The following is a 57,671-nucleotide window of genomic DNA, read 5'->3' as shown; positions in this document are numbered from 1 at the left end:
GCGGCCGCCGCTTCACTTTTCCTGCCTTTCATTTCCTGCATTTTTTCCGCCGCGGCTGTCAAATCTTCTTCGCCCGCTTTAGACGATTTCAGAATAAGCGCCGAGACGATAAACGATACGGCCGCGGCAACGATGACGCCCGCCAGCACGCCGAGATAGCTTCCTTTCGGCGTCAGCGCCAAAATGGCGATGATGCTTCCCGGAGATGATGCGGCGACAAGACCCGCGTTAAAGATCGAGAATGTAAGCAGTCCGCTCGCTCCCCCGGCGATCGCCGCGAGGATCAGCATCGGTTTCATTAAAATGTAAGGGAAATAGATTTCATGAATCCCCCCGAAGAAATGAATGATCGCCGCTCCGGGAGCTGTTGATCTTGAAGAGCCTTTCCCAAAGAACATATAGGCCAGTAAAATACCGAGTCCCGGTCCGGGGTTCGCTTCCACTAAGAACAGAATGGATTTACCCGCTTTGGCGGCCTGCTCGATTCCGATCGGACTTAAAATGCCGTGGTTGATCGCGTTATTCAGGAACAGGACTTTCGCCGGTTCTACGAAAACGCTTGCAATCGGCAGCAAATTCGCGTGGACAATGACTTCCACACCCGCCGCCAGCAATTTGTTAAGAGACAGGACGACCGGGCCGATCGCATAAAACGCGATAATCGTCAGCACCGCGCCGATAATTCCCGCCGTGAAGTTGTTGATCAGCATTTCAAAACCCTGTCTGACTTTATCTTTAAACACACGATCTAATTGTTTAATGAGATAACCGCCCAAAGGCCCCATAATCATTGCCCCTAAGAACATCGGAATGTCCGCTCCGACAATGACTCCGATGGCGGCCGTCGCTCCGACGACTCCCCCGCGGTGATCATAGATCATTTTTCCGCCCGTATATGCGATTAAAAGCGGCAGAAGATACGTAATCATCGGGCTTACCAATGTATTCAGCTGCGGATTGGGAAACCATCCCGCCGGAATAAACAGCGCGGTGATAATTCCCCATGCGATAAATGCGCCGATATTCGGCATGATCATACCGCTTAAATAACTGCCGAACCGCTGTATCTTCACTTTCATGCCAGCTTGCTGTTCTTGCTGCATGTTCATTCCCTCCCTGTTTGCCTGCCTTCAGATGAAAATAAATAAGACACGGGGTTTCTCTCTCCCCTGTGTCTTCATCATAAAACGCTTACAATCCCCATTCAATGAAAAGTAAAGAGGAGTTTGGCACAGAGACTGTGACAAATCCTTAACAAAAAAAAGACACCTCATCAAAGGTGTCTTACCGCTTTCTGTATATAATGTGTCCTTTTGTGACGACGAGCTTGGCAATGAGCCGCTCACTGACAATAAACACCGGATACGCACATACGAGCGCGAAAATGGCGGCCGGCACATACCGCGCTGCCGGAAACATCGGCATGACGGCGGTTCTGGCCATCTGCACAAGATAAATCAAAAGCACCGTGATCGCAATGGCCGCAGCCATAATCGGAGCTGATACTTTATATTCACGCAATTTCACATGGCAATGCCCGCACTGAAACTGGCACGGGATCATGGATGATCTGACCATGTCGCCTGTAATCGGCTTGCCGCAGTTCGGGCAGGTCGTTTCTTTCATGTTTATTCCTCCATTCAACTCTTCTATTATAACAGAGTCCGACTGCGTGTTTTACATTTGTGATTGTTCAACATTTTTTCACATATTTTATCATCAGGCTCTTGTGTGCATTTGTGAAAACATCTACTCTTAGAGGGAGGTTCATCACTCATTCGCATAAAAAGGAGGATGCAGAATTGCTTCCGATTCACAGACAGCAAACCTTGCTTGAATGGCTGAAAGAAGAGGGCGCGCTGAAAATCTCTGACATAAGCGAGAGATTCGGCGTCTCCGAGATGACCGTGTACAGAGACGTCAATCAGCTGGCGGATGCAAACCGGATTATCCGGACACCCGGCGGCATTACGCTCCCTCCCGCTTCAGAACAAAGCGCCAATCAATGCGGCTATTGCCTGCGGCCGATTCAGCATTCGTATTCTGTTCAGCTTATTACCGTTTCCCAAGCCGTTGAGCAGATGTGCTGCATTCATTGCGCGATTTTGCGGTATGAGGATAAAAAGGAAGAAGTGTCCCACGTCATTTGTAAGGATTTTCTTCTCCAGACGACACTGACGGCCGCTTCCGCATACTTTTTAGTCCATGCCGATATTGACCTTCACTGCTGCCGGCCTCAGGCGATTCCCTTCTCAACGCTTGATTACGCAGAACGGTTTCAAAAAGGATTCGGCGGGGTCATTTGCACCTTTGACGAGGCGGCGGACATCATCTTACACGACAGGCAGAAGGGATGCACCTGCAGCAAGACATAACAACAACCAACCGGAAGGCGGTGTCATCATCCATGAGACAGAACAAACGCTGGCTCATCTTTTTGCTGTTCCTTGTTTTGATTCCGAAAACAAGCTTCGCCCACGCCTACATCACAAACTCAAATCCGGGAGAGAACAGCGAATTAAAACAAGCGCCGAAGCAGATTGAAATTGAGTTTAATGAACAGATTGAAGAAGGCTTCCACTCCATTAAGGTCTATAATTCATCCGGCGAACGGGTTGACGCGGGCAAAACGGTGATTCAAAAAAATGATGCCCGCATCATGACCGCGGCATTGAAAAAAAATCTGCCGCATGATATTTACAGAGCGGAATGGAACGCGGTATCGGCCGACGGACATCCGGTATCCGGCGTCATCCCTTTCAGTATCGGAAAAGCCGGCGGTGAACTTCAGGAGCAGACATCATCGCAAGCGGCGCTTCATCCCGAAGCGGCCATCGACCGCGGTATTTTGTACACCGCTATCTCCCTGTTTATCGGCACGGCTTTTTTCCATCTGTTTTGGTACAGAAATAATAAAGATTCATCAAAAGCAAAACGAACTGTAAAGCTGCTCGTGATTTCTTTATGTTTAACGGGGCTCGCGCTCGTGTGCCAGCTCCCGATCCAGACGAAAGAAAACGCGGGCGGCGCTTGGAGCGCCGCGTTTCAGCCGGACTATGTAAAAGAAACGCTTCTGAAAACGGCAGGCGGGTACGTCTGGATGATCCAGATCAGCTTATTTATCCTGCTCGCCCTGTCCATGATCCCGATGCTGAAGAAGAAAGCATTCCGGTCATTTGCGTACTGGACGGCGCCGCTGTTATTCTTCTTCGCTTCGCTTTTGGCAAAAGCATTCGCCGGGCATGCAGCCGTTATCGACGAAAAAGCGGTCGGCATCGCGATGGACTTTCTCCATTTATCGGCCGCGTCTGTATGGATGGGCGGTATAGCCGCTCTTGTGCTGCTTCTTTCATCAGAGTGGAGAAAAACCGATAAAACCATCGCTTGGGAAACGGTCAGACGGTTTTCTCCTTGGGCATTCGCCTCTGTGGGCGTGCTGTTATTTTCAGGTGTGCTGAACGGATTTTTCATTATCCGCTCGTTTGATTCACTCTTTCACACCGCTTACGGCAAGACGCTCCTTTTGAAAATCGGACTGTTTGTCATCATGCTTGCGCTCGGCGCCGTTCACGTATGTATGACGAAGTTCAGCAGAAAAAGGAGCATCAGCGCAACGATAAAGGCCGAATGGGCACTTGGTATTGCGGTGTTATTCACAACCGCCGTCTTCACAAGCCTGCCCAGCCCGCCGCCGCCTGCGCCATTGCCTTTTAACGGCTCAGAAACGATCGGAAACGGGGAGACCCTATCCTTGCACATTACGCCGAACCAGCCGGGTAAAAATGAATTTCAAGTCATTGTCACCGATCATAACGGCAGCTTAGTAAAAGACATTCAGCAATTTACGGTCACTGTTTACCAGACGGGCTTCAGCGGCAAACAGCATGAAAGCACCTTTGATTTGAAGAAAACGAAGGAAGGCACATTCGAAGCCGCCAACCTGTCCATCACCGAAAAGGGAAACTGGAAGATCAAAGTCCACGGGCTGACAAACGATTTTAATGAAATCAACCAAATATTCTCAACGACAAACTAAGGAGTGTATCTCATGTTGAAAAAAAAGGCTTTAATATTCATATCCGCCGTGACCCTGTCACTCGTCGGTTTTACGGCGGCAGCAAGCGCCCACGTCTCAGTCAAACCCGCGGAATCCGCGGCCGGTTCTTGGGAAACATACACGATGAAAGTGCCTGTGGAAAAGAATGAGCCGACAACGAAAGTCGTGCTGAAAATGCCCGCCGGCGTTGAATTTCAGCAGTATCAGCCGATTCCGGGCTGGAAAACATCCGTATCCAAACATGATGACAAAGCGGTCTCCGTCACTTGGGAAGCAAAGGACGGCGGCATTCAGCCCGGCCAATTCCAGCAGTTCACATTCGTTGCGAAAAATCCTGAAAAGAGCGGAGATGCCGCTTGGGACGCTTACCAATATTACAAAGACGGCAGCATTGTAGAATGGACGGGTGATGAGAAAGCCGACACGCCTCACTCGATTACGAAAATCACGAAATCGGCCAGCGTGACGGATGCGCACGGAGCTGAACAGTCAAACGAAGAAAGCAAATCCGGCGTATCAGCGCTTGATATTGCAGCCATCGTTCTGTCAGCTGCGGCAATTATCCTTTCCATCGCGGCGCTTGTAAAGAAAAAACGCGCGTAAGCAAAAAGCGATCCGGCTCTAAAGAGCCTGCGATCGCTTTTTTCTTATCCGCGGCCTGCCTGGAAAGACGGATATTTGGTCATTCCCCCGTCAGCAAACAGCGTAATGCCGGTCACATAGCTTGATTCCTTTGAAGCAAGCCAGACGGCGACAGCCGCGATTTCTTCCGGCTCACCGATATATCCCATCGGAATCATGCTTTCCACATCTTTTCTCTGAACGGGATCCGCAAATTTTTCCGCGTTGATCGGCGTATTGATGGCTCCCGGTCCGATATTGTTAACACGGATGCGCTTCGGCGCGTACTCAAGCGCCAGCGTTTCCGTCATCAATTTGATACCGCCTTTACTCGCCGCGTAGTGAACAAACAGCGGCCACGGAATCATTTCATGTACGCTTGACATGTTAATGACGTTTCCTTGAATATCATTCTCTACGTAATATTTAATGGCTTCGCGGCTTCCTAAGAAAGCGCCGGTCAGATTCGTATTGATGACTTTGTTCCAGTCTTTGAGCGGCATTTCATGCGACTGAACCGGATTTTCCATGCCGGCGTTATTGATCATGACATCCAATGTGCCGAATTCCTTCACCGCAGTCTGCACGATGTTTTTGACATCTTCTTCTTTTGTGACGTCTCCTTGAACGATGACCGCTTCGCCTCCCGCTTTTTGAATCTCTTCTTTAACGGTTTGGGCGTCTTTTTCATTACTATAGTAGTTAATGACGACTTTCGCCTGCTCCTGTCCGAAACGGATCGCCATCGCTTTTCCTAATCCTGATGAAGCTCCCGTAATGGCAACGACTTTTCCTTTTAAATCCGTGTACATGTTCAAACCTCCTGCATATGTTATGAATTTGATTTCGCAACGCCTAAGAATACCGCGGCTACAATGATCAGGATAATCCCGATGGCAATGGCGACCAGCTGACGCTTCGTTTTGCTCTCACGAAGAATGAAGATTCCGCCGAGCGTGCTGATGACGATCCCCATTTGAGAGAGGGAAAAACTTGTCGCAACTCCGACGCGCGGCTGTGAGATGAACAGAAACATGTTCCCGAGCGCCCAGATGATTCCCGGCAGAATGTTCTTGATGGCGTACTTATTAAACGGTTTATGCTTGTACGTCAGGAGCAGTCCGCCGATGACCATCCCGATCGCCTGCGGCAGAAGCGCTGACCATCCGGATACACCGAACAGCCGGGCGACGACGACATAGACCAAATAGCCGAGCGTGGAGATCAGCAGGATAACAATGCCTTTTTTTAAGTTTCCCGGTTCTCCGTCCGCCCGCCCCTTTTTATCTTCTAAAGATGTGAGCACAATCCCGATGATGATAAAAATAAGGGCGAGAATACCCAGCGTAATCGCGATCGGGGTTGACCATTCTTTGAATACGATCACACCGAACAAAGAAGTCGAGACGAGCTGCATTCCCGTTGATATCGGCATCGTTTTTGAAACGCCCATCAGCTGTATGCTTTTAAGCTGATTGCTTTGGCCGAGCGACCAAAACAGCCCCGAGATGATGCCGACAATAAAAATGCGCCCGGACAGGACCGGGTGGACAAACAGATACAGCACAAACGAAACGATGAGCGCCCCGATTGTCGTTCCCAGCGTCTGGCTGTAAGGCCCGCCGCCTAATTTGACGTTAAATAACACGATGCTCCCCCAAAATAAAGCCGGGAGAAGAGCCAGTAATATATCCATGATGGCGACCTTCTTTCAATCGTATTTGCTGTTATTTTGTCTGGAATCGAACCGATTATTCCCGCAAGATCAAAAAAGCCTACCGGCGATATTCACCGGCAGACCGCTCAATAAAAACAGCCCCGCTTAGAAGCGGGGCTTTCTTTTCGGCTCATTAAAGTCCGATAGACATGTATTTGGTTTCCAGGTACGGTTCAATGCCTTCCGTACCGCCTTCACGGCCGATGCCGCTTTCTTTCATTCCTCCGAACGGCGCTTGAACCGCGGACGGACCGCCGTCATTCCAGCCGATGATGCCGTATTCAAGCTGTTCAGAAATATAGATGCCGCGGCGGTAGTTTTCTGTGAAGAAATAAGCCGCAAGCCCGAACGGCGTATCGTTCGCAAGCTTGATCGCTTCATCAATATCTGAGAACGTAACGATCGGCGCAACCGGGCCGAAAGTTTCTTCATGCATGATGTTCATGGATGTGTCTACATTTGAAAGCACGGTCGGCGTCACGAAATAGCATCCTTTTTCATCGTTTTGGTCATACGTTCCGCCCGTCAGCACTTCTGCGCCTTTTTCCACGGCGTCATTAATTTGGCCGACGATTTTATCGAAGCCTTTTTTGTTGATGACAGGGCCGACATTTACGCCTTTTTCAAGACCGTTTCCGACTTTGAGTTTCGCAGCTTCTTCACTCAGTTTTTTCGCAAACTCGTCTTTCACGGATTCGTGTACGATCAGACGGTTCGCACAGACGCAGGTTTGGCCGGCATTTCTGAATTTAGAGGCCATTGTTTGGGCTACCGCCAGATCAAGATCAGCGTCTTCATCCACGATCAGCGGCGCATGTCCGCCAAGCTCCATTGACATATGTTTTACGGTGTCGGCGCTGTTTTTCATCAGAATTTTGCCGACAGGCGTTGAGCCGGTAAAGGTAATTTTGCGGATTTTCGGGCTGCTGGTGAAGACGTTTCCGATTTCGGCTCCGTCACCGATCACCACTTGCAGCACGTCCTTCGGAATTCCCGCTTCATATGCGAGACGCGCAAGGGCGTAAGCGGAAAGCGGCGTATCCTCCGCCGGTTTGATGATGAACGTACAGCCTGCCGCCAAAGCGGGCGCGGCTTTTCTTGTAATCATCGCATTCGGGAAATTCCACGGCGTAATCGCGGCTACCGGGCCGACCGCCTGACGGGTGACGACAATCCGTTTGCCCGTTGTCGGCGCAGGTACGGTTCTGCCGTAAATCCGTTTTGCTTCTTCAGCGAACCATTCAATATAGCCGGCGCCGTATAAAACTTCTCCGACCGCTTCTTCGTACGGTTTGCCGTTTTCTTTCGTAATTAATTCCGCAAGTTCTTCTTTATTTTCAACAATCAGCTCATACCATTTTCTCAAAAGTGAGGCACGTTCTCCCGCTGATGTTTTGGACCATGATTGAAACGCTTGATGTGAACGTTCAATCGCTTTTTCAACATCTTCGGCCGTCTGCTGGGGGATGCTTTCGATCGCCTCTCCCGTTGCCGGGTTGTACACTGTTAATTGTTCTGGCATATTGAACATTCCTTTCTTTCCTATAGTAAAACCATTGAATGCTTGTTGATGTATCTCACACTTTCATGATAGCAGACACATCCGGCGGCATTCCAATAATTGAACTCACAGAGCTGCTTCGATAATGGAAAGGCCTTCTTTGAGCTGCTCATCCGTCACGACAAGCGGCGTCAGGAATCTGATAATGTTGCCGTTAATGCCGGCCGTCAGCAGCAGCAGTCCGTTCTCGTTCGCCGTTTTAGCGATCGCCGCGGCTTTTGCTTTGTCCGGTTCCCGCGTGTGCGGATCTTTGACAATTTCGATGGCCGCCATCGCGCCGAGTCTGCGCACTTCTCCGATGCAGGCATGCTCTTTTTTCCACTCGAGCGCTTGATGCTCGATGATGCGGCCGATCTCTTCGGAACGCTGATTCAGCCCTTCTTCTTCTATAATATCCAGGACGGCGAGCGCAGCCGCACAGCCGAGCGGGCTTCCCGCATATGTGCCCCCGAGTTCCCCCGGCGCGGCGGCATCAAGCATTTCCGCCCGGCCGATGACTCCGCTCAGCGGCAATCCGGCTGCAAGTGATTTGGATACGGTGATCAAATCAGGGACGGCTTCGAAATGTTCAATCGCAAAATACGTTCCCGTTCTGGCAAAACCGGTCTGAATCTCATCCGCTACAAAAACGATACCGTGTTTTTTACAAAAAGCGGCGACGTGCTGCACGAAACGTTTTGAAGGAATGATGAAGCCGCCTTCTCCCTGAACCGGCTCCATTACGACACAGGCGACGGTTTCCGGTGCAACTGCGGCGATAAAGAAATCCTCAAAAGCGCTGATGATAAAGTCGTCATACTGCTCGTCGCTCATGCCGGCCGGCTTTTGATAATAGTAAGGAAACGGCGCCTGATACACCTCTGAGGCAAACGGGCCGAAACCGAATTTATAAGGCTTCACCTTGCTCGTCATGCTCATCGTCATGTTCGTGCGGCCGTGGAACCCTCTTGTAAATGACACGACAGCCTGGCGCTTCGTATATTTTCTGGCGATTTTCACGGCGTTTTCCACCGCTTCCGCCCCCGAATTGAGAAAAATCGCTTTTTTCGCATGATCTCCCGGCGCAATGCCGCAAAGTTTTTCGGCCAGCTCAATATAAGACGGATACATCATGACGTTAAATCCCGGGTGAATCAGATCCTCCGCCTGTTTCTTCACGGCCTCCACCACTTTCGGATGGGAATGGCCGACATTCAGCGTTCCGATCGCTCCGGCAAAATCAATGAATCGTCTGCCGTCCAAATCGTACAAAAGCGCCCCTTCCCCTTTTACCGCCATGCTGCGGTTTCCGTTGCCGACCCCCTTGGAAACGAATTGATCCCGTTTTTGCTGCCACTGGGCTGTTGTCACTTCCGATGATGCTGTTCGACTCATAGATTGCATCCCCCTGCATTGTTTTCTTATCATTCTGACTTCTTTTTGGTATGATGAAAAGTACCAAAATCAATTTTTCTATGGTATCAGAAAGGAGCAGGGTCTGGATGCTGACGATTTCCATTGATCATTCGGAAACGGCGGATTATATCTATCAGCAGATCTATCAGCACATAAAAGCGGCCGTTTTGAAACGCAGCCTGATGCCTCATACAAAGGTGCCGTCTAAACGGGAGCTTGCCGAGACGCTGAAGGTCAGCGTGAATTCAGTGAATTCAGCTTATCAGCAGCTGCTTTCGGAAGGTTATTTATATGCAGTCGAAAGAAAAGGCTTTTTCGTGGAGGAAATTGATACGGTTTATCATGAAGAAACGCCTTCGCTCTCATTGCCTGAAGATTTAAAAGAGCGGGAGCCGGATAAGAGCGGCTGGATTTCGTTTTCTCATATGAGCGTGGATACGGCGCATTTTCCCCTGAAAAGCTGGTTCCGCTGTGAGCATAAAGCAGCCGCCCGTTCATTTCATACACTCGGAGACCTCGTCCATCCGCAAGGCTTATATGAAGTCCGTGAAACCATTTCGCGGCTTATTTCCCTGACAAGGGGCGTTACATGCCGCCCGGAACAAATCGTGCTCGGGGCGGGCACGCAAATGCTGATGCAGCTGCTGACGGAACTGCTGCCAAAAGACGCGCTGTACGCCATGGAGAACCCGGGATATATGAGGATGTACCGGCTGCTGCAAAACCTCGGGAAAAAGGTTGCGACGATCAGCCTTGATGAAAAAGGCATGTCCATGGCCGAAATCGAAAAACGCCGGCCCTGTGTATTGATCACCACGCCTTCCCATCAATTCCCCTCAGGCGTGATCATGCCCGCTTCCCGGCGGATTCAGCTTTTAAACTGGGCCGCCGAACAGAACGGCCGCTTCATCATTGAAGATGATTATGACAGTGAATTTAAATATGACGCCGATACGATACCGGCGCTTCAAAGCCTTGACCGGTTTCAAAATGTCATCTACATGGGGACCTTTTCAAAATCCCTTTTCCCAGGTCTGCGCATCAGCTATATGGTTCTGCCGCCCGGGCTTTTGCGGACGTTCAAAGAGAGAACGTATGACCTGCATACGTGCAGCACGCTTGCCCAGCTCGCGCTGAAAGAATTTATCGACTCAGGTGAATATCAGAAACATATTAAAAAGATGAAGCAGCATTATAAGAACATGCGGGAACGCCTCATTTCGGCTTTGGAAGAAACATTCGGAGAAAGAATCAGTGTAAAGGGCGCCAATGCGGGGCTTCATTTTGTCACTGAGTTTGACTGCGCCCGTTCAGAAAAAGAGATATTGGCACGGGCTGATGCAGAACAGCTCGATCTGTTTGCGATGAGCCGGTTCCGTCTGAAAACGGGAGGCGATTCAAATAAGCCCCAGCTCATTCTGGGGTTCGCCCGCCTGAAGGAGAGCGATATTCAAGAAGGCGTCCTCAGGCTTTACCGGGCGGTTTTCGGCGCATAAAAAAACCCCCGGAATTCGGGGACTTATTTACCAGCGGTCCGGTTCTGTCTGCAAAATCGCCTCCAGCAGGCCGGGAAACGCCGCTTGTAAATCATCTTTGCGCAGGGAATAATAACGGTGCTTCCCGTCTATGCGCACTTGGGCGATCCCCGCTTCCCGCAGCACTTTGAAGTGATGGGACAGCGTTGATTTGGCGACCCGGACATCAGCGCAGGTACCGCACGTTTTTTCTGTTGTTTCCGCCAATTGTTTGACCAGCTCTAAGCGGAGCGGATCACTCAGAGCATGAAGAACCTTTGTCAGCTGTAAGCGGTCGGTTTCAGGATGGTTTGGAATGTTCATGAGTCAAATGTAACACATAAAAGCGGCGGGTGACAATTTAGGCGGTGAGGGTTTTTCCTTTACCATTCACTGCGAAACATGTTACAGTTAGTTCGATAATATTCGAACTATAACAAATAAACCCAATCAGGAGGAATAACAATGATCGTCTTACAGGCTTACATGAAAGTAAAAGCGGATAAACGCGAGGAATTTTTAGGAGAAGCGCAATCACTTGTTCAGCATTCACGCGCGGAAGAAGGAAATGTGCAATACGACCTTTTCGAAAAAGTCGGTGAGGAAAATACATTCGTTATGCTTGAGCAATGGAAAGATGAAGAAGCGATGAAATTCCACAACGCAACTGACCATTTCCAAGGATTCGTGGCAAAAGCAAAAGAAGTGCTGAGTGCGCCGCTTGACGTCGTCCGCACAGAACTGTCAGAGTAACGAAAGGATGAATGACATGAACGAAGTCCTTCAAATATTAACAGACCACCGTTCCATCCGCAGCTACACAGATGAACCCGTATCGGATGATCAGCTGGATCTTATCATCCAAGCAACTCAGGCAGCGCCGACTTCCATTAACGGCCAGCAATTTACCGTTATTGCGGTGAAAGATAAGGAGCGGAAGAAAAAAATATCCGAATTGGCCGGCGGCCAGCCGTGGATTGACCAAGCGCCGGTTTTCCTTTTATTCTGCGCTGATTTTAACCGCGCCAAAATTGCGCTTGAAGAATATAATGATACACCGCTTGAGATCACGAACGGTTTAGAGTCCGTTCTAGTCGGAGCCGTAGATGTCGGGATTGCGCTGGGTACGGCAACGGCTGCGGCTGAATCAATGGGACTCGGCACTGTGCCGATCGGCGCCGTGCGCGGCAAGCCTGACGAACTCATTGAATTGCTGAAACTTCCGAAATACGTTTTCCCGGTTTCCGGTCTCGTCATCGGCCATCCGGCAGACCGCTCCGCGAAAAAACCGCGTCTGCCGCAAGCAGCCGTTCTGCATCATGAAACGTATCAAGAAGAAGATTTAAGAACCCATATCGAGGCCTATGACAAGCAGATGTCCGAATACATGAAAAAACGCACCGACGGACAGGAAACAAGAAACTGGTCACAAAGCATCACTTCCTACTATAAGCAGGTTTATTATCCTCACATTCGTGAAATGCTTGAAAAACAAGGATTTAAGACGGATAAATAAACGTATCAGCCTGCCGGAACACTCCGGCAGGTTTTTTCTATTTCTCAAACAAAAGCGTTGACACTATGTGAAAATTTTTGTTAATATTTTCATCATATACTCATTGGTTTTCTGTGAACCGATGGGTTTTCTATTGTGACGAAAGAAGGAATCTGGGCTTATGAATGATAAGAAAACGGATATTCTGCTGGCGGCAAGGAAGCTTTTTTCCGGGAAAAGCTTTTCGTCGGTTTCGATGCAGGCGATCGCAGAGGAGTGCAAAGTCTCCAAAGCATCTTTATATAAGCTGTTTGAATCAAAGGAAGACCTGCTCCTGGAGCTGCTCGATTTTAACCAGAAACAGATGGTAGCGGCCGCTTCATTATTGAATGAAGAAACGAGCCTCTCCCCTGAGGAACGGTTTGCCAAAAAACTGATGGCTGAGCTTGAAGGCTTCAGGCGCAATCAGCAGTTTTTTAATATGCTGATGTACGGAAGCCCCTCTTCCATTAATGAGCGGGTAAAACGGCATATTCACAGGGCCCGCTCCACCTTTATCTGCTGGCATCGCGATTCACTGATTCAGACGTACGGCGAAGACATTATTCCTTATGTATGGGAGCTGGTGATCGTCCTGCAGGGGCTCCTGAGAGAATGCATCACGCTGATTAAGCTGGAAAAAGAACCGCTCGCTCTGGAGCCGCTCACGGACTTTATCATCCGCCATCTCAATCTCATCGTCGAAAACAGGAAAACCGAAACGGCTTTGCCTCAGGAGATGATTGACCTTTATACCGCCTCCGCTTCCTCATTTGAGCCGAAAGACAAAACCGTATTGCTGGCTGAAAGCCTGAAGGAACTGAAAGAAGCTGTCTCAGCCCTTCCGGAGGAAAAATATGATGCCGCAGGACTCACTTCCGCGGCGGTTATGCTGGAGAAAGAATCAGCGGACAAACAGCCGCGGGATTTTCTTATAAAAGCGCTCATCGGTTATTTGGAGCAGGCCGGACCGCTGCACCAGCCGCTTGCAGCCGTTAAAACATTGCTCAAACTATAAAGAAAGAAGGAATCAGCTTGAATAAGAGTATTGAAACTGCACCATACAACCGCTCTGTCATTGTCGGGATTCTTTTGGCGGGAGCGTTCGTCGCCATTTTGAACCAGACACTGCTTATCACGGCGCTGCCCCACATTATGAATGACTTCAATATAGACGCCAACAAAGCGCAATGGCTGACAACATCGTTTATGCTGACAAACGGGATTTTGATTCCGATTACCGCATTTTTAATAGAGAAATTTACGAGCCGCACCCTCCTGATTTCCGCTATGAGTATTTTTACGGCGGGCACCATTGTCGGCGCATTCGCCCCGAACTTTCCGGTGCTCTTAACGGCCCGGATTATTCAGGCGGCCGGCGCCGGAATTATGCTTCCGCTCATGCAGACGGTATTTCTCACGATTTTCCCGATGGAAAAGCGCGGCCGCGCCATGGGTATGGTCGGCTTGGTTATTTCGTTCGCGCCGGCGATCGGCCCGACGCTTTCCGGATGGGCGGTTGAAGCATTCTCTTGGCGGTCTTTGTTTTACATCATCTTCCCGATCGCAGTCATCGATTTGCTTTTAGCGATTATTCTGATGAAAAACGTCACGACATTACGAGAAACACAGATTGATATTTTATCCGTGATCTTATCGACCCTCGGATTCGGCGGGCTGCTTTACGGCTTCTCAAGCGCCGGTTCCTCAGGATGGACCAGTACTGAAGTGCTGACTTCGCTGCTTGTCGGAGCGGCCGCGCTGATTTTCTTTATCGCAAGACAGATGAAGCTCAAAAAACCGATGCTGGAATTCCGTGTGTTTTCTTTCGGGATTTTCAGCCTGACCACCCTGCTCGGAACGCTTGTTTTCGCGCTGCTGATCGGAACGGAAACCATTCTCCCGCTTTACACGCAAAAGGTCCGGGGCGTATCCGCGTTTGATACCGGATTAATGCTTTTGCCGGGCGCGATTGTGATGGGGATGATGTCTCCGTTTATCGGCCGGGTGTTTGACAGAATCGGAGGAAAAGGCCTTGCGATGACCGGATTCTTCATCATCCTGCTCACGTCCCTGCCGTTTATGAATCTGACGGACTCGACGTCTCTCATTTGGATTGTCGTCGTTTATACCGCGCGGCTTTTGGGAACAGCCATGATTATGATGCCGGTGACGACAGCAGGAATCAATGCCCTGCCGCGCCACTTAATTCCGCACGGCACAGCCATGAACAATACCGTCCGCCAAGTCGGCGGTTCTATCGGTACGGCGCTGCTCGTTTCCGTGATGAGCAGCCAGGCCGCGCACGCCAATGCGTCAACTCCGGCAAACGCTGCCCTGCACGGCATGAATGCGGCATTTGTTGTAGCCGCCTGCATCGCGCTGGCCGGCTTCCTCCTATCTTTTACATTGAAGAAAAAACCGCGTCAGCCCGAGCAGCAGCAGGCCGTTACGCGGTAAACCAAAAAGATCCCGATCACGTATGTGACCGGGTTCTTTTTTTACTTCTCGATTCCGTCTTTTACTTCTTTCACCATTTGCGCCATGGATTCCAGGCCGCCTCCTGATAAATACCATGTAGCTGAATCAAGGTAGACAACATGGTTGTTTTTCACGGCTTTCACCGATTTTACATAATCATTTTCAACCACTTGTTTTGTTGAAGATTTTGTGCCGATCGCTGTTCCGCGGTCAACGACAAACATGTAATCAGGGTTTGTTTTGGCGATATATTCATAGGAAATGCTTTGTCCGTGCAGTGAGGCTTCGATGTTTTTGTCAGCCGGTTTGACGCCGAACACATCATGAATGAAGCCGTATCTTGATTTAGATCCGAACGCGCTGATTTTGCCGTCGTTCGCCATCACCACTAACCCGTTTTTATCCGTGCTGCTTGTCTTTTTCTTCAGATCGGCAATGGATTTGTCGATTTTCGCAAGCTTATCTTTCACTTCATTTTCTTTGTTAAAGATTTTGCCGATCACTTCAGTGTTTTGCTTGAATCTGTCAACGTAGTTTGTATAGTCATCATCAAGATAAATCGTCGGCGCGATTTTTGAGAACTCTTTATAAGAATCAGATTGTCTGTGGGCGATAATGATTAAATCCGGATCAATATCCGCGACTTTTTCAAAATCCGGTTCTTTTAAACCGCCGGTATTGGCGTATTTATCACTATTATATGAAGATAAGTATTTTGGAAGGTTTTGTTTCGGAAGTCCCGCCACGTGATCCTGTAAACCGAGTTCATCCATCGTGTCCAGCATTCCGAAGTTGAATACGACGACTTTTTTCGGATTCTTCGGCACTTTGACTCCTTCTTTGTTCAGATCATCTTTGATTGTGATTGTTTCTTTTGATTTGCCTGATGTTTTGTCCCCGTTTCCGCATGCAGAAACAACAAAAATCGTAACTAGCGCAATGAATAGCAATGCGAATTTTTTCATGACTTTCACCTCATCTGGTTTTTAAGAAAAGTACACACCGATCCGCTGACTGTCAATCTCTTGAATCGGGATGGTCATATCATAAATATCTTCAAGCACGGAGGTTTCAATGATCTCCTCCGCCGGCCCTTCTTTGACGATCCGGCCGTTTTTCAGTGCGACGATATGGTCTGAATATACGGATGCGAAGTTGATATCGTGAATCACTACGACGACCGTTTTTCCGAAGTCTTCCACAAGCCGCTTCAACAGCTTCATCATTTCAACGGAATGCTTCATATCTAAATTGTTCAGCGGCTCATCGAGAAAAATATAGTCCGTATCCTGAGCGATGATCATCGCGATAAACGCCCTCTGACACTGGCCTCCGCTGAGCTGATCGAGGTATTTATCCTTTAAGTCATCCAGCTTCATATAACTGAGGGCCTGATTGATATGCACCCAATCTTCATCCGTCAGTTTCCCCTGGGAATACGGAAATCTGCCGAAGCTGACCAGGTCTTTAATCGTCAGTCTTATATTGATTTGGTTCGTCTGCTTCAGGATGCTGATTTTTTTCGCCAGATCGTTGCTTTTACAGGCCCCGATCTCTTGCCCGTCGACCGTGATTTCTCCGGAATCCGTCTTAATCAGCCGGCTCATGATAGACAGCAGCGTGCTTTTTCCCGCGCCGTTCGGACCGATAAACGAGGTGAGCCTGCCCTTTTGAATGGATAGAGACGTTTTCTCAAGGACGACTTTCCCTCCGTATTGTTTGCTTACATTTTTGACCTCTACCATGATTTATTCTCCTTTAACAGCAGATAGATAAAATAAATCCCGCCGGCAAAATTAATGATGACGCTCAGCGTCGTGGAAAACGTGAACACTTTCTCCACGACGAACTGACCCCCGACGAGCGCGACGATGCTGATCAGGACGGAACCCGCGATTAAATACGTGTGCCTGTAGGTTTTTAAAAACTCTCTCGCCAGATTGACGACAAGCAGTCCTAAAAACATAATCGGCCCGACAAGAGCTGTAGAGACAGACACAAGAATGGCAACGACGATGAGCATCTGTTTCACAAGCTTATCGTAATCAATCCCAAGGTTGACGGCGTGCTCCCTGCCGAGCGACAGCACGTCAAAAAACCGCGTGAACCGCCAGACATAAATGCCTGTCAGAAGAAAGACAGCACCGGCAAATCCTAAAAGATCGGTGTTGATATTGTTAAAGCTGGCAAACATTTTGTCCTGAACAACCTGGAACTCATTCGGATCAATCAGCATCTGCATAAAGGATGACAGACTATTGAACAGCGTGCCGAACACGACGCCGACAAGCAGAAGGAAAAACACGTTCCGCCCCTCGCCTTTAAACATGAGCTGATACAAAACGAGTGACAAGAGCACCATCAGCCCGACGGAGATGACGAAATTAAGATTTTTGTTCATCATGACGATATTCATTGAACCGAACAGGAACACGATGACGGTCTGAATGAGCATATACAGGGAATCGAGGCCTAAAATGCCCGGTGTCAGTATGCGGTTATTTGTAATCGTCTGGAAGATGACCGTTGAAAACGCGATCGCTCCTCCGGTGAGCATCATGGCAAGCACTTTGAAGCATCGTCTCGGCAGGGAGTATTCCCAATTGCCCAGTCCGTAGAACAGAAAGAATCCGATACATATCATGGCGAGCGCCGCCAGCAGCGTAATTTTTTTATTATGACTCATATGCTTTTCTCCTTAACAGCATATACAGGAAGATGCCGCTGCCGATAACACCGACCATCAGGCCGATGGAAATTTCGTACGGGAAGATGATCACCCTTCCCAAAATGTCGCAAAACAGCACAAAAACAGCGCCCAAGAGAGCGGTGTGAGGCAGGCTGCTCCTCAGGTTGTCCCCTTTGTAAATCGACACCATATTGGGAATGATCAAACCGAGAAACGGCAGCATCCCGACGGTCAGGATCACCAGTGAAGCGATGAGCGACACGATAATCAGACCGATATTGACGACGCGTTTGTATTTCAGGCCGAGATTGACGGAAAAGCTCTCTCCCATTCCCGCCACCGTAAATTTATCCGCATAGACATAAGCGATGATCACCAGCGGGATACTCAGATATAAAAGCTCATACCGGCCTTTGACGACCAGTGAGAAATCTCCCTGCAGCCAAGATGACAGGTTTTGGATCAGGTCGTATTTATATGCGATAAACGTGGCGATTGAGCTGACGATATTCCCAAGCATTAAACCGACGAGAGGAATAAAAATCGCATCATTGAACTTGATTCTCTCGAGGATTTTCATGAAAAGGAAATTTCCCGCCAACGCGAAAATAAAAGCGATAGACATTTTCACAAGCGGGCTCGCTGACGTAAAAAGCATTAATGAAATCAAAATTCCGAGCCTTGCCCAGTCCATCGTTCCCGCAGTCGTCGGCGATACAAATTTATTCCGGCTGATCTGCTGCATGATTAATCCGCAGATGCTCAGGCTCATGCCGGCGATGATAATGCTCACCAAACGCGGCAGCCGGCTGTCAAACAATGTACCTGCCTGTTCTTTATTTAAATGAAAAATATCCAGCGGCGACAAATCTTCTACACCGATAAATATAGAAGTACACGCCAAAACCGCCAGTAGCAAAAGTAAGTAACGTAGCTTCATGCTGCCTCCCTGCACCCATCACAAACGGTATGACTGATTGCCAAACAACTCCCATATATCCCCACTCGTAATGATTATCATTATCAACGACAACTATAATCTTATCATCTTTCCAAGCGCAGTCAATACAGTTTTGCTTTCAAAAGGGGTCATCCGCGGGCCGTACACTAAATTGTTTTACAATCAGTCTATCAAGAATTTGCAGGATTTTCTATAACCTTCATTTGGCTGCTTATCATTTTTTGCACATGATGACACGCTTGAGGGAAAAAAATCTGACAAACAGCGGCAAAATTCCTCCAGGAAAATACAAATGTTCTCCCTGCGTAGAAAAAATCCTTGATTTACATGTTTGAAAGAGAGATAATAAAATTAAATTTGTGAGAAAATTTAAATATTAGGGGATGTAAATCATGAAAGTTGTAAAATTCGGAGGCAGCTCTCTTGCGTCAGGAGCCCAGCTTGAGAAAGTGTTTCAAATCGTGACGGCTGACCCCTCGCGGAAAGCCGTCGTCGTATCGGCGCCGGGAAAACGCTTCTCGGACGATACAAAGGTGACGGATCTGTTAATCAGCTGTGCGGAGCATTATTTGCAAAAAGGTGCAGCGCCCGAGCTTGCCGAACCGGTCATTGAACGGTACGCCGCCATCGCGCGTGAGCTGAACCTGGATTTCTCTATTATAGAAAGAATCCGCAGTGACCTATTCGCTCTTTTAAACAGCAGCAAAGCCAATCCCGATCAGTATATGGATGCGGTGAAAGCGAGCGGCGAGGACAACAACGCGAAGCTGATCGCAGCCTACTTCCGATGGCAGGGCGTGAAAGCGGAATACGTAAGTCCGAAAGAAGCGGGGCTGTTTGTGACGAATGAACCCGGAAGCGCGCAGGTGCTCCCTGAATCTTATGATCATTTGTACCGTCTGAGAAACCGTGAAGGCTTGATCATTTTTCCGGGATTTTTCGGTTACACGAAGGAGCATGAGATTGTGACGTTTTCCCGGAGCGGTTCTGATATTACCGGCTCCATTCTCGCCAGCGGCTTAAAAGCCGACCTGTACGAAAACTTTACTGATGTGGACGCCGTCTATTCCGTCAACCCGTCGATCGTGCGGCACCCGAAAGAAATTAACGAACTGACGTATCGGGAAATGCGTGAGCTCTCCTATGCCGGATTTTCCGTTTTTCATGATGAAGCGCTGATTCCCGCATTTCGGGCCGGCATCCCCGTTCAGATTAAGAATACGAATAATCCGGATGCGAAAGGAACGCGCGTCGTCAGCAGCCGTGACAATACGAACGGGCCAGTCATCGGCATCGCAAGCGACACGGGCTTTTGCAGCATTTACATAAGCAAATATTTAATGAACCGGGAAATCGGTTTCGGCCGCAAAGCCCTTCACATTTTGGAGGAAGAAGGATTGACGTATGAACACGTTCCATCCGGCATTGACGACATCACGATCATCCTTCGGCACGATCAGATGGACTCAGAACTGGAACACAGGCTCGTCACCCGTCTGAAGCAGGAACTTCAAGCAGATGAAGTCACAGTCAGGCACAATCTGGCGCTGATTATGGTCGTCGGGGAAGCGATGCGCCATAATGTCGGCACAACCGCCAGGGCATCCAAAGCACTGTCCGAAGCCGGCGTCAACATCGAGATGATCAATCAGGGGTCATCGGAAGTCAGCATGATGTTCGGGGTGAAAGAAGAACAGGAAAAACAAGCGGTGCGGGCGCTGTATGACGAGTTTTTTGCCGGAGTCTTACTCTCATAGGACACCGCCTCTTTTTTCTCTTGTCCACTAATATCCCTTACAAAGCAGCTTCTTTTACATATTGTATGGTATAGACAATATGGAGGTGAAGCTCATGTCAGGATATTCTGGAATCAGCTCTTTCGCTTTGATCGTTGTTTTATTTATCCTGTTGGTTATTGTAGGTACTGCCTATGTTGGCGGTTTCTAAGCATCACTCCGTCTATATGAGGACGCTGCGGGTTTTGACCTGCGGCGTTTTCTTTTGTTTTCCGCCGCTGTCCAAGTCCGGCCGCGCAAAAAAAAAGACTGCCGGGAACATTCCCGGGCAGTCTTTTCCTTTGTTCAGGTTATTTTCTTCTCACGTCATTCCTCTTTCAGCTACATGGAATTCAGCCTGATCTGTCTGGCCTGCACCTGTCACTGTAAAAATCGCGGCGGCTGCTAAACAAATAACAAACCATTTAGATTTCAATTTCATACAAACCCTCACTCCTTTGTATTTGTTTCCTTGCCTCTTCGACTTTCAGAAAATAGTCAGAAGAAATCTTAAAGCAATTTTGTTCATAGTAATATTTAGCTGCTTCTAGTGCTAAATCCTCTATATCGGCGTATAAATTTTTATCTTCCAGGTAACGGAAACATGCGCTGATTTTTTCCTCATCCGGTTTCGCCTGATACAGAGCCTGCAGCCATTCGAATTTTACCGTGTAAACGGGATCGTCTGTTTCTTTAGCATATTCATATCCCCGCTTGTGATATTCCGACGCTTTTTCTTTTTTTCCGAGTTTAAAGTAAATGAGTGTGATTAGAAAATATGCTTGAGGAAGAGAATTGACGATTCTTTGTGATTCAAATGTATCAACCGCCCGTTCAAAGTACGGAATCGCTTCGCCGATGCGGTCCTGATTGTAGTAGCACAGTCCGAGGTTATACAGCGCCCTCCCGACAAGCTGCGCTTTTTGTTCTTTTTCGGCCATTTGCAGAGCGTGCTGAAAATGTTTGGCCGCCTGTTCAAAGCGCCTTTCATCCATTAAATTGACGCCGAATACAAAATGGCATTGAATGATCCGGACGTTATATGTGTCCTGCTCTACGTAAATTTCATAAGCGTTTTTTATATGTATCAAAGAAAAATACGTTTGTTTCATATGATAATAAGCTTCGGCCACTTTAAAATAAAACTCCGCCCGTTCCACGTGGTCCGAAACGAAGGCCAGTTTTTTCTCAGCTTGTTTATAATACGTAATCGCTGAGATAAATTCTCTTTTATCAAATTCAAACATGCCTTTGAAAAAGTTGACGTAATAATCGAGAAGCCCTTTGAGGCCGGCCTGGCTGTTATCAATGTTATCAAGAATTTCCGACAGGGTCGGCTGGTCTTCTATCTTCAGTTTTTCCAGCGGCTCCAAGTAGTCCAGCATCAGCTGATGGCGAAATTCCATGAGGGAATAATAAAGCACTAAGTTTGAATCAGGCTCCATACGGTCAAGCTCTTGTTTGATCTCGGCCTTCAAGATCTCCGCATCCGGCACGCTGAATGTTCTGATGTATCGATACCACTCGTTAATTTTCTGCCCGACTGCTGAAGAAGGAATTAACCCGCTCTTCATTCCTTCACCCTCCCCATCCAAGACCTGTTTACCAGTTATTTTATCACGTTTCCGTGTCTTTCCATCCCGAAAAACACGCAAACTTTGTTTCGGCAGAGCGCAATTTTCCGAGTGAAGATAAAACAGCCGGCAGCCAGACGGGACTGCCGGTTTCAAGATGATTCATGTTTCGTATTCAGCGGAAGGCGGATTGTAAAGGTCGTGCCTTTTCCTTTTTCGCTGTCAATATCTATCGTGCCCTTGTGCATTTCGACGAGCTGCCTGACGATGGACAGGCCGAGTCCGTATTCGCCGTATGCCGTATTCGTCCGGGACACGTCCGCCTTATAAAACCGCTCCCATATATGCTCAATTTCCTCTTTGGAGATGCCGATTCCGGTGTCTTCGATTTCAATCACCGTTTCTTTATAGCCTTCATACCCGCGCAGCGTGATGTCTCCGTTTTGCGTAAATTGAATGCTGTTTTTCGTGATGTTGACGAGAATCTGGATCAGCCTGTCATAATCGGCGAACACTTTGACGCCGTCCTTCACCTGAATCCGCAGCTGATTTTGTTTTTCCTCCGCCTGCTGATTGAGATGCTCTTTAATAATTTCAAACACCTCGATGAGCGGCAGACTGAGCTTGTCCAGTTTGATTTGCTGGGATCTGATTTTTTCATAATCCAGGTTTTCTTTCACGAGCCTGAGCATCCGCTTCGTTTCTTCACTGATCAGAGAGAAGCATTTCTCTTTATCTTTTTCCGGGATGGTGTTGCTGTTAAGCCCCTCCACAAGTCCGTTAATGGTCGTCAAAGGCGTTCTCAGCTCATGGGAGACATCGGCGATAAATTGGCGCCTCCGTTTTTCTAGGCGGTCAATCTGCTCTCTCGATTGCTTCAGATTTTTGGCCATGATGTTGAAATCGGACGCCAGCATGCCGATTTCATCGCCGCCGCTGTTCTTGAGCGAAATATCGTAATCACCGGACGCCACTTTTCCGGTCGCATCCCGCAATGTCTGAATCCGCTTGACGTGAAATTTAGATAAAAGCCAGCTCAGCAGAATCGTGATGATAAGGGTGCTGATGATCGCGTAAATCATATAGCGGTTGACCTGGCTGATCATCTGTTCGACCCCTCTGACGGGAGACACAAGCAGCACCGCGCCTTTAAATTGATTGTTGATCAAAAGCGGTTTTGCGACAAGCGACACTTCCAAGCCTTCCGTATTAAAACGGTTCATCTCCGCTCTGATCTGAACGGTTTTCCCTTGCTTCAGCATGTGCCACTCTTTACTTTTCAGCTTCTCGCGCGGCGGCATATCGTCAGGAAAAAAGTACGGCCGCTGATGTTCATCAAAAATAATAAATCTGGTCTCGCGCGTTTTTAACATGTCCTGATACGGATACAGGCGGCGCAGATCAAGATCGCGTCCGTTCAGCTCACTTGTGATCTGCTGGGCGTAAGAAGACAGCTCATCCACTTTATTTTGATACGCAAAATCTTTCACAAAATGCGAAAACAGGGAAATGATGATGAAAAAGGCCAAAATCAAAATGCTGACATGGCTTAACAGCAGCTGATATAAGTATTTAATCCTCATCAAATTTGTATCCTACCCCCCACACCGTGTATAAAAACGGTTTTTCGTCACTGGACAGTTTTTTGCGCAGCCGTTTAATATGAACATCAACCGTACGTTCATCGCCGTAAAATTGATACCCCCACACCTGCTCAAGCAGCTGCTCTCTCGAAAAGACCTGGCGCGGATTTTGTGCGAGATAAAAGAGCAGATCGAATTCCTTCGGCGTCAGATTCTCGACAGGCTTTCCGTGCAGAAACACTTCCCGCGTCTTCTTATTGATTGAAAAACACGCCGTTTCGATCAAGTCGTCGCTTTTTACGGCCTGCCCCGTCGCCCGGTATCTTCTGATCACCGCTTTAATCCGCGCTACTAGCGTCAGCGGGCTGAACGGCTTGGTGACATAGTCGTCGGCCCCCATTTCAAACCCGATCACCTGATCAGACTCCGTGTCCTTTGCGGTCAGCATAATAATCGGCACACTGCTCGTCTCTCTTATTTTCCGGCAGATCGTCACTCCGTCCATAGATGGAAGCATAATATCCAGAATGACCAAATCCCAGTCCTCTTCCGTGAACCGCTGATAGCCTTCCACTCCGTCATGGACAAATTCGGCTTCAAATCCTTCTTTAAAAAAGAACATTTCCGTCATGGTGCATACGCTTATATTGTCTTCTATCATTAATATCTTCATTGGTTCCTCCGCTTATCTTGACGCTTTTACTTATAATAGCACCATTTTACCCGGATATTTTCGGGTTTCACAATTGTTAGTTTTTATTTCATCACCCGGAAATAGTTTGTTCATATTTTTTTCACACATTTCTCCTACTATATACATATCGGATAACCGGTTCTAAAGAAGGTCGGTTTTACAAGATCTGACACCCACACGGAGGAACAGACATGAACTTTATAAAAAGAGCCTTTTGGAGCATGAAGGCAAAAAAGGGAAAAACGTTTTTGCAGCTGGTTGTGTTTTCAGTGATTTGCATTTTTGTCCTGTCCGGTCTTACGATCCAGTCAGCGGCAAAGAAATCAAGCGAACTGGCAAGGCAGCAGCTCGGCGGGAGCGTCACACTCCAGGCTGACCGCCAAAAGCAAATGTCGCAGCAGCAAAAAGACGGTGAAAAGAGGACGTTTGAATCAGCGCCGATTTCCGTCTCGGATGCCAAGAAACTTACATCTTTACAGCACGTTAAAAATTACAACTTCCTCACGGCAGCGTCAGCAAACGCAGAAAGCTTTGACGCGATAAAAAGCTCAGGCGAATCAGCCGATAACAGTTCCGGCGGAAGCCGTTTTCAAGGCGGCGGAAGACAGATGATTTCAGCGGACATTTCGGTCGAAGGCGTGCTCTCTACGGCGCTGCTTGATGATTTCACAGGCGGGAGCTCAAAAATCACTGACGGCCGCGCCATCACAAAAACAGATGCGGACGCAAAAGTCGCAGTGATCAATGAAACGCTGGCAGATCAAAACAAGCTGAAGGTCGGCGGCTCCATTACGGTTTCCTCAGCAGCGGATGATTCTGTGAGTACAAAGCTTAAAATTGTGGGAATTTATAAAACAACATCATCAGGAGACGATCAGGCAGAGCATTTTTCATTCTTAAATCCTGACAATAAAATCTATACGCCTTACACCGCCGCGGCGGCGTTAAAAGGGTCTGATAACAAAAACAAAATCAGCTCAGCCGTTTATTATATGGATGATGCAAAATATATTGACTCATTCGTTGCGGCTGCGAAAAAAACATCTATAGATGATAAAACCTACACGCTGACGACAAATGATCAGGTGTATCAGCAAATGGTCGGCCCGATTGAAAATGTCGCGTCATTTTCTAAAAACGTGGTGTACCTTGTATCCATCGCGGGGGCGGTCATTCTCGGGTTGATCGTGATGATGTCGATCAGGGAACGCAAGTATGAAATGGGTGTCTTAATGGCGATCGGCGAAAAGCGCTGGAAGCTCATCGGACAATTCTTAACGGAAATTCTGATTGTCGCGGTTATCGCCATCGGGATCGCATCCGTCACGGGCAGCCTTGTGGCGAATCAGCTCGGAAATCAGCTTCTTTCCCAGCAGGTCAGCTCAGCCGATGATTCACAGCAGCAAACAAGCGGCTGGGGCGGAGGAGAAATGCCGCGGGGAGGCGGCATGTTCGGTCAGCATTCATCCGGTGCAGATGTCATCAGTACAATGCAGGTAAACGTTTCGCTGAATGACCTTCTGATTCTCGGCGGGATCGGCGTCGCAATTGCCGTCATCGCCACATTACTGCCGTCTGTATCAGTCATGCGGCTTCACCCTAAAACGATCCTGACCAAGCAGGAATAAGAGGAGGCAGCATAATGAGCCTATTAACCTTTCAACAGACCGGCTACTGGTACCAAGATAAATCACAGCCGCTGTTTCAGGATATAACGATCAGCTTTGAAAAAGGGAAGTTTTATACAATTGCCGGCGCCTCCGGGACGGGAAAAACCACGTTTCTGTCTCTGGCGGGCGGCCTTGACACACCTAAAGAGGGAAGCATCCTTTATAACGGAGAAGACATCTCCAAAATCGGATTAACCAAATTCAGAAATCAATATGTCTCTATCGTCTTTCAATCTTATCATCTGATCCCGTATATGACGGCGCTCCAGAACGTCACAACCGCGATGGAGATTACCGGATCTAAGGAGAACAACAAAGATGCGTCCGCGCTCAGCATGCTGGATAAAGTCGGCATCACCGAACAGCAGGCCCGTCAGCGGGTGCTGACATTAAGCGGCGGACAGCAGCAGCGCGTTTCAATTGCGCGGGCTTTCTGCTGTGACACGGATTTGATTTGCGCGGACGAGCCGACGGGAAATCTCGACGAGGATACGTCAAAGGAAATCGTCCGGCTCTTTCAGGATCTGGCGCATAAAGACGGCAAATGCGTCATCATGGTTACGCACGACGAACAAATTGCCAAAGTGTCTGATATCAACATCCGCTTATCAAGAGGAAGTTTCACGGCCAAAGAAAACGGCACGGCCGTTTCCTGATACCGCGCCCCTGCCAGCGCAGACGGGGGCGCACCCTATATCCCCCTATTCAATAGAAGTGAACGTAAAAAGAGCGAGGGCTGCATCCCCTCGCTCTTTTTATTTATATCAGCTGTAAATAACGGTCCATATTTGATTGTCCGGCTGCTTTGATCAATTCTTCCGCCTTTTTCTCTTCTCCCGGCAAAGCGAGCCGGAGCTTGTCTTGAATGTCTTTTTCAGAAAGACCGTTTCCCGGCGCTCCCCTCGGACAGTCGATACGTGCTTCATAGACATGACCGCCGGAAGCCGTGACCCGTACAATTGTAAAACGGCCCTTCGGAACGGCGTTGTCAGCCGGCTGAATTTGGTCATCGCAGCTGCGGTGAATCCGCTCAAATCCTTTTTGAAGGGATTCCGGGATCGGCTCGGATGTGAAATGTTCAACTGAAAAATCCTTACCGTGCAAAGCTAAGGTGATCACATATTCCACGCTGAATCTTCCCGCTTCGCCTGTTTTCGGACGCCGTTCTGTCAATGCGGCGTCCCCTCCCGGCGGATAAATCACGTCGATCCGTTCCGTTTGGCCGAAAGTGAGACCATGTTCGGCCTTCAGCTTGAGAATGGCGTCCGCCGCATGATGGGCCGCCGAGCAAAACGGATAAACCTTAAACCAAAGTCCCGGGCTCACAATCCGCCAAGGGTTTCCCCACCCGTTTACAAGCAGGGTTTCTGCCCGTTCAAGATCGCCGTACAGTCCGAAAAAACCTTTCTCTCCGTCGAGCGCATGAGCTGAGCCGCCGAAACCGGCCTTTGCAAGCTTTACGGCGAACACCCCGGCTTGAGCGGCCAGGCCGGCGTGGAGCGGCTTCATTTCTGTCCCGAATTGCATTCTCATGCCTCCGGAACGGGCAGCCGCAAACCCGATTGCTTTCTGCAATTGGGTTTGATTCAGATTCTCCGCAAATCCGACGGCGCATGCGGCCGCAATGGCACCTAACGTTCCTGTATTGTGCCAGCCTTTCTCGTAATGATGCCTTCCAGCTGACTCGCCGAGCCGCGCCATCACTTCGATTCCCGTCACATAAGCGCCGAGAAAACGGCTCTTGTCTATCCGGCCGGCTGATGCGGCTGCAATCAAAGCCGGAAGGATGACCGCGCTCGGATGTCCTCTTACATCAGAATGAACATCGTCAAAATCAAGCGCATGTGCGATGAATCCGTTAATGAGCGCGGATTGGGACGGCGTGGTTTTTTGATTTCTGCCGATAAGCGGCGCTATCGGCACCCCGCCTTCTTCTTCGGCCAGTTTTACCAGCTTTTCAACTCCTTTATCCCGTCTCCCCGCAAAAGCCGCCGCTGTAAAATCAAGCAGTCCTTTGCGCGCTTCTTTCATCGCTTCGGCGGATGTTTCCGGTACAGACGACATGACGGCCTGAGCAAGTCCGGCCGTCAGATTTTCCGTATTCATTCCGTCTGCTCCAATACATTGACGGCAAGCCGGGCGAAAAACTCAGCCGCTTTCGGGAGCGCTTTTTCGTCGAGTGTGAAGGCGGGATGGTGCCATTCTTCTGTTCCGTTTGTTCCCATCCAGACGAAGAAGCCGGGGATTTTTTCTTGATATAACGCGAAGTCTTCGCCGCCGGGCGACTGTTCTGCCCGAACGGTTTGAAGCCCGAGATCTTCAGCCGTTTGTTCCGCCGCCTGTATGAAACGGGCGTCGTTCATGACTGACGGCAGGTAAGGAAACCAGCGGAAGTCAGCCTCTGCCCCGAATCCGGCCGCGATTCCTTCAGCAACCCGCTTCATATGTTTCGGAACAGCCTCCCGCGCTTCTTTTTGAAACGTCCGGACGGTGCCTTCCATTTCAACATGGTCCGGAATGACATTCCAAGAACTGCCCCCCTGAACTCTTGTGATGCTGACGACGGCATTGTGAAGCGAGCTGATGTTTCTGCTGACAACCGATTGCAGGCCGCCGATGATCTGCCCTGCCGCCTGAATCGGATCAATGCTGTTGTCGGGGATCCCGGCGTGGCCGCCTTTTCCTTTCACGGTGATTTCAAAACGGTCGACACTCGCCATCAGCGGGCCTTCTTTCAGACCGACCGTGCCGACGGGGAGGTCAGGTTTGTTATGCATGCCGAATATCGCCGATACACCGTCAAGCGCGCCGGCTTCAATGACCTGTCTTGCTCCGGCGGCGATTTCTTCCGCGGGCTGAAAAATAAACCGCACCGTTCCTTTCAGCTCATGCTTTCTCTCATTTAATAAGAAAGCCGTGCCGAGAATAGATGCCGTATGGAAATCATGGCCGCATGCGTGCATCACGCCGCTGTTTCGCGAAGCAAACGGAAGGTTTGTTTTCTCTTCGATCGGCAGTGCGTCGATGTCCGCTCTGACGGCGATGACAGGGCCGCTTTTATCTCCTTTGATTTCAGCGATCACTCCGGTTTGAAGTTTCGGCACATCAAGAACCGTGATTCCTTCTTCCTCCAGCCAGCGGCGGATTTTATTCGTCGTTTCGAATTCCTCGCCTGACAGCTCAGGGTGTTCATGAAGGTCGCGGCGGATATTGATTAAACGTTTGTTTAATGATTCATACGTTTCATTTGCCATTTCTTCTTCTTCCCTTCTTAGACAAGTTCGGCAGGCTCTCCCACTTGCTTAATGAATTTTTTCGTCCGTTCGTTCTGCGGATTGTCAAACAGCTCCTCCGGCGTTCCCTGTTCGATGATGCGTCCGTCCGCCATAAAAATAACTTTGTCGGCTACTTCACGCGCAAAAGCCATCTCATGCGTGACGATGATCATGGTTGTCTGTTTTTCGGCAATTGATTTGATGACTTGGAGCACCCCGGCTACAAGCTCAGGGTCAAGGGCTGAAGTCGGTTCATCGAGTAAAATCGCGTGAGGATCAACGGCCAAGGCTCTCGCAATCCCGATCCGCTGCTGCTGCCCGCCTGACATCGTAATCGGGTAGCTGTCCGCTTTGTGTTCTAAACCGACTTGCCGCAGCAGGTCCATACCGATCTGTTCCGCTTCTTTTTTCGGTTTCTTTTGCGCGGTGATCAGCGCCTCTGTCACATTTTGCAGGGCGGTTTTGTTTTTGAACAGGTTGTAATTCTGAAACACCATCGCCGTCTGCTGGCGAAGCTTGTGTACGTCTTTGCGCGAATAGGACGCTGCATTCAGCTTTGCATCGCCGATTTCAATGATGCCGTCATCCGGGCGCTCCAGCAGATTCAGACAGCGGAGGAGCGTTGATTTTCCCGAGCCTGACGGGCCGATGATGGCCGTGACTTCGCCGCTTTTGATCTCAAGATCGATCCCGTCAAGTACGGTAAGGTCTTTAAATGCTTTTCGAATATGTCTGACTTGTATCATCCTGAGCCTCCTCCTATGTGCGATAAGGCTTGCTGATCGCCCGTTCGAGCAGATCCTGCAGCACACTGTAAATAATCGTAAGAATCCAGTACATGACCGCGACGGCTAAATACGTCTCAAAATATTTGAGGTTGCCTGATGCGTACATTTTTCCTTGGGCGAACATCTCCATCACTCCTAATGTAAAAGCGAGCGATGTTTCTTTTAACAGGCCGATAAATGTATTTCCCGTCGCGGGAAGCGCGTTTCTGACGGCTTGCGGGAAAATGATCCGTCTGTACGCCTGGGATTTTGTCATTCCGACAGACAGACAGGCTTCAAGCTGCCCCTCATCGACTGAGTTGAGCGCAGCGCGGAAGATTTCAGCCAGGTAGGCGGCATTTTTCAGGCTTAGCCCGATAATCGCCGCAGTTAACGCCGTCATCTTGCTCATTCCGGGAAAGAGCTGAGGCAGGCCGTAATAAATTAAGAAAAGCTGCACGAGCGTCGGCACGCCCCGGAAAAATGAAATATACACCTTTGACAGCTGGTGAAGCACAGGAATACGATTTTTTGTGATAAGCGCTAATATAAGGCCGCCGATCACGGCAAATACCATGGCCGCGACGGCCATTAGTAATGTGATCGGCAAGGCTTCGATTAACGCGGGAAAAGCTGAAAACATAAATCCCCAATCAATGCTGTTCATTCTCGATTTTCACCGCCGTTTCTTAATGCTTTGCTTCCTTTGTGATATCTTCGTTAAAGTACTTTTCAGACAGCTTTTTCAGCGTGCCGTCTTTCCGCAGGTCTTCAATGGCTTTGTTTACTTTTTTGCGGATTTTATCGTGAGCCGCATCTTTCGCAAACGGGAAAGCGACTTTTTCATAGACAATCGGGTCTCCTGCTAATTTCAGAGGCAGACCGGTCTTTTTGATCTGGGCGATCAGGACGCTGCGGCTGTTTACATAAGCGTCAACCCGTCCGTAAGCCACGTCTTTCAGCGTACCTTCTTGTGTTTCATATGTTTTTATGTTGATTTTTTTATCCGGGTCCTTGCTCTCAAGGTTTTTCGCGTGGTTTGAGCCCAGAACGGCCGCCACTGTTTTTCCTTTCAGATCATTGACTGATTTGATGTCTTTGTTATCGTTTTTGACGACGACTTGAGTGCCCGCATACGAATACGGTTCTGTGAAGTTATACGTTTTCTTGCGTTCGTCCGTGACAGCGACCTGGTTTGAAATGGTGTCGAGTTTGCCGGTCTGGAGCTCGCCCATCAGTCCGCTGAACTCAAGCAGCTTCCAGTCCAGTTTCATGTTGATTTTTTTCGCTACGGCTTCCATGACATCCACGTCAAAGCCTGTCAGCTTGCCGTTTTCTTTATATGCGAACGGATAGCTTTGTCCCGTGGCGCCGACATGCAGCACGTTATCGCCGCCTTCGCTTTCTTTTCCGTTTCCGCATGCTGTTAAGACCGCCAAAAGCGCGGCAGACAGCAGCAAAGCCCATGTTTTCTTCTTCATTGAAATCCCGCCTTTTCCTATTAAAATGTTAATCCTGCAATTGTTTTTTTAAATAGATGGTGATGTGGCCTTTTCCTAAATCCTTTTCGCCTGCGCGGACGTAGCCTTTCCGCTCGTACATGCCGATCAGCCACGGATGCTTGTCCGCTGTGCCCAGTGACACGAAAGGCGCTTTTAATGTATCGCGGAGCACTGTGTTCTCCAGCCACGCCAGCATGTCTGAGCCCGTCCCTTTTTTACCGGTTTCAGGATCGACGGCGAACCACCAAATATGAGGGACACCGTACGGCCCGGGATTCGGCCCCCACGGCATCCGCAGAGAAATCGTCGCCAGAATCCGTCCGTCTTCCTCCAAAACGTAACAGGCGTTTTTCTGTATGTTAGTTAATATGAGTTCTTTATCCGCCGTGGCAGCGGCAAAATTGATGCCGAGCTTGCGGATCGGTTCATACGCCCGCAGTGTCAGTGAAAGCAGCTCATCAGCGTCTGCCTCCGTTGCGAGCCGGTATTGTCTTGACATGATGACCCTCCTTTAGTCGGCATATCGGTTTGCCGGTTTTTCCAGTCCGAAATGTTCTCTGAGCGTCGTTCCTTCATACTCTTTTCTGAACACGCCCCGTTCTTGTAAAATCGGAATCACTTTGTCTACAAAAAGAGTGAGACCTTCAGGCAAAAGCGGCGGCATGATGTTGAAGCCGTCACAAGCTTGTTTTCCGACCCATTCTTCCATCTTATCGGCAAGCTGTTCAGGCGTTCCGACAAAGATATGATGGCCTCTTGAACCCGCCACATATTTGTACAGCTCGCGGATGGTCATGTTATCGCGTTTGGCCATCTCCTGAACGAGCTTGAACCGGCTTTTAACGGCATTCGACGCATCCGCATCCAATTCAGGCAGCGGGCCGTCAAGCGGGCAGGCGGAAAGGTCGACGCCGCCCAGATAGTTTTGCAGAATGTTCAGTCCGACAGACGGAATGATGAGGTCTTGGAGCTCTTCATATTTTGCCTGCGCTTCTTCTTCGGTATCGGCGATAACGGGAAAGATCCCCGGCATGATCGCAATTTTTTCAGGATCACGGCCGAAAGAAGCCGCTTGTTCTTTAATAGATTGATAGAATTCCTGCGCGGACTCCAAATGATTTTGCGCGGTGAAAATGACCTCCGCCGTTTTGGCGGCCAGCGCTTTTCCGTCTCCTGATGATCCGGCCTGAATAATGACCGGGCGCCCTTGAGGTGTGCGGGCGACATTTAACGGCCCTCTCACGGAGAAATATGTTCCTTTATGGTTCAATTCATGCATTTTGTCTTTATCGAAAAATGCTCCTGACTCTTTGTCACGGATAAAGGCGTCTTCCTCCCACGAATCCCATAATCCTTTGACGACTTCCACGAATTCTTCCGCGCGCTGATATCTGAGATGGTGCTCAAGATGCTTTTCGCCGCTGAAATTAAGCGCGGTCGATTCAATCGAAGATGTGACGACATTCCAGCCCGCGCGGCCGTTGGAAAGATGATCAAGCGATGCAAATTGTCTCGCGATATGGAACGGTTCGCTGTATGTGGTAGACGCGGTCGCCGCCAGACCGATGCGGGATGTGACCTGAGCGAGCGCCGACAGCAGCGTAAACGGCTCAAAGCGCGTCAGCACATTCGGATGTGATTTGCCGTCTATTGATAAACTGTCCGCCAAAAACAGCATGTCCAATTTCCCACGCTCAGCCGTTTTCGCCAGTTCTTTGAAATAATCCAAATTCATGCTCGCGTCCGCCGGTGCCTGAGGATGTCTCCAAGAAGCGACATGATGGCCGGTGCCCGCGAGAAACACACCGAGTTTGATTTCTTTTTTCTTTGTCATGATGGATCTCCTTCTATTCTGAAATACGGTTCAGAAAATATTAACACCACTAAACCTATATTTCCTAGTAATTTTATAAGAATAAATCAAAATGTACAATTGTCACGCAAGTTTGTCAATGCATTAAGACAAAAATCATGATTTTTAAAATAACCCGGCGCACCGGCCGGGTTATTTCTTCGAAACTGTATAGACGGTCCCTTTGACCTTTTTCTTAATAACAGCAATGATAAGCAGCAAAACGGGGAACAGCACTTGAAACGGAAGATGAATATAGATCGGCACAATGTTTAAGCCTTCATTCATGTGTTCCGAAAAATTGCTTGCGATGCTGATGGAGAGAATCAGCACCCCCAATCCGACCGGAAAGGCCAGCTGGGACGGGTTTTTTTCTTTAAACAGCGTGGACACGCCCACGACAACCGCATATGTAAAAAGGCTGACTTTGAAAAAACCGCCGATGACGAGCACGAGCATGAAAAAGACATCCAGCCGGTCTAAAAACTCTTCCACTTTAATCGTCTGTATGGTGCTCAGCAGCGGAAATTGAGAGCGGAGCATTAAGTTGACGTCCAGCACACAAATATTAATCGCCACTGACATCGCCAAAAACAGCCCGCTGATGATAATCGCCAGAAATCCGGTTTTCTTCACCTTTTTCCGATCTTTTAAATAAGGGAAAATCATGACAAACACGATTAATTCACCGAACGGGATGAACATCGTCTGTTTAAACACGGAATAAATGACCGTTCCTGCACCCTCCGCTAAAACGGGCTGGAGAAATCTGAGGTTGATCGTGCCTGAGCTGATAATGAGGATCAGCCCGACAGCTGTCAGAAAATACATAATGCCAAACAGCAGCTCGCCGGCCCTCGCTATCACTTCAATTCCCTTTCTGACCGCAAATATCGCGGCGATCATCAGCATGGCATTCACAATTAAAAGCGGCGTGTCCTGGTAGGCGAAGGTGACAAGCATTTCGCCAAAATCCCGCAATACGCGGGCCGCGATATAAGAAAAATAGAGAATATAAAGAAGCGAGACCGCCCAGCTCAGATGTCTGCCGATCAGTTCGTTCATGTAATCTCTCGGTGAAGACTCAGGAAAAAATTGATACAGGGCCTGATAAACGTAGAAAAGTCCGAGACCGGTAACGCACCCGAGAAGCACGGACAGCCACGCATCCCGCCCGGCCATCGTGCCCGGAGGGATCAATAACGAACTGCCCAATTCAAACAAAATGATCATAATAAACAGCTGACGCGTGCCGATTTTCGCATTTTCCATACGCTTCGCTCCTTTCTCCTCAAATCAATCATGCTCAAGCTTGTCTGAGAGAGGATTATTCCGCAAGCCCGTTCTTCTGATAATGACTTCCGTTTTGACATCTACGGGGAGATTGGGGAAATATTCTTCCTCCCACTTCCCTTTGAACTTTTTCCATTTGTCCGGATGCTTCCGATAGATCAGGTCTCCGAAGCCGACGAAGTCATTCTTACGGGCTTTTATATCTTCAATTGATTTGGTGATATCTTTGTCAAGCTGCACGCTGAGCGCCTTTTGCATCGTCATCAGCACTTGCGGATCAGACAGATGGAAAGGGTATCTGACAGCGTCCACCAGCCCCTCGACCTGAGCATGCACGTGAATATGCGGTTTTCCGTTCGGAAAAGTGGCCGTCACCTTTGTATTCTGGCGGGTGACCTGCAGACTGATTGCATGCTTCACATTCTTCCAATCCGCATTGATGAACGTATGCTTGATCCTATTGAGCAGCCATACAGCCCCCACACTGTCGTCATCCTCAATCCAGTAATCCAGCCTCCCATCCTTTTTGAACACCGCCAGTCCGTCCGCTGACAGCACTGCTTTCGGTTCAGTCGTCTGCGTATTTTCCATTGTAGGGCCGGCTTTTTCGTCTCCGTGCATTTCATAACCCGGTATAAACGGCGACCCGGTCGGAGAAGCGAGATCAATCAGAACGTCCTGAAGGCTGGTTTTAATGACTCTGCCGTATTGTTCCTGCGTGAAGCTGAGCGTCTTGTTCACTTTATTGGAAGGGATTTTATCAATCGGCGTCAGCACTTTAATAATGTCTTCAGCCTTGCAATTATGCGCGATAACCGCGGTTGCGGTCGTCCTGAATTCGGTGTCGCGGTCAAGATTGTCCAGAATAAAACTGAGCCCTTCCTCTTTCGCCAGTTTTTCACTGAACACCACGAGATTCGTATGCGCAAAATAGAGCCTTCTGGACACTTTCATCGAGCCTTTTCTCAAAGCTTCCGTCATATTGTCTCCGGACACCGAATAGACGGAAACCGGAGGCCGGTCTCCCGCTCCGCCGCCCTGCAGACCGCCGGCCACGTTTCCCGGATTGATAATTTGCAAGTGAAGGACGTATTTTCCCGTTTCGGTCCGGTCAATACCGATGGCGGAGATCACAGCCAAATCAGTCAGCTCCCTTTTATCCCAGCATCCGGATACAAACATAAGGGAAACCATCGTACAAAGGATAAGTATCCATTTACGTCTTTTCATTACCGTCGCCCTCTTCTACATCTTTATTAACCATTCCTCTGGATGTCTCCGGTTTCGGTCTTTGATGTTCCCCTTCGCGCCTGTTGTTTTCCTGCACGAGCAGTTCCGGCCTTTTTTCGTCCGCCCATAACGGAGCGCGGAGGATGGAATCCTTCAGCCCGCCCGGGGTCAAAGGAGCGAGCGGGGACATATACGGAAAACCGAATGAACGCAGGCCGCACAGATGGACGAACATCATGATAATGCCCAGAATCAGCCCGTAAAATCCCATGACCGCCGCTGACAGAATAAAGAGAAACCGGATCAGCCGCGCGGATATCGCCATGTCAAAAGCCGGGGTCGCAAAGCTGGCAATCGCCGTCAGCGCGACGACGATAACCATGGCCGGGGAGACGATGCCGGCCTGTACGGCGGCCTGGCCGATGACAAGCGCTCCGACTATGGAAACGGCGGAGCCGACAACTCTCGGAAGCCGGACACCCGCCTCCCTGAGAATCTCAAAGGCCACTTCCATCGTCAGCGCTTCAATCACGGCCGGGAACGGCACCGTCTCCCGCTGAGCCGCGATGACAATCAGCAGCTGCGTCGGAATCATTTCCTGGTGAAAGGTCGTCGCTGCCACATAAATCCCCGGCGCCACCAGTGAAATGAAGAAAATCAAAACCCGCAGCACCCTGATGCTTGTGGCGATATCAAATCGTGAATAATAATCCTCAACGGATTGAAAAAATTGAATAAATAAAGCCGGCGCGATGAGAACGAACGGCGTTCCGTCCACGATAATCGCAAATCGTCCTTCCAGCAGATTCCCCGCCACGACGTCCGGCCGCTCCGTATGATATACGGTGGGGAACACAGAAAACGGCGCGTCTTCAATGAGCTGTTCAATGTAGCCGGATTCCAGAATGCTGTCGATGTCAATGTGCTTCAGCCGCTTGCGGACTTCCTTAATCAGCTTTTTATCGCAAATTCCGTTAATATACATCAGCGCGACATCCGTATTCGTTTCGTGTCCGATCTCCATTTTTTCAACCCATACATCAGGCGTTTTTACATACCTGCGGATCATGGAAATATTGGTTTGCAGAGATTCAGTGAATCCCTGCCGCGGGCCGCGGAAAGAGACCTGAGTGCTCGGCTCTTGAATGGACCGGTGCTCGCCCCCTTCCGTGCTGGCGATCAGCGCCTTGTCAGCCCCGTCGACAAAAATGAGCGTGCTCCCCGCCACCAGCCCGGCATAAAGGCTTTTCCATTTTTCTTCCTCTTTCACCCCGCCGATCGCAAGCGTTTTATCGTATATCAGGCAGACCGCTTGTTCCGGCTGAACGGACGGGATGTCAATTAAATCCTCCAGAAGGGATTGACTGACAAGCTGTTCGTCTACCAAACCGGCGATATACACAATTGCGGCCGGAAGCTCTTCTTTTCCGATTTTCAGCCGGCGGATGACGACATCGGCACTGTTACCGAACCTCTCAGACAGCTTCTTCATATTTTGCTTTAAGCTGAGGGAGATCGGCTCATCCCGCTCTTTGTCCGGCTGGCTGTCCGCTTCTTTTCTGCCTTCATTGTCACGGTCGTTTTGATCGGCTTTTTTTTGTTTCCTCTGCTTAAAAAATGGCGGCATATCGCAAAAAACCTTTCCTCGTTTTTTTCATATTCTTCCTGTACGGCAAAAGATTATGCACGGCGGAAAGTCTGCATAAGTTCTGCGTAATCGAAAAGGATAAAAAGGGAGAGTGATGCGCATGAAAATATTGGGGGTTTCATTTTTTTTGCTGACTGCCTGCCTGATCATTTCAGTAACGATGGATATGCTGCAAGGTTTCAGTTTCTATGGAGCGGTCCAAAACAACCTGTCCGCTTTTAAATTGACCACCTTCTCAGAATGGCTGATGCTGTTTTTATTCGCCCTCTTTTTAATCAGAGAAATGATCGCTTTATATAAATCAGGTAAAAAAGATGCCTGACAGGCGCACGGCTGTATTGTGTCAAAAAAGAACACATCCCTCCTTCTCTCGGAGTTCATGTGTTCTTTTTATTTTTCCGGCGCAGATTGTTCTCAGATGACGATATTTCCGCTTTCCGTATCTGTCGCGTGTTTCACAATGACGCCTTTGATAATGCGGTTGCCGATGATTTTAGTACTTGCGGAGGAGCTGGTTTGGATGGCGGAAGCAGAAGCGGCGGAAAGGTTGTTGATGGTATTGCCCGAAACGAGGGAATTGGAGGCTCCGTTCAGATAGATGCCGATCGGGCTGCCCGCTGTTCGGTTGATCGTGAGCGTATTGTCTATGACTTCATGCGTGCCTGAGTTCAGATACACGGTAACGATAAGCGGTGATGATTCAAAGCGGTTGCTGATGACAGAGGTTCCCGAGGATGTTGAACTGAATACGGGATAGTTTTTATAGTTCTTAAAGAGATTGCCTTTGATGACAGCCCTGGCGTCATTTGTCACAGATACGGCATAGGACTCCGCGGCGCCCTGATACGCATTCGGAAGGAGCGTATTTCCTTCAATAACGGCATTTCCGCCTGTGACCCATATGCCCCGGCTGAACGATTTCAGCACATTTTGTTTTACAATGATACTGCCGGCCGACATGGTGATTCCGTCTGTCACCTGATTCAGAGTGTTATTCGTAAAGACGGCGTTTTCCGACAGCGTCGCCCGCATCCCCGTGCTTCGTCTCGTTTCGGAACGACCGTTTTCAATGACATTGCCGTCAACGGTCACATCTTCTGCCTGATAGACGGAAATGCCCGTATTTTCAAATTGATTGATTTTGTTGTGAGTGACGAGGACGCTTTTTCCCCTTACATCTATTCCGGTGGAAAACCCGGTAATCAGATTGTTGGAAATGACGGCATTGCTGCTGTCCTGTCCTTGTGACACACCTTGTCCGGCGACTGCGGTCCTTGAGCCGCCGTCTGACCGAAAGAAGACATTCCCCGAAATGACGGTATGTGCCCCATACCCGTAGCTGATTGTGTTATCGGAATGATTTCCTTCAATTAACACATTATATCCGTTAAAATTGGTGACTGAGCTTGCGGCGTTTCCGGAAAAGAAGTTGTTGCGGACCGTAATATGAAGAGCTTCTTCATAATCAATATCGCCTTCTCCGTACGATTCAATATCGATTCCGAATTTCGGAGCCGTTCCGTTCCCTTGCCCGGCGTCTTCAATCACGCATTCTTCCACTGTAACGGTATTGCAGCCGGTGATTGAAATGTTGTTCCGCCTTGACTGCCTGATCTCACAGCGGCGGACGGTCACCTGTTCTGAAGTTTCGTAATCACTGTTTGTTTTTAACCCGAGCGGGCTGACAATTATGCCGTCTCCCGTAAAATCCGAAATCTTCACATTTTCGATCAGCACATTGCTGCTGCCTTCAATACAGATTCCAAACCCCCATTCATGGGTCGACCGCAAAGGGACATTGGTATACGTGTGTTCATCCCGTTCCCCGATGATCCGGCCGCCGGTGATGGTGACATTTTCCCGCCTGCCTATATAGAAAGCCGAGTAGCCCCAGGAGCTGTTCGGCGCCACTTTAATCGTGCATTCCGGATCTAAAACGATGGTGAGATGGCTCGGCACGTTAATCCCGGCGTTCCGAAACGGCTGGCTTCTGTCCCCGCCAAGCGTGCCGTTGATTTTATACGTTCCGGGCGGAAAAAACACCGTATGACAGCCTTCGCTGACGGCCCTGGCCAAGCATTGGTTGATGGCGCCCGTCACATCGGTTTTTCCGTCTGCCGCCACACCGCAATCCGTAATATCCAATATACGATTCGGCAAGTGATAATCTCCTCCTTCCTCTCTTATTGTCATCTTATTCCGCCATATCCCGCTCCGCCTGTACATACTTTAAATTTTATTAAAAAAGTTTATAAAGATAGTTTAGTCAGATAATATAACAAAATAAGTCATTGGAATCAGGAAAATTCGTCTATATTAAACGTTTTAATATCTTTTCATTCTGGAATTTTTTGAATTCAGTATAAATTATATTGACACAAGTATTATATAAGAATATGATTTTTGTAATACACTTTTTTAAGAAAGGGTTGGCTCAGGTGGCATCTATTGATAAGGAATCTATAACAGAAACTGTGCCGCAACGAGGCTTTTTCGGTCATCCCCGCGGCTTGTTCACACTGTTTTTCACCGAATTTTGGGAGCGTTTCTCCTACTATGGTATGAGAGCCATATTGCTTTACTATTTATACACGGAAGTCGCTCATGGCGGTCTCGGCTTTGATAAAACGACCGCAGTTGCCATCATGTCCATATACGGGTCTCTCGTATACATGTCGAGCGTCATCGGCGGATGGCTGGCCGACCGGGTATTCGGCACGGCAAACACCGTATTTTACGGCGGAATTTTAATTATGTTCGGGCACATCGCTCTTGCCTTCCCCGGCAGCACGGCGGCGTTTTTTACCAGCATGGCTCTGATCATTATCGGAACCGGCCTGCTTAAACCAAACGTATCCAGCGTTGTCGGAGATTTATATACGAAGGAAGACGAGCGCCGCGACTCAGGTTTCAGCATCTTTTACATGGGGATCAACCTCGGCGGATTGCTTGCGCCGCTAATTGTCGGAACACTCGGACAGAAGTACAACTACCACTTAGGCTTCGGATGCGCCGCGGCCGGTATGTTCCTCGGACTGATTGTTTTCGCTCTTACGAGAAAGAAATACCTCGGCAAAGCAGGCTCCAATGTACCGAATCCGATTTCTAAATCATCAGTGATCGGCACGGGAATCGGAGTGGTCATCGCAGCAGCCGTTATTATCGTTCTGATTCAAACCGGCTGGCTGACGATCCAGCGTGTGATTGACACCGTCAGTATCCTCGGCATTGTCATTCCGGTTATTTACTTTATCGTGATGTTCACAAGCAAAAAAGCGACGAAAACGGAAAAATCACGGCTTGCGGCTTATGTTCCGCTGTTTATTGCAGCGGCAATGTTCTGGGCGATTCAGGAGCAGGGCGCGACGATTCTTGCTTTATATGCGGATCAGCGCACGAGACTTTCCTTTGCGGGCATGCATCTTGAGTCTTCATGGTTCCAGTCTCTGAACCCGTTATTCATCGTTATTTTCGCGCCGGTGTTCGCATGGATCTGGATGAAGCTCGGCAAACGCCAGCCTTCAACACCGATTAAATTCGCGATCGGCATTATCCTTGCCGGATTATCATTTTTAGTCATGGTGCTTCCGGTTATGGGCGGAAGCGGGGAGCTTGTGAGCCCGCTTTGGCTTGTGCTCAGCTTCCTTTTGGTTGTGCTTGGTGAGCTTTGCCTTTCACCGGTCGGTTTATCCGTCACAACGAAACTTGCGCCTGCAGCTTTCTCAGCGCAGACGATGAGTATGTGGTTTTTAACAAACGCCTGCGGTCAAGCCCTGAACGCAAAAGTAGTCGGTTTGTTTGATAAGATTTCTGAAGCGGCCTACTTCGGCTCAATCGGTCTTGTTTCGATCATTCTCGGTATTATTTTAATTCTTCTGTCTCCCGTCATTAAACGGGCGATGAAAGGCGTACAATAAAAGAAAAGCCTGCGGAATCGTCCGCAGGCTTTTTTTGTGCGTCTATCGTTTTAACTCCTCAAGTGTTTCTCTCCATCTTTTCAGGACAACTTCCGGTTCGTGGAGCTGAATGGCCGGTCCGGATGTCAGATCCGCGTATTTCGCCCGATCTTCCTTGACGGTGATCACGCGGCAGCTGAACCGTTCCCGCTCGTGTTTCGCCTCTTTCAGCGGCGGAAGCGCCTTACATTCCAATGTGACGTAATAGGCGGCTCCACCGTGCCAGGCGATGAAAAGAGCTTGTCCCGAATGCAGAAGGCTGCTTACGGTCGTCGTGTTTTTCCATAAAGCGAGCCGGAGATTTGTTCTGCTCACGGCCGCGATTTCACCGGCGCTGATCATGGCCGCGTGCGGACGGCCTTCTTTTGTCACGGATTGGAGCACAAATGCGTCGTGCTGCTTTTTTTCAAGCTCCGTTCCGTCTAAAAGCGTGTAAAGCGCCTCCGGCAAGTGCTCCGTCAGCATTACGCTTTTCTTTCCGGGACAGCGGGAACATGTGTGGCCGTCTCCGTTTCTTTCGGATCGATTTTAAATGCCGGGTTGAATGCCGCCGGATTCGTGATGCTTTCCGGTTCACAGGATCTCCATGTGAAAAAGCAGGTTTGGCATTGGTATATTTCCCAAGCGCCTTTGACCGGCGATTGGCTGACGGTTTCTCCTTTTTTCGATTCACAGCGCGGGCATGTTTTCATAGCAACCTCATCCTTTCTTATTGATTCATTAAGTCCATCAGTTTTTGTTCCCACTCTTTCGTTGTCAGCGGGGAATCAAGCGGCTGCGAATAATGGCCTCTTGTTTCCGGCGCGACAGGCGTCGTGGCGTCAAGAATCATTTTGTGTGTCATCCCTGCCGGATCAGACCCCGGGTCAAGCGGAAGGACGGACAGATCAGGAATGATGACTGCATCGTGTTTCGGATGCATTTTCGTTGAGAGCGCCCACATGACTTGCGGCAGGTTAAACGGATCGACATCCTCATCCACGACAATGACCATTTTGCAGTAGCCGAGTCCGTGCGGCGTCGTCAGGGCGCGCATGCCGACCGCCTTGGCAAATCCGCCGTAGCGCGTTTTCGTGGAAATAATGGCGATCAGCCCGTGCGTATACATCGCATTCACGGCGACGATTTCGTTCGGATAGGCTTCCTTCAGCTGCTGGTAAAGCGGCACGCACGTATTAATGCCGATCATATAGTCGCACTCCGTCCACGGCATGCCTAAGTATAAATGTTCAAAAATCGGATTGTTTCTATGATATACCCGTTTGATTTTGATGACCGGCATGCTGCGGCCGCCTGAATAATGGCCCGTGAACTCACCGAAAGGTCCTTCGTATTCCCGTTCTCCCGCAAGGATCTCTCCTTCCAGAACGACTTCAGCGCCCCAAGGGATGTCTAAATCAGACAATTTAGATTTAACGATTCTGTAGGGCTCCCCTTGAATCGCGCCGGCCATTTCATACTCGGATTGATCGTATAACAGCGGAGTTGATGCAGCCGTTGTAATCACCGGCTCACAGCCGAGCGCGATCGTAACGGGAAGATTCACGCCGCGTTCTTCAGCTTGGCGAAGATGAATCGCAATATCATGCTGAGGCACGGGCTGAATGCCGAGGCGGTCTTTTCCCTTTACCTGCATTCTGTAAATGCCGACATTCTGCTTGCCGAAATTGTCCGGATCTTCAAGATCGCGGGAAATGACGCACGCTTTATCCAAATAGTAGCCGCCGTCCCCCTGGTTGATTCTGAATAGCGGAAGGATGTCAAAAAGATTGATATCTTCCGTTATTTCATTTTCATGAAACGGCGCGGTTTCTTCCCGTTTGACCGGCACCGGAAATGCATCGTACCGTTTGGCAAACTCAAAGAATTGTTCTTTTACAGGCGTATCTTTCGGCATGCCGAGCATCATCGCGTGATTCGGCCACGAGCCGATGACATTCAGAGCCACCTGCGCATCGTGATGTCCGTAAATATTGTTAAACAAAAGCGCAGGGGTTTTATCCCCGAGATTGCTGGCTGCACGCGCGGCGGCGCCCAGGTCCGGCTCCGGTTTTACCTCTTCGTTGACGGTTAAGAGCTGCCCTTCTTTTTCAAGAGCTGCGAGAAATTCCCTAAAATCCTGATAGGCCATTATCAGATTCCTCCTTTTTGTTTTTCAATTCCGTACCACCGTTTCGCTTCCGGCAGACGGATGCCGAACTGATCAAGCGTCCGGAACACAATATGGTCTATCAATTCATCCATGTCAGCCGGCTTGTTATAGAATGCCGGCATCGGCGGAAGAATGACGGAACCCATTTTTGTAAGCGCTAGCATATTTTCTAAATGAATTTGGCTGAGCGGCGTTTCTCTTGTCAGCAGCACAAGTTTTTTCCGCTCCTTCAGGATGACGTCAGCCGCCCTTGTCAGCAGATTGTCAGCCATTCCGGTGCGGATGCTTGCCAGTGATTTCATGCTGCACGGAGCGATGATCATCCCGTCCGTTTCAAACGAGCCGCTTGAAATCGCCGCTGCCTGGTCTTTGTGAGAATACGTATAGGATGCGAGTTTCTCGACATCTTTTAACGTATAATCGGTTTCATGTGTAATGGTGACATTTGCCCAGGGAGAAACGACAAGATGGGTTTCGATCTCCGCGGCTTTTAAATATTCTAAAAGCCTGATCCCGAATATGGCCCCCGTTGCCCCGGTCATTCCGATGACGAGCTTCATATTGACCCCTCCTTTACGGTTGAAATGTGGTGTCAAATCCATCATACTCCTGATATATCCATATGAAAAATATTCGTTAAATCTATGTATCATACCTTAAAGGTATAATAGAAAGGAGCGCGTTCTCATGGATATCCGGCAATTGCGTTATTTCATCACCATTGCCCAAGAGCAGAAAATCACGACGGCCGCCAAAAAGCTTCATATGGCACAGCCGCCTTTGAGCCGACAGTTGAAACAGCTCGAAGAAGAATTGGGCGTCATTCTGTTTGACCGCAATAAAAAGAAACAAATGACCCTCACATATGAAGGAAATGTCTTTTTGAAAAGAGCAAAAGAGATTCTTCATAAGTTTGAGGACGCTATAATCGAGGTACAAGAGCTGAAGGAGGAGGTGGCCGGGACACTTGCCGTCGGGTCAACCATTTACTGCGCAGCGCTTATGCTTGAGAAAGTGTCACAGATGAAAGAGCGGTTTCCGCATCTCACCTTTAACATTTGGGAAGATGAACCCGTCTCACTGCTCGAGCTTCTGGAAACCCGGCAGATTGACGCCGCCGTCACCACCACCTTGATTAAAAACGACGGCATTGAATCGAAGGAGCTTGAAGACATTCCGTGTGTATTGGTGCTGTCAGAGCATTCAAAACGACTGTGCGGAGAAACGATTAAACTGAGTGACATCGCCTCTTTGCCTCTGATCCTTTTGCGCACCGTCAATGGAAGAGGTGTGTATGACCAAGTCCTCCATGTTTGTGAACAGTACAGTCTCGACCTTCAGGTTGTCTGTGAATGCCATGACTCCGCGACGCTCTTGAGCCTCGTATCATCAGGATTCGGCGCCACGATTCTGCCTTTGACGATGATTCCCGTCCATATGCGCTCGCATGTCAAAACGGTTATCATCGAAGACAACCCGTTTGTCATGACACCGGCCGTCATCTGGAGAAAAGACAGCTACCTGCCGAAGCCTGTCAGACAGTTTTTGGAATTATTTTGATCCGGAACACGATGAATTCCCGCTTATGAAAACCAATTACTTGACTCATACTAAAAAAAAGTTATCCTTTACAATTGGGAGCTATTTTTTCTCAATAAAACTACTCAGAAAAGTGGGGAATAAAGAAGATGAAAAAAGCATTATTCGCTTTGTTCATGATGGTCAGCATCGCAATGCTTGCAGCCTGCGGAAACTCACAGGACAGCGGATCTAAGTCAAAAGACGGCGATCTTTGGGCTTCTGTCAAGAAAAAAGGCGTACTGACCGTCGGTACAGAAGGAACGTACGAACCGTTTACCTTCCATGATAAAAAGACTGACAAACTGACCGGATATGATGTTGAAGTGATTCAAGAAGTCGCGAAACGCCTCGGTCTGAAAGCTGACTTTAAAGAAACACAATGGGACAGCATGTTTGCCGGTTTAAACGCGAAACGGTTTGACGTCGTCGCCAACCAAGTCGGCAAAACAGGCCGTGAGAACCAATATGATTTTTCTGATAAATACACAACGTCAAATGCAGTCGTCGTGACGAAAAAAGACAGCACGATTGCGAAAGAGGCTGATGTCAAAGGAAAAACAGCGGCTCAGTCATTAACAAGCAATTACAATAAATTAGCGAAAGAAGCCGGCGCGAAAATTGAAGGCGTCGAAGGCATGGCGCAATCCCTTCAGCTCATTCAGCAGGGCCGCGCTGATCTGACTTATAACGATAAGCTTGCCGTACTGAACTACTTAAAAACGTCCGGCAATAAAAACGTGAAAATCGCGTTTGAAGCAGGCCAGCCGCAGCAGACATATTTCGCATTCCGAAAAGGAAGCGGCGAACTTGTGACTCACGTCAACAAAGCGTTAAAAGAAATGAAAGAGGACGGGACTCTTTCTAAAATAGCTAAAAAATGGTTCGGCGAAGATGTTTCTAAGTAACATGCCGGAACCCGTGATTGCAACAGCCATTCCGTGGGATTTGGTGCAGCAGTCATTCTGGCCGATTCTTTCCGGGGGAATCTATTATTCGATTCCCCTTACCATTCTTTCCTTTATTTTCGGAATGATCATCGCGCTGATTACGGCGCTCGCCAGAATGTCAAATATGAAACCATTGAGATGGGTGTTCAGCGTATACGTATCAGCGGTGCGCGGCACTCCTCTTCTCGTTCAATTGTTCATCATTTTTTATCTGTTCCCGACATTTAATATTACGCTGGACCCTTTCCCAAGCGCAGTCATCGCGTTTTCATTAAACGTGGGCGCCTATGCTTCTGAAATCATCCGGGCATCTATTTCATCCGTGCCGAAAGGGCAATGGGAAGCCGGTTATACGATCGGCATGACCTATCGCAAGACATTGTTCCGCGTGATCCTGCCGCAGGCATTTCGCGTGTCCATTCCGCCATTATCAAATACATTTATCAGCCTGATCAAGGATACATCTCTCGCGTCACAGATTCTCGTCGCGGAGCTGTTCAGAAAAGCGCAGGAAATCGGCGCGCAAAACCTTGATCAAATCTTGGTCATCTATATTGAAGCCGCCTTTATTTATTGGATCATCTGCTTCTTGCTGTCAATCGTACAGCACGTGATCGAACGGCGTCTCGACCGTTACGTGGCCAAATAAGGAGGTTTCGATATGCTTTCCGTCAAAGGATTAAATAAATCATTCGGACAGAATGAAATTTTAAAAAAGATAGATATGGAGATAGAAAAAGGGAAAGTCATCGCCATTCTGGGGCCGTCCGGTTCAGGAAAAACGACGCTTCTGCGCTGTCTGAACGCGCTTGAGATTCCCAATCGCGGCGAGCTGGCATTCTCCGATTTTTCAATAGATTTCTCTAAAAAAGTGAAGCAGGCTGATATTCTCCGCCTCCGCCGCAAATCAGGCATGGTCTTCCAGGCGTATCATCTGTTTCCTCACCGCACGGCGCTTGAAAACGTCATGGAAGGACCCGTTCAAGTGCAAAAGCGCGACAAGGAGCAAGTCAGAAAAGAAGCGATAGAGCTTCTGGAAAAAGTCGGACTGAAAGACAAAATGGATTTATATCCGTTCCAGCTTTCCGGCGGTCAGCAGCAGCGGGTCGGCATCGCCCGCGCGCTTGCGATTCAGCCCGAGCTGATGCTGTTTGACGAACCGACGTCAGCACTTGATCCGGAGCTGGTCGGCGAGGTGCTCAAAGTGATTAAGGATTTGGCGAACGAAGGCTGGACGATGGTCGTCGTCACCCATGAAATCAAATTCGCGCAGGAAGTGGCTGATGAAGTCATCTTCATTGACGGCGGCGTCATTGTGGAACAAGGACCGCCGGCCCAGATTTTTTCCGCGCCGAAAGAAGAACGCACGCAGCGGTTTTTAAACCGTATACTGAATCCTTTGTAGGAGCCGGAGAAGAAGCGAAACACTGATTTCGCTTCTTCTTTTTTTTGGCGGTTATGCTACAATGACAATTAATGAAATTTTATGAAAGAAGGGACCTCTTTGAAGCGGGAATTCTTGATGCGCTGGACGTTTTATTTTGCCGGTCTGTTGATTTTGTCTTTCGGGGTATCGTTAACCATTAAAGGAAAAGCTCTCGGCATCAGCCCTTGGGATGCCTTTCATTATGGGCTTTTTCAGCATTTCGGGCTATCTGTCGGCCAATGGTCCATCTTGGTCGGCGCGGTCATCGTGGCTTTAACCTGCCTGTTCACGAGGACACTCCCGAAAATCGGCGCTATCTTAAACATGGTGCTGATGGGAATGTTTATTGATTTCTTCTCGTTTCTGCTTCCTGAGGTGCACGCTTTTTCCTTAGCGGCCGTGTTTTTTTCTATCGGATTGCTGCTGATCGGCTGCGGCGTCGGTATTTACGTATCGGCTGGGCTCGGCGCGGGCCCCCGGGACTCTCTGATGATGCTGATATCTGAAAAAACGGGCTGGAACGTGCAATGGGTGCGGAACGGCATTGAGCTGACGATTCTTGCCGCAGCCTGGGTGATGGGCGGACCGATCGGCGCCGGAACCATTATTACGGCTGTTTTGACGGGGCTGATTCTGCGTTTTTCTTTGCCGCAGTCCTCTAAACTGTTAACATACGCGATCTCCGGGCGGGCAACGTCCGTGCATTAAAAACAAAGCCGAAACGGTTTTGTTTTTTTATTTTCGGACAGCTTTCGTTTGATATGATAGGATGGTTTTGACAATATTTTCAGACGGAGGATCTGGACATGAAGATTTACGGAGTATATATGGACCGCCCGCTTTCTGCAGGGGAAGAGGATCGGATGATGGCAGCCGTGTCCGCCGAAAAGCGGGAAAAATGCCGGCGCTTTTACCATAAGGAGGATGCTCACCGCACCTTGATCGGCGACATGCTGATCCGCACCGCTGCGGCGAAGGCTTACGGACTTGATCCGGCCGCGATTTCATTCAGCGTCCAGGAATACGGAAAGCCGTACATCCCCGCGCTTCCGGACATGCACTTTAATATTTCCCACTCCGGGCGCTGGATCGTGTGTGCCGTTGATTCAAAACCGATCGGCATTGATATTGAAAAAATGAAGCCCGGCACGATTGATATCGCCAAACGTTTTTTTTCGCCGACGGAATACAGTGATCTGCAAGCGAAACACCCCGATCAGCAGACCGATTATTTTTACCACCTGTGGTCGATGAAAGAAAGCTTTATCAAGCAGGCCGGAAAAGGGCTTTCCCTGCCGCTTGATTCATTCAGCGTCCGTCTCAAAGACGACGGCCATGTGTCCATTGAGCTCCCGGACGGACATGAACCTTGTTTCATCCGCACATATGATGCGGACGAGGAATATAAGCTGGCCGTTTGTGCGGCGCATCCCGATTTTTGTGACGGGATTGAGATGAAAACGTATGAAGAGCTGCTGTAAGCATAGAAAAAGGAGGGTGTCCCCCTCCTTTTTTGTCAGCCTGATATTTCCGCCTGTTTCTGCAGCTGCTTTGCTTCTTGATAAATTTCTTCGAACAGATCCGCGATGTGTTCTTCTTCAACACATGAAAATGCGATTCGCAAATCGGTTTCATTAATGGATATCGTCCCGATTCCTCTCTTTTCAAGCAACGACACTCTCAATTCGCCGGCGTTTATGTCTTTCAGCCGGACACACATGAAATAACCCGAGTTAAACGGATAAGGCGTCCATACGTCTTCATAGTGCTTGTTTTCTGCAAGAACGGCTTTCACTTTGTCAGCCCGTTTTTTCATGATGTTATATTTCAGCGATTTTTCTTTCTCGTATTCCGGTGACTGCATCGCCCGCAGCATAAACGTTTGGGACGGATGCGGGGCGCTTGAAATCGTTCCCCTGATAATCCCTTTTGTTTTTTCCTCGAGCACGCGCAGCGCTTTTTCGCTTTTTGTGCTGTACGTAATAAAACCGACGCGGAAGCCCCACGCGTAATTTTCCTTCGTCGCGCCGTCTATTTTCACGCAAAGCACCCGGTCGTGCACTTGGGCGAGTTTGCTGAAGATGGATTCCTGAATGGCTGTTTCATCGTAAAACAGATTGTAATACGCATCGTCTACGAGCACGACAATCTCTTTACCGGCCTCCGCCGCCTCCAGGATCACGCTGACGATTTCTGCCGCTTCCTCTTCCCCCGGCGTATAGCCTGTCGGATTATTCGGGAAATTCAGCACGACAATCGCCTTTTCTTCCTGCTTTTTCAGCAGTTCGGACAGCCCCGCCGCATTAAAACGCCCATCCTGCTGAAAAAGCGGGTACGTCTCAATGGATGCCTTGCGCCGGACACCGAAAATGAAATTGTAATTTCCCCAATATTTATCAGGCAGAAGCAGCGCATCCCCTTCATTGACGAACAAGTCGGCGGCAATGCTCAGCCCGTGTGTTAAAGCGTTTGTCACGATCGGCGTGCTGATGTCTTTGCCGGCTAATGAAGGATTTTCGAGACGCATTTTTTTCAGCCATTCCTGTCTGAGCGGCTCTTTTCCCTGCGGCGGAGCATAATCGTAGATATCATCGGGGTTATAGGCGGACAATGTCTCTTGAATATGGGAAAAGTGCATAGACTCGCCTTGTGAGGTGGCAATCCCGATCGTGGCATTATACTTTCCGGCCTTGGCTTTCGCTTCCGCCGATTGTGTCAGCACCCCTTTCGGATAAAACAACTCTCTGCCCAAATCAGAAAGCATATGAAGCACGTGCGGGTTTTCTTCAGATAATGTTCTGTTCAGCTCTTTTGCTGCATCATTCATGTACGACAATCCCTTCAAAATTATATTCCATCAAATCATAACATAAAATTTTTGATAAATGAGAAAACTCACGGGCAGATTTTGTTACAAAAAACAGACAGCGAATGCTGTCTGTCATATCCTATAACAATTGGCCTGCAGTGCTCCTGTTAATAATCTCATATATTCGTTCCGCCACTTTTTCAGTTTCACTTAATATGAACATGTGGCCGTCCGAAAACTCATGAAATACGGGATTGTCGGCCCATTTTTTCCATCCGTCCGCATCTTTGATACATTTTTTATCTTTCCGCCCGTTAAAAATATGGACGGGTGATTGAATCATGTGAGAATCAGACGGACGGAAGCTTTCAAGCGCGCGGTAGTCGGATCTGAAAGAAGGCAGGAAAAATGACATGACCTCCTTATTCTCCACTAACTCCTGCGGCATTCCGCCCAGCTCGATAATATGGGCGAGAAATTTTTCATCATCAAGATGAGACACTTTTTTCCTTTCAACATGCGGCGGCTGAATGGCTGAGATGATCACGGCCTGCGGGTAAATCCCCTCCCGCTCCAGCTTTTGAGCCAACCTGAAAGCGACCATGCCTCCCATACTGTGGCCGAACAGCACAAACGGGCGGTCAGGATGGAGATTCAACTCCTGCTGGTATAAACTGACAAGCTGTTCAAAATCCTCAACGGCGGACATTTGATTTGTTCCGTGTCCCGGCGGTTCCGCGGCAAGCATCTCACACTCACCTTGAAGATAGGTGTGGAGCGGGCGGAATGATGCGGAATAGCCTCCTGCGAACGGAAAACAGATAAGCTGCGTTTTTTCCGTGGTATCGAACGATTTAAAGAGCTGGACCATTGGCGGGCTTCCTCCTTTTCTATCGTGAAGCTGTCAGCTTCGGATGTTCCTTCCTTAGGAATTCGAGCAAATATGCCGCATTCCTTTCGAGACATGCTCCCTGAAGCATTTCTGCGTGACTGCCGCAGCCTTTTTTCACACGGTATTCACCTGTCGTGGCTTCCTCCCACGAAGCGAGCCACGGCGGCATCGCAAAGTCCGGTTCTGACGTTAATAGATCTATATCCGCATTGACCGTGCCGGTGCTGACGGTATGCACGAAATAAGAATAAAACGCGTTTGTTTTTTTGGCGAGACCTTCCTTGACGGCTTCGTCATTCAGCGCTTCGTTATCCCGGTTTACCTTCATCAGCGCCTGGACATCGCTTTCTACGGTGCGGCCTTCCAAGTCGCTGACGCCTTGTTTTTTATAAGAATCAACCATGATCAGCCGCTCCACTTTACGTCCTTCGGATTCAAGCCGTTTGGCCGTTTCAAAGGCGAGCGTGCAGCCAGCCGAGTATCCGAACAGCTTGACCGGTCCTTCCGGCTGGAGCTGATTGATCAGCTCTGTGTAGCGTTCGATGCGGTTGTCTTCCTCGATAAAATCAAACGCACAGATTCTATAGCCGGACAGCTGTTTTGCCAGCGGCTGGTACATCAGCCCGTAACCGAGAACCGGCGGGAACGCAAACAGTGTGTCAGACTGATTTTTATTCATGATGGTGAGATCTTTCATTCCTTTTTCTTCACCGTGAAGCAGATAACCGGCAATGTCTGCGATTGTCGTCGCTTCGAATAACAGCTGCACCGGGATGTCCGTACCGAGCTCTTTTTTAATGCGCGACGCTGCCGTCATCGCTTTTAAGGAATGGCCTCCGAGCGCGAAGAAATCATCATGAATCCCGATCTGCTGTCTGCCGAGAATCTCGGACCAGATGTGTGCAATCGTTTCTTCCGTCGCGTTTCGAGGCCCGATCCATTCTTTCGCCGCCTGAGCCTGATCCGGTTTCGGCAGCTGCCGTTTATTGACCTTCCCGTTTGTCGTTAAAGGAAGCTCCTCTAAGAAAGTAAAGGTTTGCGGCACCATGTAAGCAGGAAGCTGTTTTTTCAAGTGCCTCTTTACGTCTTCAGCTGAAAGCGGCGTCCGGTTCACGAGATAGGCGTTGATTGATGCATCTCCGGACTCATGGCGGTCTGCAACAACGACCGCATCTTTCACACCCGGGTATTCCTGCAGCTGCTTTTCGATTTCTTCAAGTTCAATCCGGTGTCCGCGTATTTTGACCTGGTCGTCAATACGCCCGGCGTATTCAATCGTTCCATCCGGCAGCCATCGTGCTAAATCCCCTGTTCGGTAAAGCGTTTCTCCCGGCTTGAACGGATTTGGGATAAACGTTTGCTTCGTCAGGTCGTGACGGTTCAGATACCCTTTTGATACTCCCATTCCGCTGATGCACAGTTCACCGACAGCTCCGAACGGCTGAAGCTGGTTTTGCCTGTTAAGAATATAAATACTTGCATTGCTGATCGGCTTTCCGATCGGCAATGAGGAAATGGAATCCGGTATATCATGCACGATGTGAGCTGTCGCAAACACCGTTCCCTCAGTCGGCCCGTAGCAATTAATCAGCTTGCCAGGCCCCATGATCTCAAGCGCCTTTCTGACGTGAGGCACAGACGCGCGCTCACCCCCGAATAACACACAGCGGAGCCCCTTCAGCCACTCCTCTCCCGCATCGGTGAGAAGATTAAAAAGTGCGGTTGTCGCAAACATGACATTGACATTCTCCTGCCGGATCAGATCAGTGAGCCGTTCTGTATCAAGCAGTGTATGTTCATCTGCGATAATGAGCCGTGCCGCATTCAGTATTGATGCGTAGAAATCAAAAGTAAATGCGTCAAAGGCGTAATTCGAAACAGATAAGAACGTATCTTGTTCAGAAAATGCCATATAGTCTACATGCTTGACCAATCCTTGTATATTGGCATGAGTGGTGATATTGCCCTTCGGCTTTCCGGTTGTGCCGGACGTATACATAATATACGCCGGATCATCGGGATCAATTGCGGCTGCAGGATCGCTTGCCTGTTCCTCAAACCGTGCTTGATCATCGATGATGAGTGTTGTTCCTGTATACGGCAGCTGAGCCGCTTTTTCTTTCATCTCCTGATGTGTCAGCAGACAGGCTGCCGCACTGTCAGTCAGCATGTACGAGATTCGGTCCTCCGGCAGCTTCGGATCAACCGGCAGATAAGCCGCTCCTGCTTTTAATACGCCGAGAATGCCGATCACCAGTTCAAGCGAGCGCTTCGTGTACAACGCGACAACGGTGTCTTTACCCGCACCTTGCTTTTGCAAACGGCGCGCAAGACGGTTCGCTTCCTCATCTAATTCGCGATAGGAAAGAGTCTGGCCGGAATACGTAAGCGCCGGTGCATCAGGATTTACATTCACCGCTTCCTTGAACCAATCCGTCAGAGGCTTCGCCTGATGAGTCTCAGCCGGCGGGTTTAAGCCGGTAAGCAGAAGCTCTCTTTCCTTTTCATCAACAAGTCTGATCGTATTGACAGGCTGATCCGGCTTCTGGATGAGCTGCTGAATCGCTGTAAGAAGCTGAGATTTTAAGCGCAGGATAAACGCCTCATCAAACACATTCCCGTTATAGGCAAGCTTAATCAGCATCTCATCACCTGGAGAAGCCATCAGGTTGAGATCATAATTCGATTTCTCAAAAACATGGACGTCCTCCATATCAAAGCCGTTTTCACTGTTTTCTTCATTTTTTGCATCCTGAAGCGGATAATTTTCAAACACAATGATGTGGTCAATCAGCTTTGGCTGATCGGCCTGGCTTTGGATGTCATAGAGCGGCACATATTGATGAGGCTCAGACTCCAGCGATTGCTCCTGCAGCTGCTTGAGCAAGCCGTTAAATGTGGTATCCTCAGACAGCTTCACCCGCCTCGGAACAGCATTGATAAACAGCCCGACCATATGTTCAACGCCTTTGATTTCTGCGGGACGCCCGGAAACGACTGTGCCGAAGATCAAATCGCCGGACTGCTGGTAGCGGCTGATTAATACACTCCAAACCGCCTGCAGCGCCGTACTCAAAGTAGTATGCTGCGATTTTGCAACTTCGGTAAATGCTTTTGTTTCCGCCTCCGGCAGTGAGAAGAGCAGCTCTTTCGGCTCGTAGCCGTCCTTTTGTTTCTTTCTTTGCTCCGCAAATGTCGTTTGTCCTTCAAAATCTTCTAAGTACCCGCGCCAGTAATGCAGTGATGCTTGTTTATCCTGCTTTTCAAGCCACTTGATATAGTCTTTATACGGTTTGACCGGCGGCAGGCTGTACGGCTTTTGTTCGCGCAGGGCGTTGTATACCTTAAACAGATCCTGCACGACGATGCCGAAGCACCAGCCGTCCAAAATGATGTGGTGGTAGCTCCACACCCATTCAAAGCTTTCTTCCGCTTTTTTGAATATGGCTGCCCGCATCGGAATATCCCGCGTCAAATCAAAGCCCTTGATCTTATCCTGTTCTTTGTATTCATTAATTTTGGATGCTTGCTCGCTGCCCGTTAAGTGTGTCAGATCGATTTCTTCTATCTGAAACTGCCGTTTTTTCAATACGACTTGGACCGGCCTTTTTACTTTTTCGTGAATGAACACGGTACGAAATACATCGTACCGGTCCATGATCACATTCATGCTTTCTTCAAGGCATTTAATATTCAAGCTGCCTTTTACTTTCATTGTCATTTGTTCGATGTAAAAGCTTTGGCCGGGATTCAGGAGAGTATGAAACAGCATTCCCTCCTGCATCGGCGACAAATAATACATGTCCTGAACTTGATCTTTTTTGAACTGGCTCATCTGCTCCGCTCCCCCCTTCTGTTAACTGTTTTTGTCACGTTAAATTCTCCTCAAGCATGTCAAAGATGTCTCCCATTTCATCCATCTCAAGATCCTGCGCGCTGAAATCGCTCGGCGTAAATTCTTTCTCCTCTTTGGCCGTGCAATGGCGGATGATCATTAAAAGATTGTCTTTAAACCGCTGCATCTGTGTTTCGACGGTGCTTCTTTCATATTCTTCCTGATTGTATGAGCAGGAAATGACGAAGCGGCCGCCTGTAACCATTCCGCTGAAGCTCAGTGCGTATAACGCCTCTGACTCTTCGCTGACTTGACGTCCCATATCATATGGAGACGGCTCAAACCATTCCGTCTTCACTTCATTGTCAAACTGCCCCAAGTAGTTAAAACTGATTTCAGGCGCGGCGCCTTTTTCTGTTTCATCGGATGACAGATACCGGAGAATTCCGTATCCTACACCTTTATCTGGAACGCGCCGCACTGTCTCTTTTACCGTTTTAATGACGGAAGAGACGCCGTCTTCCTTGCTGATCTGCAGAATTAACGGATATTGGGCCGTAAACCAGCCGACCGTCCGTGAAATATTGACGTTCGGTATGATTTCTTCCCGGCCGTGTCCTTCTAAGTTGATGCCGACTTTGCCGTTTTCCGTCCATTCACCGATCGTTAAGCCGAGTGCGCTGAGCAGAATGTCGTTGATTTCCGTTCCGTACGGATGATGAACATCTGTCAGCAGCTGTGCCGTTTCTTCCTCAGTCAATTCACATTTCACGGCCGCCGTATGTTTGACGAGCCGTTTGTCCGGATCATGGTCTTTCGGCAGCGGCCGGAGTTCTTCCGCATCTGCCTGCGCCCAATAATCCGCCTGCTTTTTCAGCTCTTCTGATTGCGCAAACGTGTTCAGCGCCTCCGCCCAATCTTTAAAGGAGTGGGTTTTTTGCGGGAGAACGATGCTGTTTTGCTGCTGCGCCTGTTTATAACCTGAAGCGAAATCCTCAAGCAGAATTCTCCATGAAACCCCGTCCACGACGAGATGGTGAACCGCGATTAACAGATGATCGCCTTGTTCTGTCCGGTATTGCTCCGCTTTTAACAGCGGGCCGTTCTCCAGATCAAAACTTCCCTGAAGATGATCGGCAAGCCGCTGAATCTGGCTTTTCAGCATATCCTCGTCCGTTCCGTACAGATCAACGATTTCAAAGCTTGCCTTGCATTCTGTGACAGGGAGGTATGTCTGAATGATGCCTTCCCTTGCTTCACGGTAAACCATGCGGAGCGCATCATGGTGTTCAATCAATGCTTGCAGGGTTTTTTCCACCAGGTCCGGATCAAAGCCGTCTTTCGCATGAAGCATGACGGATTGGTTCCAGTGGTGTTTGTCGGTGAAGTTTTTCTCAAAGAACCAGCGCTGGATCGGCGTTAACTCCGCTTCGCCTTCGACAGGTCCCTGATCGGCCTGCTTGCCTTCCGTCCGCTCCACATAAGAGACGAGCTCTTCGATGGTCGGGTGCTGGAAGAGGTCTTTCATCTCCAGCTTGTAGCCGTGCTGGTTCAGGCGGCTCGCCATTTGGATGCCTTTGATCGAGTCGCCGCCGAGCGTGAAGAAATTATCGCTTACGCCGATCTGATCAAGACCGAGCACTTCCTGCCAAATGTCGGAAAGCAGCGTCTCCATCTCCGTTTCCGGCGCTTTGTAAGCGGCGCTTCCCGCTTCAATGTCCGGTTCCGGCAGGGCTTTTTTGTCAATCTTTCCGTTTGCGGTGACCGGAAGCTCGTCCATCTCCACCCAGAACGCCGGCACCATGTAGTCAGGCAGCGTGTCTTTCAGCGCGGCTTTGAGCGCTTCAATATCGTCCTGTTGAGGCGCGACATAGGCGCAAAGCGCGGTATTGCCTGCTTTGTCTTCCACAGCCGTCACCGCTGCGTCATGAACGTCCGCAAGCTGGGCGAGGCGGACTTCGATTTCTGAAAGCTCGATCCGGTAGCCCCGCACTTTGACCTGCTGGTCGATACGGCCGATGTATTCGATGCCGCTCTGCGCGTTCCATTTGACGAGGTCGCCGGTCCGGTACATGCGCTCGCCGGGCACGAACGGATCTGCGGTAAACCTCTTAGCCGTTTCTTCTTCACGGTTCAGGTATCCGCGTGCCAGACCGCGGCCGGCCACGCACAATTCACCGGCAATGCCTTCCGGCTGTACCTGATCTCCGTCGCCGAGAATATAAGCTCTCGTATTGGCAATCGCCCGTCCGATCGAAAGCGATCCTTCCTCAGGATTGATGACGCCGCTTGTCGCGACGACGGTGTTTTCCGTCGGGCCGTAGTTGTTGACGATCGTGTATGGCTGTTTCACCGCCCGCTTCAGCTTGTCGCCGCCGACGAGAAGCATGCGGAGAGAGGTATTTTCCAGCTCCATAAATTGTTCGGCCAGCTGCGTCGGCAGGAAGGTGATGGTCACGCCGTGCTCCTCGAAATAGTGATTTAAGCGGGTGATATCCAGCCGGATCGCTTCGTCAATGACATGAAGCTCCGCGCCGATGGTCCATGTCGGGAACATCTCCCAGATGGAGGCGTCAAAACCGAAGCCCGCGTATTTGGCGCTTTTATCATCCGCCGTCATGGCGAATGCGTCGTGGTGCCAGAAGCACAGGTTCACCAGCGCATGGTGTTCGACCATGAC

Annotated in this window: 54 protein-coding genes (1 of these 54 running past the window's edge); 20 read left to right on the top strand and 34 right to left on the bottom strand. The window is 49.2% G+C overall.

The features are described from left to right. Positions 1–1,109: the 5' portion of a PTS mannitol transporter subunit IICB gene (locus ACWJJ4_RS12690; protein WP_014720723.1), read on the bottom strand. The gene continues 331 nt to the left of window position 1, outside the view; the window shows 1,109 of its 1,440 coding nt (coding positions 1–1,109); it begins with the start codon at positions 1,107–1,109; its stop codon lies off the left edge, out of view. 175 nt (positions 1,110–1,284) lie between these two features. Then, a complete protein-coding gene (locus ACWJJ4_RS12685; protein ID WP_003156306.1) occupies positions 1,285–1,626 on the bottom strand; it encodes a hypothetical protein in 342 nt (113 codons plus the stop codon). A gap of 176 nt (positions 1,627–1,802) precedes the next feature. On the opposite strand from ACWJJ4_RS12685, the gene ACWJJ4_RS12680 reads away from it, so the two are divergent. From ACWJJ4_RS12680 to ACWJJ4_RS12670, 3 genes are read left to right on the top strand one after another with little or no spacing between them, the layout of a single operon-like run. Beyond that, positions 1,803–2,375, top strand: coding sequence for a DeoR family transcriptional regulator (locus ACWJJ4_RS12680; RefSeq protein WP_070081369.1), 573 nt, complete (start codon positions 1,803–1,805; stop codon positions 2,373–2,375). Positions 2,376–2,407: 32 nt separating this feature from the next. Further along, positions 2,408–4,036, top strand: a complete 1,629-nt coding sequence (locus ACWJJ4_RS12675; protein ID WP_454021680.1) for a copper resistance CopC/CopD family protein — start codon at positions 2,408–2,410, stop codon at positions 4,034–4,036. A 12-nt stretch (positions 4,037–4,048) separates the two neighbouring features. Beyond that, positions 4,049–4,660: a YcnI family copper-binding membrane protein gene (locus ACWJJ4_RS12670; RefSeq protein ID WP_043866834.1), complete on the top strand. Its 612-nt coding sequence runs from the start codon at positions 4,049–4,051 to the stop codon at positions 4,658–4,660. Positions 4,661–4,704: 44 nt separating this feature from the next. Here ACWJJ4_RS12670 and gdh read toward each other — a convergent pair whose 3' ends face one another. From gdh to gabT, 4 genes are all read right to left on the bottom strand, one after another. After that, entirely contained in the window at positions 4,705–5,490 is a 786-nt protein-coding gene (gdh, locus tag ACWJJ4_RS12665; RefSeq protein WP_070081367.1) for a glucose 1-dehydrogenase, read from the bottom strand. A gap of 20 nt (positions 5,491–5,510) precedes the next feature. Then, positions 5,511–6,374: a RhaT/GlcU family sugar-proton symporter gene (locus ACWJJ4_RS12660; RefSeq protein WP_063174364.1), complete on the bottom strand. Its 864-nt coding sequence runs from the start codon at positions 6,372–6,374 to the stop codon at positions 5,511–5,513. Between the two features lie 154 nt (positions 6,375–6,528). Then, positions 6,529–7,917, bottom strand: a complete 1,389-nt coding sequence (gene gabD, locus ACWJJ4_RS12655) for a succinate-semialdehyde dehydrogenase (protein ID WP_003156319.1) — start codon at positions 7,915–7,917, stop codon at positions 6,529–6,531. A 105-nt stretch (positions 7,918–8,022) separates the two neighbouring features. After that, positions 8,023–9,330: a 4-aminobutyrate--2-oxoglutarate transaminase gene (gene gabT / locus ACWJJ4_RS12650; RefSeq protein ID WP_025649992.1), complete on the bottom strand. Its 1,308-nt coding sequence runs from the start codon at positions 9,328–9,330 to the stop codon at positions 8,023–8,025. Between the two features lie 107 nt (positions 9,331–9,437). On the opposite strand from gabT, the gene gabR reads away from it, so the two are divergent. Further along, entirely contained in the window at positions 9,438–10,847 is a 1,410-nt protein-coding gene (gene gabR, locus ACWJJ4_RS12645) for a MocR-like transcriptional regulator GabR (RefSeq protein ID WP_077721799.1), read from the top strand. 27 nt (positions 10,848–10,874) lie between these two features. Here gabR and ACWJJ4_RS12640 read toward each other — a convergent pair whose 3' ends face one another. Continuing rightward, positions 10,875–11,189 (bottom strand): ArsR/SmtB family transcription factor, encoded by a 315-nt coding sequence (locus ACWJJ4_RS12640; RefSeq protein ID WP_003156322.1) that lies wholly within the window; start codon positions 11,187–11,189, stop codon positions 10,875–10,877. Positions 11,190–11,330: 141 nt separating this feature from the next. Between ACWJJ4_RS12640 and ACWJJ4_RS12635 the strand changes: the two genes are divergently transcribed. The 4 genes from ACWJJ4_RS12635 (at position 11,331) to ACWJJ4_RS12620 (ending at position 14,859) form a co-directional block, all read left to right on the top strand. Further along, entirely contained in the window at positions 11,331–11,618 is a 288-nt protein-coding gene (locus ACWJJ4_RS12635) for a putative quinol monooxygenase (protein WP_003156323.1), read from the top strand. Between the two features lie 16 nt (positions 11,619–11,634). Then, positions 11,635–12,381, top strand: coding sequence for an oxygen-insensitive NADPH nitroreductase (nfsA, locus tag ACWJJ4_RS12630; protein ID WP_436335394.1), 747 nt, complete (start codon positions 11,635–11,637; stop codon positions 12,379–12,381). 160 nt (positions 12,382–12,541) lie between these two features. Next, on the top strand, positions 12,542–13,417 hold the full coding sequence (locus tag ACWJJ4_RS12625) for a TetR/AcrR family transcriptional regulator (RefSeq protein WP_070081363.1): 876 nt from the start codon (positions 12,542–12,544) through the stop codon (positions 13,415–13,417). 17 nt (positions 13,418–13,434) lie between these two features. Beyond that, positions 13,435–14,859, top strand: a complete 1,425-nt coding sequence (locus ACWJJ4_RS12620) for an MDR family MFS transporter (protein WP_063636989.1) — start codon at positions 13,435–13,437, stop codon at positions 14,857–14,859. 41 nt (positions 14,860–14,900) lie between these two features. Here the strand turns inward: ACWJJ4_RS12620 and ACWJJ4_RS12615 are convergent, their stop codons facing one another. Genes ACWJJ4_RS12615 through ACWJJ4_RS12600 form a run of 4 tightly spaced genes read right to left on the bottom strand, consistent with a single transcriptional unit; the run spans position 14,901 to position 18,509 of the window. Next, on the bottom strand, positions 14,901–15,845 hold the full coding sequence (locus tag ACWJJ4_RS12615) for a siderophore ABC transporter substrate-binding protein (RefSeq protein ID WP_003156329.1): 945 nt from the start codon (positions 15,843–15,845) through the stop codon (positions 14,901–14,903). A gap of 21 nt (positions 15,846–15,866) precedes the next feature. Further along, positions 15,867–16,625 (bottom strand): iron ABC transporter ATP-binding protein, encoded by a 759-nt coding sequence (locus ACWJJ4_RS12610; protein ID WP_022552588.1) that lies wholly within the window; start codon positions 16,623–16,625, stop codon positions 15,867–15,869. Continuing rightward, the gene (locus ACWJJ4_RS12605) at positions 16,619–17,566 is read right to left on the bottom strand and encodes an iron chelate uptake ABC transporter family permease subunit (protein ID WP_007410274.1); all 948 of its coding nucleotides are present in this window, start codon (positions 17,564–17,566) and stop codon (positions 16,619–16,621) included. Before ACWJJ4_RS12605 ends, ACWJJ4_RS12610 begins: the two co-directional genes overlap by 7 nt. Further along, on the bottom strand, positions 17,556–18,509 hold the full coding sequence (locus ACWJJ4_RS12600; RefSeq protein ID WP_003156332.1) for an ABC transporter permease: 954 nt from the start codon (positions 18,507–18,509) through the stop codon (positions 17,556–17,558). The genes ACWJJ4_RS12605 and ACWJJ4_RS12600 overlap by 11 nt, the downstream gene beginning before the upstream one ends. 413 nt (positions 18,510–18,922) lie before the next feature. Between ACWJJ4_RS12600 and ACWJJ4_RS12595 the strand changes: the two genes are divergently transcribed. Both ACWJJ4_RS12595 and ACWJJ4_RS12590 read left to right on the top strand, forming a co-directional pair. After that, entirely contained in the window at positions 18,923–20,287 is a 1,365-nt protein-coding gene (locus tag ACWJJ4_RS12595; protein ID WP_454021679.1) for an aspartate kinase, read from the top strand. 79 nt (positions 20,288–20,366) lie between these two features. Further along, a complete protein-coding gene (locus ACWJJ4_RS12590) occupies positions 20,367–20,477 on the top strand; it encodes a YjcZ family sporulation protein (protein WP_369719092.1) in 111 nt (36 codons plus the stop codon). A 150-nt stretch (positions 20,478–20,627) separates the two neighbouring features. On the opposite strand, the gene ACWJJ4_RS12585 is transcribed toward ACWJJ4_RS12590, so the two are convergent. The 4 genes from ACWJJ4_RS12585 to ACWJJ4_RS12570 form a co-directional block, all read right to left on the bottom strand. After that, a complete protein-coding gene (locus ACWJJ4_RS12585) occupies positions 20,628–20,747 on the bottom strand; it encodes a PhrC/PhrF family phosphatase-inhibitory pheromone (RefSeq protein WP_003156334.1) in 120 nt (39 codons plus the stop codon). Continuing rightward, positions 20,731–21,879, bottom strand: coding sequence for a Rap family tetratricopeptide repeat protein (locus ACWJJ4_RS12580; protein WP_003156336.1), 1,149 nt, complete (start codon positions 21,877–21,879; stop codon positions 20,731–20,733). The genes ACWJJ4_RS12585 and ACWJJ4_RS12580 overlap by 17 nt, the downstream gene beginning before the upstream one ends. Positions 21,880–22,031: 152 nt before the next feature. After that, the gene (locus ACWJJ4_RS12575) at positions 22,032–23,465 is read right to left on the bottom strand and encodes an ATP-binding protein (RefSeq protein WP_454021678.1); all 1,434 of its coding nucleotides are present in this window, start codon (positions 23,463–23,465) and stop codon (positions 22,032–22,034) included. Beyond that, positions 23,452–24,135: a response regulator transcription factor gene (locus tag ACWJJ4_RS12570; RefSeq protein ID WP_014416901.1), complete on the bottom strand. Its 684-nt coding sequence runs from the start codon at positions 24,133–24,135 to the stop codon at positions 23,452–23,454. The genes ACWJJ4_RS12575 and ACWJJ4_RS12570 overlap by 14 nt, the downstream gene beginning before the upstream one ends. Positions 24,136–24,347: 212 nt before the next feature. Here ACWJJ4_RS12570 and ACWJJ4_RS12565 point away from each other — a divergent pair, with 212 nt between their 5' ends. Further along, positions 24,348–25,784, top strand: coding sequence for an ABC transporter permease (locus tag ACWJJ4_RS12565; protein WP_076851411.1), 1,437 nt, complete (start codon positions 24,348–24,350; stop codon positions 25,782–25,784). Between the two features lie 14 nt (positions 25,785–25,798). After that, the gene (locus tag ACWJJ4_RS12560; RefSeq protein ID WP_070081357.1) at positions 25,799–26,482 is read left to right on the top strand and encodes an ABC transporter ATP-binding protein; all 684 of its coding nucleotides are present in this window, start codon (positions 25,799–25,801) and stop codon (positions 26,480–26,482) included. A 103-nt stretch (positions 26,483–26,585) separates the two neighbouring features. On the opposite strand, the gene ACWJJ4_RS12555 is transcribed toward ACWJJ4_RS12560, so the two are convergent. The 10 genes from ACWJJ4_RS12555 to gerKA all read right to left on the bottom strand — a co-directional run bounded on the left by ACWJJ4_RS12555 (position 26,586) and on the right by gerKA (position 37,372). After that, positions 26,586–27,932 carry an MmgE/PrpD family protein gene (locus ACWJJ4_RS12555; protein WP_070081356.1) on the bottom strand — a complete coding sequence of 449 codons (1,347 nt, stop codon included), beginning with the start codon at positions 27,930–27,932 and terminating at the stop codon, positions 26,586–26,588. Beyond that, a complete protein-coding gene (locus ACWJJ4_RS12550; protein ID WP_172614446.1) occupies positions 27,929–29,080 on the bottom strand; it encodes a M20 peptidase aminoacylase family protein in 1,152 nt (383 codons plus the stop codon). Before ACWJJ4_RS12550 ends, ACWJJ4_RS12555 begins: the two co-directional genes overlap by 4 nt. Positions 29,081–29,097: 17 nt before the next feature. Further along, on the bottom strand, positions 29,098–29,847 hold the full coding sequence (locus ACWJJ4_RS12545; protein WP_003156349.1) for an amino acid ABC transporter ATP-binding protein: 750 nt from the start codon (positions 29,845–29,847) through the stop codon (positions 29,098–29,100). A 13-nt stretch (positions 29,848–29,860) separates the two neighbouring features. Continuing rightward, positions 29,861–30,535 (bottom strand): amino acid ABC transporter permease, encoded by a 675-nt coding sequence (locus ACWJJ4_RS12540; RefSeq protein WP_003156350.1) that lies wholly within the window; start codon positions 30,533–30,535, stop codon positions 29,861–29,863. Between the two features lie 22 nt (positions 30,536–30,557). Further along, positions 30,558–31,349: an amino acid ABC transporter substrate-binding protein gene (locus ACWJJ4_RS12535; RefSeq protein WP_003156351.1), complete on the bottom strand. Its 792-nt coding sequence runs from the start codon at positions 31,347–31,349 to the stop codon at positions 30,558–30,560. 28 nt (positions 31,350–31,377) lie between these two features. Beyond that, on the bottom strand, positions 31,378–31,869 hold the full coding sequence (locus ACWJJ4_RS12530) for a GNAT family N-acetyltransferase (RefSeq protein ID WP_070081355.1): 492 nt from the start codon (positions 31,867–31,869) through the stop codon (positions 31,378–31,380). A gap of 12 nt (positions 31,870–31,881) precedes the next feature. Next, complete coding sequence (locus tag ACWJJ4_RS12525) at positions 31,882–33,207, bottom strand: LLM class flavin-dependent oxidoreductase (RefSeq protein WP_102422332.1); 1,326 nt, start codon at positions 33,205–33,207, stop codon at positions 31,882–31,884. Between the two features lie 168 nt (positions 33,208–33,375). After that, complete coding sequence (locus ACWJJ4_RS12520; protein WP_025853768.1) at positions 33,376–34,494, bottom strand: GerAB/ArcD/ProY family transporter; 1,119 nt, start codon at positions 34,492–34,494, stop codon at positions 33,376–33,378. A 24-nt stretch (positions 34,495–34,518) separates the two neighbouring features. After that, positions 34,519–35,745, bottom strand: a complete 1,227-nt coding sequence (locus tag ACWJJ4_RS12515; protein ID WP_025853769.1) for a Ger(x)C family spore germination protein — start codon at positions 35,743–35,745, stop codon at positions 34,519–34,521. Beyond that, a complete protein-coding gene (gerKA, locus tag ACWJJ4_RS12510) occupies positions 35,732–37,372 on the bottom strand; it encodes a spore germination protein GerKA (protein ID WP_025853770.1) in 1,641 nt (546 codons plus the stop codon). The genes ACWJJ4_RS12515 and gerKA overlap by 14 nt, the downstream gene beginning before the upstream one ends. Positions 37,373–37,493: 121 nt before the next feature. Between gerKA and ACWJJ4_RS12505 the strand changes: the two genes are divergently transcribed. Then, on the top strand, positions 37,494–37,715 hold the full coding sequence (locus ACWJJ4_RS12505) for a hypothetical protein (protein WP_063174352.1): 222 nt from the start codon (positions 37,494–37,496) through the stop codon (positions 37,713–37,715). 92 nt (positions 37,716–37,807) lie between these two features. On the opposite strand, the gene ACWJJ4_RS12500 is transcribed toward ACWJJ4_RS12505, so the two are convergent. Then, entirely contained in the window at positions 37,808–39,553 is a 1,746-nt protein-coding gene (locus ACWJJ4_RS12500) for a right-handed parallel beta-helix repeat-containing protein (protein WP_077721782.1), read from the bottom strand. Positions 39,554–39,831: 278 nt separating this feature from the next. Between ACWJJ4_RS12500 and ACWJJ4_RS12495 the strand changes: the two genes are divergently transcribed. Continuing rightward, positions 39,832–41,310, top strand: a complete 1,479-nt coding sequence (locus ACWJJ4_RS12495) for a peptide MFS transporter (protein WP_003156366.1) — start codon at positions 39,832–39,834, stop codon at positions 41,308–41,310. Positions 41,311–41,352: 42 nt separating this feature from the next. Here ACWJJ4_RS12495 and ACWJJ4_RS12490 read toward each other — a convergent pair whose 3' ends face one another. From ACWJJ4_RS12490 to ACWJJ4_RS12475, 4 genes are read right to left on the bottom strand one after another with little or no spacing between them, the layout of a single operon-like run. Next, positions 41,353–41,814: a pyridoxamine 5'-phosphate oxidase family protein gene (locus ACWJJ4_RS12490; protein ID WP_454021677.1), complete on the bottom strand. Its 462-nt coding sequence runs from the start codon at positions 41,812–41,814 to the stop codon at positions 41,353–41,355. Continuing rightward, a complete protein-coding gene (locus ACWJJ4_RS12485) occupies positions 41,814–42,041 on the bottom strand; it encodes a non-oxidative hydroxyarylic acid decarboxylases subunit D (protein WP_016937281.1) in 228 nt (75 codons plus the stop codon). Before ACWJJ4_RS12485 ends, ACWJJ4_RS12490 begins: the two co-directional genes overlap by 1 nt. 17 nt (positions 42,042–42,058) lie before the next feature. Next, on the bottom strand, positions 42,059–43,480 hold the full coding sequence (gene bsdC / locus ACWJJ4_RS12480; protein WP_003156369.1) for a phenolic acid decarboxylase BsdC: 1,422 nt from the start codon (positions 43,478–43,480) through the stop codon (positions 42,059–42,061). Between the two features lie 2 nt (positions 43,481–43,482). Then, positions 43,483–44,103 carry a non-oxidative hydroxyarylic acid decarboxylases subunit B gene (locus ACWJJ4_RS12475; RefSeq protein ID WP_155724304.1) on the bottom strand — a complete coding sequence of 207 codons (621 nt, stop codon included), beginning with the start codon at positions 44,101–44,103 and terminating at the stop codon, positions 43,483–43,485. An 85-nt stretch (positions 44,104–44,188) separates the two neighbouring features. On the opposite strand from ACWJJ4_RS12475, the gene ACWJJ4_RS12470 reads away from it, so the two are divergent. From ACWJJ4_RS12470 to ACWJJ4_RS12445, 6 genes are all read left to right on the top strand, one after another. Then, positions 44,189–45,061 (top strand): LysR family transcriptional regulator, encoded by an 873-nt coding sequence (locus tag ACWJJ4_RS12470; protein WP_063174349.1) that lies wholly within the window; start codon positions 44,189–44,191, stop codon positions 45,059–45,061. Between the two features lie 128 nt (positions 45,062–45,189). Then, positions 45,190–45,987 (top strand): cystine ABC transporter substrate-binding lipoprotein TcyA, encoded by a 798-nt coding sequence (tcyA, locus tag ACWJJ4_RS12465; RefSeq protein ID WP_003156373.1) that lies wholly within the window; start codon positions 45,190–45,192, stop codon positions 45,985–45,987. After that, a complete protein-coding gene (locus ACWJJ4_RS12460) occupies positions 45,974–46,678 on the top strand; it encodes an amino acid ABC transporter permease (RefSeq protein WP_003156375.1) in 705 nt (234 codons plus the stop codon). The genes tcyA and ACWJJ4_RS12460 overlap by 14 nt, the downstream gene beginning before the upstream one ends. A gap of 12 nt (positions 46,679–46,690) precedes the next feature. Next, positions 46,691–47,434, top strand: coding sequence for a cystine ABC transporter ATP-binding protein TcyC (tcyC, locus tag ACWJJ4_RS12455; RefSeq protein WP_003156376.1), 744 nt, complete (start codon positions 46,691–46,693; stop codon positions 47,432–47,434). A gap of 117 nt (positions 47,435–47,551) precedes the next feature. Beyond that, positions 47,552–48,163 (top strand): YczE/YyaS/YitT family protein, encoded by a 612-nt coding sequence (locus ACWJJ4_RS12450; protein WP_439931280.1) that lies wholly within the window; start codon positions 47,552–47,554, stop codon positions 48,161–48,163. Positions 48,164–48,261: 98 nt separating this feature from the next. Continuing rightward, positions 48,262–48,936 carry a 4'-phosphopantetheinyl transferase family protein gene (locus ACWJJ4_RS12445; RefSeq protein ID WP_015388713.1) on the top strand — a complete coding sequence of 225 codons (675 nt, stop codon included), beginning with the start codon at positions 48,262–48,264 and terminating at the stop codon, positions 48,934–48,936. A gap of 35 nt (positions 48,937–48,971) precedes the next feature. Here ACWJJ4_RS12445 and ACWJJ4_RS12440 read toward each other — a convergent pair whose 3' ends face one another. The 4 genes from ACWJJ4_RS12440 to ACWJJ4_RS12425 form a co-directional block, all read right to left on the bottom strand. Further along, complete coding sequence (locus ACWJJ4_RS12440) at positions 48,972–50,282, bottom strand: aminotransferase class I/II-fold pyridoxal phosphate-dependent enzyme (RefSeq protein WP_058906555.1); 1,311 nt, start codon at positions 50,280–50,282, stop codon at positions 48,972–48,974. A gap of 121 nt (positions 50,283–50,403) precedes the next feature. Next, on the bottom strand, positions 50,404–51,135 hold the full coding sequence (gene srfAD, locus ACWJJ4_RS12435; RefSeq protein WP_326375374.1) for a surfactin biosynthesis thioesterase SrfAD: 732 nt from the start codon (positions 51,133–51,135) through the stop codon (positions 50,404–50,406). Between the two features lie 19 nt (positions 51,136–51,154). Next, the gene (gene srfAC / locus ACWJJ4_RS12430) at positions 51,155–54,991 is read right to left on the bottom strand and encodes a surfactin non-ribosomal peptide synthetase SrfAC (protein ID WP_454021676.1); all 3,837 of its coding nucleotides are present in this window, start codon (positions 54,989–54,991) and stop codon (positions 51,155–51,157) included. Between the two features lie 34 nt (positions 54,992–55,025). Next, on the bottom strand, positions 55,026–57,671 hold a 2,646-nt coding region (locus ACWJJ4_RS12425), incomplete at its 5' end, for a condensation domain-containing protein (RefSeq protein WP_454021675.1).

It is taken from the genome of Bacillus sp. JK62 (assembly GCF_053663455.1).
Note: the sequence above shows the minus strand (reverse complement) of the source record. Positions and strands in the feature narration are given on the sequence as shown.

What these genes read in the sequence shown, in the direction of transcription:
- ACWJJ4_RS12540 (WP_003156350.1), bottom strand. Translation starts at nt 30,535, where the DNA reads ATGAACAGCATTGATTGGGGATTTATGTTTTCAGCTTTTCCCGCGTTA.
- ACWJJ4_RS12675 (WP_454021680.1), top strand. Translation starts at nt 2,408, where the DNA reads ATGAGACAGAACAAACGCTGGCTCATCTTTTTGCTGTTCCTTGTTTTG.
- ACWJJ4_RS12565 (WP_076851411.1), top strand. Translation starts at nt 24,348, where the DNA reads ATGAACTTTATAAAAAGAGCCTTTTGGAGCATGAAGGCAAAAAAGGGA.
- ACWJJ4_RS12545 (WP_003156349.1), bottom strand. Translation starts at nt 29,847, where the DNA reads ATGATACAAGTCAGACATATTCGAAAAGCATTTAAAGACCTTACCGTA.
- srfAC (WP_454021676.1), bottom strand. Translation starts at nt 54,991, where the DNA reads ATGAGCCAGTTCAAAAAAGATCAAGTTCAGGACATGTATTATTTGTCG.
- ACWJJ4_RS12595 (WP_454021679.1), top strand. Translation starts at nt 18,923, where the DNA reads ATGAAAGTTGTAAAATTCGGAGGCAGCTCTCTTGCGTCAGGAGCCCAG.
- ACWJJ4_RS12615 (WP_003156329.1), bottom strand. Translation starts at nt 15,845, where the DNA reads ATGAAAAAATTCGCATTGCTATTCATTGCGCTAGTTACGATTTTTGTT.
- gdh (WP_070081367.1), bottom strand. Translation starts at nt 5,490, where the DNA reads ATGTACACGGATTTAAAAGGAAAAGTCGTTGCCATTACGGGAGCTTCA.
- ACWJJ4_RS12640 (WP_003156322.1), bottom strand. Translation starts at nt 11,189, where the DNA reads ATGAACATTCCAAACCATCCTGAAACCGACCGCTTACAGCTGACAAAG.
- bsdC (WP_003156369.1), bottom strand. Translation starts at nt 43,480, where the DNA reads ATGGCCTATCAGGATTTTAGGGAATTTCTCGCAGCTCTTGAAAAAGAA.
- ACWJJ4_RS12590 (WP_369719092.1), top strand. Translation starts at nt 20,367, where the DNA reads ATGGAGGTGAAGCTCATGTCAGGATATTCTGGAATCAGCTCTTTCGCT.
- srfAD (WP_326375374.1), bottom strand. Translation starts at nt 51,135, where the DNA reads ATGGTCCAGCTCTTTAAATCGTTCGATACCACGGAAAAAACGCAGCTT.
- ACWJJ4_RS12450 (WP_439931280.1), top strand. Translation starts at nt 47,552, where the DNA reads ATGCGCTGGACGTTTTATTTTGCCGGTCTGTTGATTTTGTCTTTCGGG.
- ACWJJ4_RS12605 (WP_007410274.1), bottom strand. Translation starts at nt 17,566, where the DNA reads ATGAGTCATAATAAAAAAATTACGCTGCTGGCGGCGCTCGCCATGATA.
- gabT (WP_025649992.1), bottom strand. Translation starts at nt 9,330, where the DNA reads ATGAGTCGAACAGCATCATCGGAAGTGACAACAGCCCAGTGGCAGCAA.
- ACWJJ4_RS12600 (WP_003156332.1), bottom strand. Translation starts at nt 18,509, where the DNA reads ATGAAGCTACGTTACTTACTTTTGCTACTGGCGGTTTTGGCGTGTACT.
- ACWJJ4_RS12610 (WP_022552588.1), bottom strand. Translation starts at nt 16,625, where the DNA reads ATGGTAGAGGTCAAAAATGTAAGCAAACAATACGGAGGGAAAGTCGTC.
- ACWJJ4_RS12580 (WP_003156336.1), bottom strand. Translation starts at nt 21,879, where the DNA reads ATGAAGAGCGGGTTAATTCCTTCTTCAGCAGTCGGGCAGAAAATTAAC.
- gabD (WP_003156319.1), bottom strand. Translation starts at nt 7,917, where the DNA reads ATGCCAGAACAATTAACAGTGTACAACCCGGCAACGGGAGAGGCGATC.
- ACWJJ4_RS12635 (WP_003156323.1), top strand. Translation starts at nt 11,331, where the DNA reads ATGATCGTCTTACAGGCTTACATGAAAGTAAAAGCGGATAAACGCGAG.
- ACWJJ4_RS12560 (WP_070081357.1), top strand. Translation starts at nt 25,799, where the DNA reads ATGAGCCTATTAACCTTTCAACAGACCGGCTACTGGTACCAAGATAAA.
- tcyA (WP_003156373.1), top strand. Translation starts at nt 45,190, where the DNA reads ATGAAAAAAGCATTATTCGCTTTGTTCATGATGGTCAGCATCGCAATG.
- ACWJJ4_RS12470 (WP_063174349.1), top strand. Translation starts at nt 44,189, where the DNA reads ATGGATATCCGGCAATTGCGTTATTTCATCACCATTGCCCAAGAGCAG.
- ACWJJ4_RS12505 (WP_063174352.1), top strand. Translation starts at nt 37,494, where the DNA reads ATGAAAATATTGGGGGTTTCATTTTTTTTGCTGACTGCCTGCCTGATC.
- ACWJJ4_RS12490 (WP_454021677.1), bottom strand. Translation starts at nt 41,814, where the DNA reads ATGCTGACGGAGCACTTGCCGGAGGCGCTTTACACGCTTTTAGACGGA.
- ACWJJ4_RS12515 (WP_025853769.1), bottom strand. Translation starts at nt 35,745, where the DNA reads ATGAAAAGACGTAAATGGATACTTATCCTTTGTACGATGGTTTCCCTT.
- ACWJJ4_RS12440 (WP_058906555.1), bottom strand. Translation starts at nt 50,282, where the DNA reads ATGAATGATGCAGCAAAAGAGCTGAACAGAACATTATCTGAAGAAAAC.
- ACWJJ4_RS12550 (WP_172614446.1), bottom strand. Translation starts at nt 29,080, where the DNA reads ATGGCAAATGAAACGTATGAATCATTAAACAAACGTTTAATCAATATC.
- ACWJJ4_RS12485 (WP_016937281.1), bottom strand. Translation starts at nt 42,041, where the DNA reads ATGAAAACATGCCCGCGCTGTGAATCGAAAAAAGGAGAAACCGTCAGC.
- gabR (WP_077721799.1), top strand. Translation starts at nt 9,438, where the DNA reads ATGCTGACGATTTCCATTGATCATTCGGAAACGGCGGATTATATCTAT.
- ACWJJ4_RS12555 (WP_070081356.1), bottom strand. Translation starts at nt 27,932, where the DNA reads ATGAATACGGAAAATCTGACGGCCGGACTTGCTCAGGCCGTCATGTCG.
- ACWJJ4_RS12475 (WP_155724304.1), bottom strand. Translation starts at nt 44,103, where the DNA reads ATGGATTTGACACCACATTTCAACCGTAAAGGAGGGGTCAATATGAAG.
- ACWJJ4_RS12685 (WP_003156306.1), bottom strand. Translation starts at nt 1,626, where the DNA reads ATGAAAGAAACGACCTGCCCGAACTGCGGCAAGCCGATTACAGGCGAC.
- ACWJJ4_RS12625 (WP_070081363.1), top strand. Translation starts at nt 12,542, where the DNA reads ATGAATGATAAGAAAACGGATATTCTGCTGGCGGCAAGGAAGCTTTTT.
- ACWJJ4_RS12460 (WP_003156375.1), top strand. Translation starts at nt 45,974, where the DNA reads ATGTTTCTAAGTAACATGCCGGAACCCGTGATTGCAACAGCCATTCCG.
- ACWJJ4_RS12670 (WP_043866834.1), top strand. Translation starts at nt 4,049, where the DNA reads ATGTTGAAAAAAAAGGCTTTAATATTCATATCCGCCGTGACCCTGTCA.
- ACWJJ4_RS12585 (WP_003156334.1), bottom strand. Translation starts at nt 20,747, where the DNA reads ATGAAATTGAAATCTAAATGGTTTGTTATTTGTTTAGCAGCCGCCGCG.
- tcyC (WP_003156376.1), top strand. Translation starts at nt 46,691, where the DNA reads ATGCTTTCCGTCAAAGGATTAAATAAATCATTCGGACAGAATGAAATT.
- ACWJJ4_RS12530 (WP_070081355.1), bottom strand. Translation starts at nt 31,869, where the DNA reads ATGTCAAGACAATACCGGCTCGCAACGGAGGCAGACGCTGATGAGCTG.
- ACWJJ4_RS12570 (WP_014416901.1), bottom strand. Translation starts at nt 24,135, where the DNA reads ATGAAGATATTAATGATAGAAGACAATATAAGCGTATGCACCATGACG.
- ACWJJ4_RS12445 (WP_015388713.1), top strand. Translation starts at nt 48,262, where the DNA reads ATGAAGATTTACGGAGTATATATGGACCGCCCGCTTTCTGCAGGGGAA.
- gerKA (WP_025853770.1), bottom strand. Translation starts at nt 37,372, where the DNA reads ATGCCGCCATTTTTTAAGCAGAGGAAACAAAAAAAAGCCGATCAAAAC.
- ACWJJ4_RS12660 (WP_063174364.1), bottom strand. Translation starts at nt 6,374, where the DNA reads ATGGATATATTACTGGCTCTTCTCCCGGCTTTATTTTGGGGGAGCATC.
- ACWJJ4_RS12520 (WP_025853768.1), bottom strand. Translation starts at nt 34,494, where the DNA reads ATGGAAAATGCGAAAATCGGCACGCGTCAGCTGTTTATTATGATCATT.
- ACWJJ4_RS12535 (WP_003156351.1), bottom strand. Translation starts at nt 31,349, where the DNA reads ATGAAGAAGAAAACATGGGCTTTGCTGCTGTCTGCCGCGCTTTTGGCG.
- nfsA (WP_436335394.1), top strand. Translation starts at nt 11,635, where the DNA reads ATGAACGAAGTCCTTCAAATATTAACAGACCACCGTTCCATCCGCAGC.